Origin of the sequence: Mycolicibacterium pyrenivorans, from assembly GCF_025821625.1 — a bacterium.
GTDB lineage: Bacteria > Actinomycetota > Actinomycetes > Mycobacteriales > Mycobacteriaceae > Mycobacterium > Mycobacterium pyrenivorans.
Map to the genome: position 1 here is coordinate 1 of NZ_JACKSH010000010.1, position 54002 is coordinate 54002.

General features: G+C 68.7%; 39 protein-coding genes and 2 pseudogenes. 23 read left to right on the plus strand and 18 right to left on the minus strand.

Annotated elements, in window-relative coordinates; all coding sequences use genetic code 11:
- The coding region (locus tag H7I57_RS00725; protein ID WP_264021305.1) for a septum formation family protein at positions 1-1308 on the minus strand (1308 nt) is incomplete at its 3' end.
- Between the two features lie 180 nt (positions 1309-1488).
- Here H7I57_RS00725 and serS point away from each other — a divergent pair.
- The 3 genes from serS to H7I57_RS00740 are packed head-to-tail and all read left to right on the plus strand — an operon-like array spanning position 1489 to position 4564.
- Positions 1489-2754, plus strand: coding sequence for a serine--tRNA ligase (gene serS / locus H7I57_RS00730; protein ID WP_264021306.1), 1266 nt, complete (start codon positions 1489-1491; stop codon positions 2752-2754).
- A gap of 11 nt (positions 2755-2765) precedes the next feature.
- Positions 2766-3569, plus strand: coding sequence for a DUF5718 family protein (locus H7I57_RS00735; protein ID WP_264021348.1), 804 nt, complete (start codon positions 2766-2768; stop codon positions 3567-3569).
- A gap of 8 nt (positions 3570-3577) precedes the next feature.
- Entirely contained in the window at positions 3578-4564 is a 987-nt protein-coding gene (locus H7I57_RS00740) for an MOSC domain-containing protein (RefSeq protein ID WP_264021307.1), read from the plus strand.
- 6 nt (positions 4565-4570) lie between these two features.
- On the opposite strand, the gene H7I57_RS00745 is transcribed toward H7I57_RS00740, so the two are convergent.
- Both H7I57_RS00745 and H7I57_RS00750 read right to left on the minus strand, forming a co-directional pair.
- On the minus strand, positions 4571-4912 hold the full coding sequence (locus H7I57_RS00745; RefSeq protein WP_264021308.1) for a hypothetical protein: 342 nt from the start codon (positions 4910-4912) through the stop codon (positions 4571-4573).
- Positions 4909-6459: a Rieske 2Fe-2S domain-containing protein gene (locus H7I57_RS00750; RefSeq protein WP_264021309.1), complete on the minus strand. Its 1551-nt coding sequence runs from the start codon at positions 6457-6459 to the stop codon at positions 4909-4911. The genes H7I57_RS00745 and H7I57_RS00750 overlap by 4 nt, the downstream gene beginning before the upstream one ends.
- Before the next feature lie 127 nt (positions 6460-6586).
- Between H7I57_RS00750 and H7I57_RS00755 the strand changes: the two genes are divergently transcribed.
- Genes H7I57_RS00755 through H7I57_RS00765 form a run of 3 tightly spaced genes read left to right on the plus strand, consistent with a single transcriptional unit; the run spans position 6587 to position 8960 of the window.
- On the plus strand, positions 6587-7375 hold the full coding sequence (locus H7I57_RS00755) for a lysophospholipid acyltransferase family protein (protein ID WP_264021312.1): 789 nt from the start codon (positions 6587-6589) through the stop codon (positions 7373-7375).
- A 5-nt stretch (positions 7376-7380) separates the two neighbouring features.
- Positions 7381-8133 carry a lysophospholipid acyltransferase family protein gene (locus H7I57_RS00760; RefSeq protein ID WP_264021313.1) on the plus strand — a complete coding sequence of 251 codons (753 nt, stop codon included), beginning with the start codon at positions 7381-7383 and terminating at the stop codon, positions 8131-8133.
- A complete protein-coding gene (locus H7I57_RS00765) occupies positions 8130-8960 on the plus strand; it encodes an HAD family hydrolase (protein ID WP_275080724.1) in 831 nt (276 codons plus the stop codon). The genes H7I57_RS00760 and H7I57_RS00765 overlap by 4 nt, the downstream gene beginning before the upstream one ends.
- Before the next feature lie 25 nt (positions 8961-8985).
- On the opposite strand, the gene H7I57_RS00770 is transcribed toward H7I57_RS00765, so the two are convergent.
- Together H7I57_RS00770 and H7I57_RS00775 are read right to left on the minus strand one after the other, a co-directional pair.
- Positions 8986-10620 (minus strand): N-acetylmuramoyl-L-alanine amidase, encoded by a 1635-nt coding sequence (locus H7I57_RS00770; RefSeq protein ID WP_264021315.1) that lies wholly within the window; start codon positions 10618-10620, stop codon positions 8986-8988.
- A gap of 143 nt (positions 10621-10763) precedes the next feature.
- Complete coding sequence (locus tag H7I57_RS00775; RefSeq protein ID WP_264021316.1) at positions 10764-11732, minus strand: hypothetical protein; 969 nt, start codon at positions 11730-11732, stop codon at positions 10764-10766.
- Between the two features lie 194 nt (positions 11733-11926).
- On the opposite strand from H7I57_RS00775, the gene glf reads away from it, so the two are divergent.
- The 14 genes from glf (at position 11927) to H7I57_RS00845 (ending at position 33995) form a co-directional block, all read left to right on the plus strand.
- The gene (gene glf / locus H7I57_RS00780; protein WP_264021317.1) at positions 11927-13168 is read left to right on the plus strand and encodes a UDP-galactopyranose mutase; all 1242 of its coding nucleotides are present in this window, start codon (positions 11927-11929) and stop codon (positions 13166-13168) included.
- Positions 13165-15153 (plus strand): glycosyltransferase, encoded by a 1989-nt coding sequence (locus H7I57_RS00785; protein ID WP_264021318.1) that lies wholly within the window; start codon positions 13165-13167, stop codon positions 15151-15153. The genes glf and H7I57_RS00785 overlap by 4 nt, the downstream gene beginning before the upstream one ends.
- Positions 15146-15694 (plus strand): phosphatase PAP2 family protein, encoded by a 549-nt coding sequence (locus tag H7I57_RS00790; RefSeq protein WP_264021319.1) that lies wholly within the window; start codon positions 15146-15148, stop codon positions 15692-15694. The genes H7I57_RS00785 and H7I57_RS00790 overlap by 8 nt, the downstream gene beginning before the upstream one ends.
- A gap of 16 nt (positions 15695-15710) precedes the next feature.
- Positions 15711-16646 carry a decaprenyl-phosphate phosphoribosyltransferase gene (locus tag H7I57_RS00795; protein WP_264021320.1) on the plus strand — a complete coding sequence of 312 codons (936 nt, stop codon included), beginning with the start codon at positions 15711-15713 and terminating at the stop codon, positions 16644-16646.
- Positions 16624-18645, plus strand: coding sequence for a terminal beta-(1->2)-arabinofuranosyltransferase (gene aftB, locus H7I57_RS00800; protein WP_308204298.1), 2022 nt, complete (start codon positions 16624-16626; stop codon positions 18643-18645). The genes H7I57_RS00795 and aftB overlap by 23 nt, the downstream gene beginning before the upstream one ends.
- A gap of 216 nt (positions 18646-18861) precedes the next feature.
- Positions 18862-19914, plus strand: coding sequence for an esterase family protein (locus H7I57_RS00805; RefSeq protein WP_264021321.1), 1053 nt, complete (start codon positions 18862-18864; stop codon positions 19912-19914).
- A gap of 159 nt (positions 19915-20073) precedes the next feature.
- Complete coding sequence (locus H7I57_RS00810; RefSeq protein WP_264021323.1) at positions 20074-20985, plus strand: alpha/beta hydrolase-fold protein; 912 nt, start codon at positions 20074-20076, stop codon at positions 20983-20985.
- 83 nt (positions 20986-21068) lie between these two features.
- A complete protein-coding gene (locus H7I57_RS00815; RefSeq protein ID WP_264021351.1) occupies positions 21069-21530 on the plus strand; it encodes a DUF732 domain-containing protein in 462 nt (153 codons plus the stop codon).
- Positions 21531-21548: 18 nt separating this feature from the next.
- A complete protein-coding gene (culp6, locus tag H7I57_RS00820; protein ID WP_264021325.1) occupies positions 21549-22559 on the plus strand; it encodes a carboxylesterase Culp6 in 1011 nt (336 codons plus the stop codon).
- Between the two features lie 167 nt (positions 22560-22726).
- Positions 22727-24616, plus strand: a complete 1890-nt coding sequence (fadD32, locus tag H7I57_RS00825) for a long-chain-fatty-acid--AMP ligase FadD32 (protein WP_264021326.1) — start codon at positions 22727-22729, stop codon at positions 24614-24616.
- 69 nt (positions 24617-24685) lie between these two features.
- Entirely contained in the window at positions 24686-30067 is a 5382-nt protein-coding gene (pks13, locus tag H7I57_RS00830) for a polyketide synthase Pks13 (protein WP_264021327.1), read from the plus strand.
- Entirely contained in the window at positions 30064-31638 is a 1575-nt protein-coding gene (locus H7I57_RS00835; RefSeq protein WP_264021328.1) for an acyl-CoA carboxylase subunit beta, read from the plus strand. The genes pks13 and H7I57_RS00835 overlap by 4 nt, the downstream gene beginning before the upstream one ends.
- A 25-nt stretch (positions 31639-31663) precedes the next feature.
- Positions 31664-32623, plus strand: a complete 960-nt coding sequence (locus H7I57_RS00840) for a DUF4331 domain-containing protein (protein ID WP_264021331.1) — start codon at positions 31664-31666, stop codon at positions 32621-32623.
- Positions 32624-32633: 10 nt separating this feature from the next.
- Positions 32634-33995, plus strand: a complete 1362-nt coding sequence (locus H7I57_RS00845) for a serine/threonine-protein kinase (protein WP_264021332.1) — start codon at positions 32634-32636, stop codon at positions 33993-33995.
- A 9-nt stretch (positions 33996-34004) separates the two neighbouring features.
- Here the strand turns inward: H7I57_RS00845 and H7I57_RS00850 are convergent.
- The 12 genes and pseudogenes from H7I57_RS00850 to H7I57_RS00905 all read right to left on the minus strand — a co-directional run.
- A pseudogene (locus tag H7I57_RS00850) lies at positions 34005-34391 on the minus strand (MBL fold metallo-hydrolase); the annotation flags it as partial.
- A 12-nt stretch (positions 34392-34403) separates the two neighbouring features.
- Positions 34404-34598, minus strand: a complete 195-nt coding sequence (locus H7I57_RS00855; RefSeq protein WP_264021334.1) for a hypothetical protein — start codon at positions 34596-34598, stop codon at positions 34404-34406.
- Positions 34595-37834 (minus strand): arabinosyltransferase domain-containing protein, encoded by a 3240-nt coding sequence (locus tag H7I57_RS00860; protein WP_264021335.1) that lies wholly within the window; start codon positions 37832-37834, stop codon positions 34595-34597. Before H7I57_RS00860 ends, H7I57_RS00855 begins: the two co-directional genes overlap by 4 nt.
- Complete coding sequence (locus tag H7I57_RS00865) at positions 37831-41091, minus strand: arabinosyltransferase domain-containing protein (protein WP_264021337.1); 3261 nt, start codon at positions 41089-41091, stop codon at positions 37831-37833. The genes H7I57_RS00860 and H7I57_RS00865 overlap by 4 nt, the downstream gene beginning before the upstream one ends.
- Positions 41092-41112: 21 nt before the next feature.
- Positions 41113-44481, minus strand: coding sequence for an arabinosyltransferase domain-containing protein (locus H7I57_RS00870; RefSeq protein WP_372510076.1), 3369 nt, complete (start codon positions 44479-44481; stop codon positions 41113-41115).
- A complete protein-coding gene (locus H7I57_RS00875; protein ID WP_264021352.1) occupies positions 44399-46231 on the minus strand; it encodes a galactan 5-O-arabinofuranosyltransferase in 1833 nt (610 codons plus the stop codon). Before H7I57_RS00875 ends, H7I57_RS00870 begins: the two co-directional genes overlap by 83 nt.
- 68 nt (positions 46232-46299) lie before the next feature.
- Complete coding sequence (dprE2, locus tag H7I57_RS00880) at positions 46300-47064, minus strand: decaprenylphospho-beta-D-erythro-pentofuranosid-2-ulose 2-reductase (RefSeq protein WP_264021339.1); 765 nt, start codon at positions 47062-47064, stop codon at positions 46300-46302.
- Between the two features lie 13 nt (positions 47065-47077).
- Positions 47078-48460 carry a decaprenylphosphoryl-beta-D-ribose oxidase gene (gene dprE1 / locus H7I57_RS00885; protein WP_264021340.1) on the minus strand — a complete coding sequence of 461 codons (1383 nt, stop codon included), beginning with the start codon at positions 48458-48460 and terminating at the stop codon, positions 47078-47080.
- Positions 48461-48492: 32 nt separating this feature from the next.
- The gene (locus H7I57_RS00890; protein ID WP_264021354.1) at positions 48493-48888 is read right to left on the minus strand and encodes a GtrA family protein; all 396 of its coding nucleotides are present in this window, start codon (positions 48886-48888) and stop codon (positions 48493-48495) included.
- Between the two features lie 71 nt (positions 48889-48959).
- Positions 48960-49250, minus strand: coding sequence for a CDGP domain-containing protein (locus H7I57_RS00895; RefSeq protein ID WP_264021341.1), 291 nt, complete (start codon positions 49248-49250; stop codon positions 48960-48962).
- Positions 49251-49587: 337 nt separating this feature from the next.
- Complete coding sequence (locus tag H7I57_RS00900; protein ID WP_264021343.1) at positions 49588-50214, minus strand: DUF1326 domain-containing protein; 627 nt, start codon at positions 50212-50214, stop codon at positions 49588-49590.
- 13 nt (positions 50215-50227) lie between these two features.
- The gene (locus H7I57_RS00905; protein WP_264021344.1) at positions 50228-50980 is read right to left on the minus strand and encodes a DUF2182 domain-containing protein; all 753 of its coding nucleotides are present in this window, start codon (positions 50978-50980) and stop codon (positions 50228-50230) included.
- Between the two features lie 366 nt (positions 50981-51346).
- On the opposite strand from H7I57_RS00905, the gene H7I57_RS00910 reads away from it, so the two are divergent.
- Positions 51347-51646: a hypothetical protein gene (locus H7I57_RS00910; protein ID WP_264021345.1), complete on the plus strand. Its 300-nt coding sequence runs from the start codon at positions 51347-51349 to the stop codon at positions 51644-51646.
- Positions 51647-51699: 53 nt separating this feature from the next.
- Here H7I57_RS00910 and pdxR read toward each other — a convergent pair whose 3' ends face one another.
- Entirely contained in the window at positions 51700-53106 is a 1407-nt protein-coding gene (pdxR, locus tag H7I57_RS00915; protein WP_264021346.1) for a MocR-like pyridoxine biosynthesis transcription factor PdxR, read from the minus strand.
- 49 nt (positions 53107-53155) lie between these two features.
- Here pdxR and H7I57_RS00920 point away from each other — a divergent pair, with 49 nt between their 5' ends.
- Together H7I57_RS00920 and H7I57_RS00925 are read left to right on the plus strand one after the other, a co-directional pair.
- Positions 53156-53617, plus strand: a complete 462-nt coding sequence (locus H7I57_RS00920) for a carboxymuconolactone decarboxylase family protein (RefSeq protein ID WP_264021347.1) — start codon at positions 53156-53158, stop codon at positions 53615-53617.
- A gap of 20 nt (positions 53618-53637) precedes the next feature.
- Positions 53638-54002, plus strand: a pseudogene (locus H7I57_RS00925) (phosphotransferase family protein); the annotation flags it as partial.

Below are 54002 nucleotides of genomic sequence, written 5' to 3' on the forward strand. Positions count from 1 at the left end.
CAGCGGCGCGGGAGCCGGCGGCGGGGGCGGCGGCGGCAGGAGCTCGGCAGGCGGAGCCGGCGGCGGCGGGGGACCGTTGATGAATGTGTTGCCACCCCCTGGAGGGGCTGCTTCTGCCGGCGGCGCCTGCTCGGTCGGCGTGGTCGCCAGCTGCGGCATGTGTTGCGTCGAGTCGCTCTGACTCTGGTCCTCGTAGGTGGACCCGCTCGACCCTGTGCTCTGCGACGAGCTCTCCGAGGGCAGGTCGGGCATCGGGATCGGCGGCAGGTTGAGGCGCTCTTCGGGGATGTCCGGTGGCGGCACCGGTGGCTGGCCGTTGATCAGCAGCGGACCCTTGGCGCTGTTCAGCAGCGTCGACCACCCGCCGTTGCCCAGAGTGGCCCCGATGCTGCACGAGACCTGATGGCTGCCCGCGGCCCAGCTGGGAAGCGAGACGGTGCTGTAGATCAGCGTCAGCGTGGTGTTGCGCAGCTGGATCGGGGCCAGGTAGGCGTCGGTCATCTTGGTGCAGGAATCCTTGATGAAGGTGTCCTGCTCGGGCTCGGGCGGGAGTCCGGCCGGGAACTTCTCGGCGAGGTTGACCGCGCCCGTCACCTCCATGGCGTGCGGCGCCGAGCAGTCGACCGGGATGTCGGTGGGCTGGTTGGTGGTCGGATCGATGCCGAGGCATGTCCCCGCAGGCCACACCTTGGACTGGTCGATCTCGGAGACCTTGCCCTTGAACGCCAGCTGTTGGTTGTTGGCCCCCGGCAACTGCAGGCCACACAGCATCCGGCGCTCGCCGGACTGCCGCCACGCCTTGTCGCCGGACCACAGCATGCTGACCGTGAATCGGCTGTTGGGGTCGAACCGCGGTCCCAGGTAGCGCTTCACCGCCGCCGAGCACTGCTCCTGGCTGATCTGCTGGATCCGGGCGGCCGACGGGGGTGCCGCGTCCGGGCCGTACTCGCTGCCGGGGAAGGTGCGCATGTCCACCGACTCGGCGACCTCGAACCGGTGCTCGGCGCTGCAGTCGACGATCTCGGCGGCGTCCGGGGTGCGGTCCGGCCAATTGAGGCAGTTCCCGCTCTTGGCATGGTCGAAGGTATCGTTGCCGCGGGGGCCCAGCGAGATCGAGTTCGCGGTGAGGCTGCCGGAACGGTCGGACTGGGGCAGCGCGGTGATCACTCCGGCGATCAGCAGTCCGCCCAGCGCGGTGAGCAGCAGGGCGCGACGGGTCGACTCGGCCTGCAGGCTGCGCCACCAGGCGTTGTTGGCCGGCTTCGAGCCGTCCTCTGGGCGTTCGGGTGCCTCGGACATCCGCTCCATTGTGACAGGCGTGTCGGGTGCTGTGGCAAGTGATGCAGTTGTAACGTTATGCGGTCAAGCCGCGGCGGCGGCGACATCGGCGGTCGAGCCGCGGCGACGACGACATCGGCGGTCGAGCCGCGACGGCGGCGACATCTGCGTTTGTGCCGGGCGGTCCCGCGACCCCGTAGGGTCTTGGCCGTGATCGACCTGAAGGTGCTGCGAGAAAACCCCGAAGCGGTGCGTGCATCGCAACAGGCCCGCGGTGAGGATCCTGGGCTCGTCGACGCGCTCGCCGAGGCCGACGCCACGAGGCGGGCGGCGATCTCCACCGCCGACAACCTGCGTGCCGAGCAGAAGTCCGCGAGCAAGATGGTCGGCAAGGCCGCGCCCGACGAGCGCCCGGCGTTGCTGGCCGCCGCCAAAGACTTGGCCGAGCGGGTCAAGGCGGCCGAGGCGGCACAGGCCGAGGCCGAAAAGGCCTACACGGCAGCGCACATGGCGATCTCGAACGTCATCATCGACGGCGTCCCCGCAGGTGGTGAAGACAACTTCGTCGTCCTGGACACCGTGGGCGAGCCCCCGGTCATCGACAACCCCAGGGATCACCTCGAGCTGGGCGAGTCGCTGGGGCTGATCGACATGGAGCGTGGGGCGAAGGTGTCCGGCTCGCGGTTCTACTTCCTCACCGGGGCAGGGGCGTTGCTGCAGCTCGGCCTGTTCCAGCTCGCGGTGCGCGTCGCGATGGACAACGGTTTCACGCTGATGATCCCGCCGGTGCTGGTGCGGCCCGAGATCATGCAGGGCACCGGCTTCCTCGGGGCCCACGCCGAGGAGATCTACCACCTCACCGAAGACGACATGTACCTCGTCGGAACCTCGGAGGTGCCGCTGGCCGGCTTCCACGCCGACGAGATCCTGAACCTGTCCCAGGGGCCGAGACGCTACGCCGGATGGTCGACGTGCTTCCGGCGTGAGGCCGGCAGCTACGGCAAGGACACCCGGGGCATCATCCGCGTGCACCAGTTCGACAAGGTCGAGGGCTTCGTCTACTGCAGGCCCGAGGAGGCCGAGGCCGAGCACGAGCGGCTGCTGGGCTGGCAGCGGCAGATGCTGGCCCACATCGAGGTGCCGTACCGGGTGATCGACATCGCCGCCGGGGACCTCGGCTCGTCGGCGGCCCGCAAGTACGACTGCGAGGCGTGGGTGCCGACGCAGCGAACCTACCGGGAGCTGACGTCGACGTCGAACTGCACCACCTTCCAGGCGCGGCGGCTGTCGGTGCGCTACCGCGACGAGAACGGCAAGCCGCAGACCGCCGCGACGCTGAACGGCACGCTGGCGACCACCCGCTGGCTCGTGGCCATCCTCGAGAACCACCAGCAGCCCGACGGCAGCGTGCGGGTGCCCGAGGCGCTGGTGCCTTTTGTCGGAACGTCGGTCCTCGAACCCGGGAGGAAGAAGTGAGCGAGCCGGACATGATCGAACTGGACGACGACGAACTGCGGACGTGGTTCGGATTCGGTGTCGCGGGGAACTTCGCGGGCCACCTGGAACAGGCCGGCGAGGCCGCCGACTTCGTGAACGTGACCTCGGAAGGAACTGCCCCCAAAGGGATCTTCCCTTGGTACGCACCGGGTCACGACAGCTTCCTCGGTGAGTTCCCGCTGTCGCACGACACCATCGAGTTGCCCAAGAGTGACACCCCGCTCAACCTGCAGATCGAGCCCGAGGTCGGGCTGGCCTGCGAGGTCAAGTGGGCCGGCGACACCGTCGCGTCGCTGCGGCCATTCGCCCTCGGCGCCTTCAACGACTGTTCGATCCGCAGGCCGAACGCGCCGAAGATCAGCCACAAGAAGAACTGGGGACCGGCGTCCAAAGGCGTTGCGCGCCAGTTCTTCGACGTCAGCGATCTCACACCGGACGGTCCCACCGCCACGCTGCGACTGGTGTGCCACCTGCATACCGCCCACGGTCAGGAGCACGAGTACGGGGTCGACAGCCCGCTGCTCGGCTACTCGTACTACGGCGAGGTGCTGCTCGACTGGATCGTCGACCGGCTGGCCAACCAGAAGGGTTCCGCGGACACTCCGCTGGAGGACGTCGGCGCGCTGATGGTGGCCAGCGGACACCCGTCGAGGCTGCTCATCGGTATCGGCGCCACCCGGTACACGCCGCTGGGTGAGTCGACGTACCTGCAGCCCGGCGACCAGGCCGTCGTCCGGGTGTACGACACCGCGAGCGACGCGTATTCCGAATTGCGCCAGACGGTCTCGGGCTAGAATGCGGCATGGCCGGAACCGTGACGCAACTCTGGCGTTTCCCCGTCAAATCGATGGGCGGCTCCCCGGTGGACGCAGTGCGCATCGATCCGCGCGGCGTGCACGCCGACCGGCTGTGGGCGGTCCGCGACCTCGAACACGACATCACCGCCTCCGCGCGGAAGGTGCCCGCGCTGCTGAGGTGTTCGGCGCGCTACGCGACCGAGCCGGGTCGGGACGCGGGTCCGGGCAACGCGCCCGAGGTGATCGTGACGTTGCCCGACGGCACCGAATTGTCCAGTGCCGACCCAGGAATCGACCGGGCACTCTCGGAGCTGGCCGGTCGGGAAGTCCGGTTGACGGCGCTGCCGCGCGGTGACGACACGAGCCTGCACCGGTTGTCGGTCCGGCAGAGCCGTGCCAACTTCTCGGCGGCCGAGGTGCGCCGCGACTTCGGGCTCGCCGAGGCCGAGGCACTGCCGGACACGTCCGTCTTCTCGACCAAGCAGGTGCTGACCTTGGCCCGGTACGCCACCCCGCCGGGCACCTTCGTGGATCTGAGCCCGGTGCACGTGCTGAGTACCACGAGCCTGGCGAGCCTGTCCGCGGACGGCGTGCCCTACGACGTGCGGCGGTTCCGGCCGAACGTGCTGGTCGCGCTCGACGACTCGGGCCGCGAGTATCCCGAGGCCGCCTGGGTGGGCGGCGACGTCGAGGTCGGGCCGGTGGTGCTGCGGGTCACCAACCAGACCATCAGATGTGTGGTGCCGACGCGCCCGCAGCCCGGTCTCGAACTCGACCGCGGACTGACCCGGCGGCTGGCGCAGAGCACCGACCGTTTCCTCGGCGTGTACGCCGACGTCACGACACCCGGAGTGGTGCGGGTCGGTGACGCAGTTCGGGTACGCGAGCCCGCGCCGCCGGGCGCCGTGCGACGGGCCGCCGCCGCGGCGGGCCGCTCCGCCATGCGCCAGGTCCAGCGTGTGCTCGAGGCCACCGTCCTCCGGGAGCGATGACGGGGTCTAGCGCGATTCCTGCAGTAGTTCTCCGAGCAGTCCGACGAACTCGGCGGGGCGCTCGGGCGTGCACGCCGGATCGGGGTAGGTCCCCGGCACGTCGAGCGTCACCAGCGTCGACTTCAGCGGCCGCCGCGCATCCAGGGGCAGCCACCTTCTGAAATCCGAACTGCCCCAGATGCGGAAGCGCTGCATGAACAGCCCCAGGGGAGTGGATCGGTACCCGCGGATGGCGTGCAGCGGGATGATCTTCGACGTTCCGGACGGAAAGTGGTAGCGACGCAGCGTGAGTGCTTCCCGGTCCAGTTGGATCAGACCGTCGTCGTAGAACCGGGGCGGGGCGCTCACAGCTTCTCCGACCGCAGTTCGTGGCCCTTGCTCGTCAGGCACCGACCGTTGGTCAGATTCCACTGCCACCCGTGCAGGTTGCACGTGAGCGTCGTGCCCTCGACCACGCCGAACTTCGACAGATCAGCTTTCAGGTGTGGGCAGCGACGCTGAATCTCCCAGCCGTCCAAAGTGATCGACGCGGTATCGTCGTGCGTCTCGGCGAACCACCCGTCGGCGTAGGCGATCCGTTCGTCGGTGAGGCACTTGAAGAATGTGTACAGATACTCGTTGTAGCCGCCGACGCGCCACGCCTTGAACCGGGTGGACAGGAAGATGGTGTTCACCCAGTCGGGTTCCCGGTCGCGGACCACGGTGCGCACCAGTTCGGGGGCGATGGCGAACCCGTACCGGAACTTCTCATCGGGAATCGCTTCGCGCACCGCACGTTTGGGGAAATCCAACACAACGGTCTCGGGCCCCAGGACCAACTCCACCGGGTAGCCGATGCCGTCGCAGATCTGATCGGAGGCCACCATGATCGGCTCGAACAGGTCGCGCAGCGACTCCAGCAGGGGCTCTCCCTCCGCGGGCGCCCAACCGGCCTTCTCGGCGGCGAGCACCGGCGCCATCCGCTCGGCGTACGCGGCGATGTAGTCGGCCTTGCCGGTGGTGAACATCGCGCGCACCTCGTCGTCGGGAAGCGGGTGGGTTAGCGAATTGAATTGCGAGCCAGTGAAATCAGCGGTCGATCCGGGAATCATCAAAAGGCCGCCGTCGTGGCCGTGCGCACGCATCTGGTCCAGGAAGACCATCTGGTCGGGAAAGATGTTGGCCGGGTCGCCGTGGTCGTCGTTGAGGTCGCGAAGCTCGTCGTCGAGAAAGCACGGTGGGCCGGCCGACGGGATCACCCAGTCCGCGCCGACCTGCGCGATGTACTGCCTGCAGCGGTCCATCTGGCGCTGGCGCTTCTGGATCCCGAACGCCTCCTTGGCGCGGGCCGGCATGTCGTAGACCATCGGGTACCAGATCGCCCCCGAGTACTGCAGCATGTGCACGTCGACCTGGCCGAAGTCGGCGTGCAGGACGTCGAGGTCGACGGGCCGCGCGTCGTTCATATTGAAAAGGGTGGTGACGCGATCCGACACGACCAGGCCGGAGTCACCGATGGGTCCGTCCGCGGGGGCGCGCAGGGCGATGATCATCACGTCGAGATCGCCCTTGGGCCCGCTCACCCGGTGCTTGACCGAGTCGGTGGTCTCGAAGAACCGGTGAAAGCCCAGTTTCTCCAGTTCGCGCCGCAGGTCGGGCACCGGGAAGTCGGGCAGCAGGACGACGGCGTCCTTGTTGACGTGCTCGCGCAGGTTCTGCGGATCGAAATGGTCCTTGTGCAGGTGCGAGACGTACAGATAGTCCACGTCGCCGAGCGCCGTCCAGTCCAGCCCGCTGTTGTCGGGGAACGGGAACCACGACGCGAAGTACGCAGGGTTGACCCACGGGTCGCACAGGATGCTCCCGGCCTTGGTGTCGATGCGGAAACCGGCGTGCCCGATGCTCGTGACCTGCACAGATATCCCCTCTGGTGGCTGCTGTTTCGTGGCCTAGCTTAGCGGGGCGCGACGGGCCCGCCGGTCAACGCCGGTGGGCGTCGTCCCTGTGTGGGTGTGTGCGTGTCAGCGCACTACGCTGGCGGCTGTGGAACCGGTATACGGCACAGTGATCCAGCTCGCCCGACTGGTCTGGCGTGTGCAGGGCCTGAAGTTCACCGTCACCGGGGTGGAGAACCTGCCGCGCACCGGCGGGGCGGTGATCGCCATCAACCACACCAGTTACTTCGATTTCACGTTCGCCGGGCTGCCCGCCTATCAGCAGCACCTGGGGCGCAAGGTCCGCTTCATGGCGAAGAGAGAGGTCTTCGACCACAAGGTGACCGGCCCGGTCATGCGCAGTCTGCGCCACATCGAGGTGGACAGGCACAGCGGGGCGGCGTCGTTCGACGAGGCCTGCCAGAAGCTCAGGGAGGGCGAGTTCGTCGGCGTCTACCCCGAGGCCACCATCAGCCGGAGTTTCGAGATCAAGGACTTCAAGTCGGGGGCGGCGCGGATGGCGATCGCCGCCGGGGTGCCGATCGTGCCGCACATCGTGTGGGGCGCCCAGCGCATCTGGACCAAGGGCCATCCGAAGAAGATGTGGCGCCCGAAGGTGCCCATCTCGATCGCGGTGGGCAAGCCCATCGAGCCCACGCTGCCCGCTGCCGAGCTGACCGCGCTGCTGCATTCCCGGATGCAGCACCTGCTCGAGCAGGTGCAGGACGCCTATGGCCCGTATCCGCCCGGCGAGTTCTGGGTGCCCCACCGACTGGGTGGGGGCGCGCCGACGCTGGCCGAGGCCAACCGCATGGATGCCGAGGAAGCCGCCGAGAAGGCAGCGCGTCGGGCCGGCGCACCCGGGTTGGACGACGGAACCACCGAGGCGCCGGGGTAGGCCGGATGGAACCGGTCTTCCGCACGCTGGAGATCGCGGCGACTCTGGCGGTCAGGGCCACGGGGACACGGATCACCTATCAGGGACTGGAACACCTCCCCGCCTCCGGCGGCGCCGTCGTCGCGATCAATCACACCGGCTACGTCGACTTCCTTCCCGCGGCGCTGGCGGCCATGAAGCGCAAACGTCGCCTGCGTTTCATGATCAAGGCGGAGATGGCCGAGGTGGGGATCGTCCGGTGGCTCATCGGCCACACCGGTGCGATCCCGGTCGACCGGCAGGCGGGCGCAGGTGCGTATGCCGCCGCGGTGGAGTCGCTGCGCCGCGGCGAGATCGTCGGGATGTATCCGGAGGCCACGATCAGCCGCAGTTTCGAGCTCAAGGAGTTCAAGTCCGGCGCGGTGCGGATGGCCATGGAGGCAGACGTGCCCGTCGTTCCGGTGATCGTCTGGGGGGCGCACCGCCTGTGGACGAAGGACCATCCGAAAGCGCTGGGGCGCAACAAGTTCCCGATCACCGTGATGATCGGTGGCGCCATCGCGCCGACCGGCACCGCCCAGCAGCTCACCACCACCATGCGCTCGGAGATGACCAAGTTGCTCCACACTGCCCAAGACACGTATCCGCGGCCGGACGGCGCCGCCTTCTGGCTGCCGAGACGCCTCGGCGGCACGGCCCCGACACCGGCGGAGGCCAGGGCCATCGAAGAGGCCGAGCTGGCGGAGCGGGCCCGCAGGCGGCGGGGTGAGCGCTCATGAGGACCTCCGAGGGACGCATGCCAGCGCTGATCGCCACCGATGTGGACGGCACGCTGCTCGACGACGACGAGAAGATCAGCGCGCGGACCCGGGCCGCCGTGCATGCCCTGGTCGATTCGGGTGCCCAGTTCGTGCTCGCCACCGGCCGTCCGCCGCGGTGGGTCAGGCCCATCGTCGACCAACTCGGTTTGACCCCGATGGCGGTGTGCGCCAACGGCGCGGTGATCTACGACCCGTCGGTGGACCGCATCGTCTCGGCGCGTACCCTCTCCGCCGACGCTCTCGGTGAACTCGCCGAGATCGCCACCCGGGTGATCCCCGGCGCCGGCCTGGCAGTCGAGCGGGTGGGGAGGACCGCGCACGACGCGGCCACCCCGCAGTTCGTCAGCTCGCCGGGATACGAGCACGCATGGCTCAACCCCGACAACACCGAGGTCTCGATCGAGGACCTGCTGAGCGCGCCCGCGGTCAAACTGCTCATCCGCAAGGCGGGTGCCCGCAGTGCCGACATGGCCGCAGAACTCGCCAAGCACGTCGGGATCGAGGGCGACATCACCTACTCGACCAACAACGGGCTGATCGAGATCGTGCCGCTCGGGGTGAGCAAGGCCACCGGGATCGAGGAGTTGGCCCGGCCCATGGGGATCGATGCCGCAGACGTCGTCACGTTCGGCGACATGCCCAACGACGTACCGATGCTGGGCTGGGCGGGTCTCGGGGTGGCGATGGGCAATGCGCATCCCGACGCCGTCGCGGCGGCCGACGAGGTGACGGCCACCAATGTCGAGGACGGGGTGGCCCTGGTGCTCGAGCGGTGGTGGCTGTGAGAGCCTTGCGAGCGGGCGAGCGAAATCAGACGGGGTTGATCGGCGGGGTGAACCGCTCCAGCTGTATCGGTGCCAGATCGGCGGGCGGCGGCGGCAGTTCCACGGGGACGCCGTCGATGACGCGGGTCACCGTGCCCTTCTCGCGGTCGAAGTTGAGGGTGCCGTGCTGGAAGTTCTGCACGATCCACAACGGCTCGGCGATCTCCCCGCTGGTCGGTAGGCCCAGCGCACCCCGCTCGAAGCCAAGTGCCCCCCATGCCTTGTAGAGCTCTCCGGTGACGGGTTCGGCGCCGCTCTCGGGAGACCAGTACACAGCGCCTCGTTCGAAGGTGACGTAGCGGGTCGAGCCCTGCCCGGAAGCCTCGGGTGAGGTGGGCCGGCCCAGGTAGCTGTTCATCCCGCCCAGTGAATCCCACTTCGCGAAGATGGCGCCGCCGCGCAGGGTCTCGGCCAACTGTTCGGGTCCGGGTGGGTCGTTGAACCGCGCGGCGATGTTCCGGATCTCGGGCATCAACGCGTATGCCGCGTTGCCCGGGCACTCGGTGTTGCCGACGTCGCGGTGGGTGAAGATCGTCGGCAGCGTCGGTGACGCGCCGAACGCGAACTTGGTGAACGACCCGCCTTCCGACGGCAGCACCACCGCGCCGAGGGGGTCGACTCCCGACTGGCCGAGCACCCAGCCCAGAAGCCTTGCGGTGGTGCGCAACTGGATGGGGGTGGGGGGCACCGCATCGAAGTTGCCGAGCATGGCCACACCCCAGGTGTTGTGGTTGAAGCCACCGGTGTGCGCGCCCTCGACGGGCCGGGTCATGCCGCCGGCACGACCCTCGAATACCTGTCCGTACTTGTCGACCATCGCGTTGTAGGCGATGTCGCACCAGCCCAGGGTGCGGGTGTGGTACTCGTAGATCGATCTGACGATCCCCGCCGAGTCCCCGGGGGTGTACTCGTTGCTTCCGGCCGTGTGGTGCACGACCCCCGCCTGGATCCTGTTGTCGTAGCGCGGTTCTCCGCAGCGCATCCCCTCGTCGGCGCCCCACTGCGCCCGGTTGATGATGTGCGGGGGTTGCCCGGGAGGGGTGGCCGCGTTCGGCAGTGGCAGCAGATCCGCCGGGGTTTCCGGTGGGCTGATCAGTATCGCGTTGAGGTTCTGCCCGAACGGCTGTTCCACGTTGGCAGGGACGTATCCCAACTCGGGCCGGTCGGCGTCGGAGGGTTCGGTTTGCGGCGTGCGCCCGGTGACCTCTGCGTCCGGGGGCCGGGTGACTGCGATCTGGACGGTCGTGGTGCGCCCGACGAAGACCGGGTCGGTGCCTCGCACACCACTCGGCGACGGCGTATCGGCGCCGACGCCCTCGAGGGGTTCGGCCTCGTACCACGGCCCCCAGGAGCCGTCGGATGTCTTGGCGCGGACCCGTGCGGTGGTGCCGGTGAGGTCTTCGGAGGTCAGCGCGACCAGTGAGAACGGCGTCTCCTGGTGGATCTCGCGGATGGTCTCACCACCGCCCAGCTCGTTCAGCGGTTGCGTCACCACCTGGGGGGCGGCCGCCGCCGGTCGCTGGTCGTCACCGGGCACACCGGTGATCGCCCAGGGAAGTAGCACCACTGTCGCCGCGAGCGCGGTGAACAGTATCGACGGCGCGGGTCGGCGACACAGCACGGACTGATGTTACGTATGTGCCAAATGATGCAAGTGGTGCGACACGGCGATTCGGCCGACCAAAAACACCTGCAACGGCACCGCAGAGCGTGCTGGCGCTTCTGCGGTGCCGTTCGGTGGCAGGACTCGTTGGGGCCGCGGGGTTACGCGCCGGGCTCGACCGCTGCTTCGGCCGCCAGTGCGCCTTGGACGGGTGCCGCTGCCCCGGCGGCCGCCGCCGGTGCTGCCGCGGCGGCGGCTGCCGGCGCGCCCGCGGGCTTGACCGCCGACATGATCGCGGGCATCAACACGCCCTTGAGCAGGTCGATCGCCTCGCCGGCGCCCAACTGGTTGGCGGCGCTGGTCAGATCGCCGAGCAGACCGCCGCTGGCGGGAGCCACCGGGGTGGCGGCCAGCGACGGATCGCCGAGGATCGGGTAGGAGCCCAGCGCCGGATCCAGTCCGACCGGCGCGGAGATCGGGATCTCGCCGGTCAGCGGAAGTCCCGCGGTCGAGATCGGGGCAACGCCGAGTGCCGGGTCGGTCAGCGCAGGCGGTGTCGTCAGGCCCGGCGTGCTCAAGCCGGGGTCGGTCAGTGACGGTGTGGTCAACCCGGGGGTGCTCACACCCGGCACGGTGAGTCCGGGAGTGGCCAGGGCCGGGTCGGTCAGCGACGGCGTGGTCAAGCCGGGAGTCGTCAGCCCGGGGGCCGCGCCGGTCGGGCTGGTCAGGCCCGGGTCGGTCAGTGCGGGATTGGCGAGCCCGGGATCGGTCAGCGACGGCATCCCGGACAAGCCCGGCGACAGGCCGGGAGAGGTCAGGCCGGCGGCTCCCAACCCGGGGGAGAGGGTGGTGGGTGCGGATGCGCCCGTGCCGGTGAGCAGACCGGTCGGCAGCGGGGGCAGGTTGATCCCGAACTGGGACAGGCCCTGGGACAGGGCGGAGATGAGCTCCCCCGGCAGATCGGTGATCGTGGCGGCCTGGACGAACTCGCGGTGCTGCGGGGTGCCTGCGGGTGCCCCTGAAGGCGCGGCAAGCTCGGAAACGGCAACAAGCGCAACTGGACTCGCGACTGCCAGAGCGGCGACTGTGCTCAAGGCTGTCGAGAGCCGGCGTCGACGTCGGTTCGGCACGGAAGTCTCCTCAATACATGGACGTAGAAATTCGGTTACCAAAATCGGCTACCTGCGTGAATCTTCGTACGCGGTCGATGGTACTGATGTGACTAGTGGAACTAGAGTGACGATGCGGAATCGTGAGCTAATTGCGACCTGCGCGGCTCGGCCAACTCGGGGCTGGGCGGGGTGGTCGGATACCCTTGCTGCCGATGAACTCCGAAGCTCCCCGGGATGCAGAGCGCCCAACCGCCGACGACTTCGACCTCTTCGTGGTCGGTTCCGGGTTCTTCGGTCTGACGATCGCCGAGCGCGTCGCGACGCAGCTGAACAAGCGGGTACTCGTCGTGGACCGGCGCCCGCACATCGGCGGCAACGCCTACTCCGAACCCGAGCCCGAGACCGGCATCGAGGTGCACCGCTACGGTGCCCACCTGTTCCACACCAGTAACCAGCGGGTGTGGGACTACGTGCGGCAGTTCACCGAGTTCACCGGATACCAGCACCGGGTGTTCGCGATGCACGACGGGCAGGCCTACCAGTTCCCGATGGGCCTCGGCCTGGTCAGCCAGTTCTTCGGCCGGTACTTCACCCCGGACGAGGCGCGCGCGCTGATCAAGGACCAGGCCAGTGAAATCGACACCGCCGCCGCGCAGAACCTCGAGGAGAAGGCGATCTCGCTGATCGGCAGGCCGCTGTATGAGGCGTTCGTGAAGGGTTACACCGCCAAGCAGTGGCAGACCGACCCCAAGGAGTTGCCCGCAGCCAACATCGCCCGGCTGCCGGTGCGCTACACCTTCGACAACCGCTACTTCAACGACACCTACGAGGGCCTGCCCGTCGACGGCTACACCGCATGGCTGGAGAACATGGCCGCCGACGACCGCATCGAGGTGCGCCTGGACACCGACTGGTTCGACGTCCGTGACCAGCTGCGGGCCGCCAACCCGGCGGCGCCGGTGGTGTACACGGGCCCGCTGGACCGCTACTTCGACTACGTCGAGGGCCGCCTCGGGTGGCGCACGCTGGATTTCGAGCTCGAAGTGCTGCCGACCGGGGACTTCCAGGGGACGCCGGTGATGAACTACAACGACCCGGAGGTCCCCTACACCCGCATCCACGAGTTCCGGCACTTCCACCCGGAGCGGGCGTATCCGACGGACAAGACGGTGATCATGCGGGAGTTCTCGCGGTTCGCCGACGATGAGGACGAGCCGTACTACCCGATCAACACCGAGGCCGACCGGGCGGTGCTCGCCGCCTACCGCGCGCGGGCCCGTGCGGAGATGGCCGCGTCGAACGTGCTGTTCGGCGGCCGCCTCGGCACCTACCAGTACCTGGATATGCACATGGCGATCGCCAGCGCACTGAACATGTACGACAACACGCTGGCGCCGCACCTTCGCGACGGTGCGCCGCTGGTCGACCCCGAGACAGAAAGCAGTGGACCATGAGTGACATTCCGTCCGGCGCAATCGAGGACGGGCAGTCACGGGCGGTCAGCCTGCTCGCCCGCGTCATCCTGCCGCGACCCGGTGAGCCGCTGGACGTCCGCAAGCTCTACATCGAGGAATCGGACACCAACGCCAGACGTGCCCACGCGCCGACCCGCACCGAACTGGAAATCGGCGCCGAATCGGAGGTGTCGTTCGCGACGTACTTCAACGCCTTCCCCGCGAGCTACTGGCGCCGGTGGTCGACGCTGGAGTCGGTGGTGCTTCGGGTCGAGTTGACCGGCAGCGCGCGCGTCGACGTCTACCGCTCCAAGGCGACGGGGGCCCGGATCACCGTCGGCGGCGCACCGATCTCCAGCGGAAACGCCGAAGTCCCCACTGCCTCCGTACCCGATGTCGGCGCGAGCGCCTCCGTGGTCGAGTTCGAGATCGAGCTGACCCCCTTCGAGGACGGTGGCTGGATCTGGTTCGACATCACGACCGATGCCGCGTCGACGCTGCACAGCGCGGGTTGGTACGCACCGACCGAGGCGCCGGGCAGGGCCAACGTCGCTGTCGGCATCCCGACGTTCAACCGCCCCGCCGACTGTGTCAACGCGCTGGCCGCCCTGACGTCGGATCCCTTGGTGGACAAGGTGGTCGGTGCGGTCATCGTGTCCGATCAGGGCACCAGGAAGGCCAAGGACCACCCAGGATTCGAGGCGGCGGCAGCCGCGCTCGGCAACCGGCTGACGGTGCACAACCAGCCCAACCTCGGCGGCTCCGGCGGTTACAGCCGGGTGATGTACGAGGCGCTGAAGAACACCGACTGTGAGCAGATCCTGTTCATGGACGACGATATCCGTGTCGAGCCCGACTCCATACTGCGCGCGCTGGCGTTGAACCGCTTCGCTAAGAAGCCCACCCTGGTCGGCGGTCAGATGCTCAACCTGCAGGAGCCGTCGCACCTGCACGTGATGGGCGAGATGGTCGACGCAGAGAACTTCATGTGGACCAACGCGGTGAACACCGAGTACGACCACAACTTCGCCAAGTACCCGCTCAACGACGAGGAGCACGAACGCAGCAGGCTGCTGCACCGTCGCATCGACGTCGACTACAACGGCTGGTGGATGTGCATGATCCCGCGGCAGGTCGCCGAGGAACTCGGCCAGCCGCTGCCGCTGTTCATCAAGTGGGATGACGCGGATTACGGCCTGCGGGCCGGCGAGCACGGCTATCCAACCGTCACACTTCCCGGCGCGGCGATCTGGCACATGGCGTGGAGCGACAAGGACGACGCGATCGACTGGCAGGCGTACTTCCATTTGCGCAACCGCCTGGTCGTGGCGGCTCTGCACTGGGACGGAAACGTCCGCGGACTGCTCGCGAGCCATCTGAAGGCGACACTCAAACACCTTCTCTGCCTTGAGTATTCGACCGTCGCCATCCAGAACAAGGCGATGGACGACTTCCTGGCCGGTCCCGAGAACCTGTTCGCGATCCTGGAGTCGGCGCTGCCGGACGTGCGCAAGATGCGCCAGGATTATCCCGACGCGGTGGTCCTGCCCGGTGCCACGGCGCTGCCGCCGCCGTCGGACAAGCGGTGGCGCAGGAAGGTGGACATCCCCACCAACCCGCTGGCCATCTCGGTGCGGTTGACGCGCGGCGTGCTGCACCAGCTCAAGGCGCACGACCCGCAGCACCACCAGCGCCCACAGATCAACGTCGCCACGCAGGACGCGCGGTGGTTCTCGCTCAGCAGGGTCGATGGCGTCACGGTCACCACCGCCGACGGTCGCGGAGTCGTATATCGGCAGCGCGACCGCGAGAAGATGTTCGAACTGCTCCGCGAATCGCTGAAACGGCAGGCCCGGCTGGCCCGCAAGTTCAACCGCATGCGCAGGGTGTACCGCGACGCGCTGCCCACGCTGACGAGCAAGCAGAGTTGGGAGGCCGTCCTGGACTCCGGCGAGCAGGGGACCGTGACATCCCGTGATGCCTGATCCGGTGGTGCCCCCCGCGGGGGAGGACCTCGTGCTGGTGGCCGTGCAGTCGGCGCTCGCCGACCGGCCCGGCGTGCTCGCCGGTGCCAGGGGGCTCTCGCATTTCGGTGAGCACAGCATCGGTTGGATGGTGGTCGCCGCCGTGGGTGCGCTGGTGTCTCCGAGCCGCCGCCGCGACTACGTGGCCGCGGGCGCCGGTGCGTTCCTGGCCCATTTCTGCGCCGTGGTGATCAAGCGCATCGTGCGTCGGGAACGACCGCACCACCCGGCCGTCGTGGTCAACGTGGGCACCCCGAGCCGGTTGAGCTTCCCGTCGGCGCACGCCACGTCGACGACCGCCGCGGCGATGCTGCTGGCACGGCCGACCGGCCTGCCGCTGCCCGCGCTCTTGGTTCCGCCGATGGCGTTGTCCCGCCTGGTTCTCGGTGTCCACTACCCGAGCGATGTGCTCGCCGGGATCGCCGTCGGCGCGGTCGTTGCCAAAGTGGTCGGCGCGCTGAACAGCGAAGTGGCCGACCGTACTGAAGGGGCTCGGTTGTGATGAAGAGCAGACGTCGATGAGCGCATCCCAGCTCGATCAGGACACCGGCTCGACCGCCGGTCCACCCAGGAGCCTCGCCGCGGGGCTGGTCAAGGCGCTGCGGCCCCGCCAGTGGGTGAAGAACATCCTGGTGTTCGCGGCGCCGGTGGCCGCGCTCGGCGACGACCGCTATGCCTACGACTACCGCGAAGTGCTGGTCAAGGTGCTGCTGGCGTTCGTCGTCTTCAGCCTGGCCGCGTCGTCGGTGTATCTGGTCAACGACGCACGGGACGTCGATGCCGACCGCGCCCATCCGACGAAGCGGTTCCGCCCGATCGCGGCGGGCGTGGTGCCGGAATGGCTGGCGTACTCGCTGGCGGCGGTGCTCGGTGTCGCGTCGCTGGTGATCTCGTGGCTGGTCAGCCCCAACCTCGCGCTGGTGATGGCGATCTACATCGCCATCCAGCTGGCCTACTGTTTCGGGCTCAAGCATCAGCCGGTCATCGACATCTGCATCGTGTCGTCGGGATTCCTGATCCGGGCGATCGCCGGTGGCGTGGCGGCGGAAGTGCCGCTGTCGCAATGGTTCCTGTTCATGATGGCGTTCGGCTCGCTGTTCATGGCGGCCGGAAAGCGCTACGCCGAACTGCAGTTGGCGGAACGAACCGGCGCCAAGATCCGCAAGTCGCTGGAGAGCTACACCAGCTCCTACCTTCGTTTCGTGTGGACGCTCTCGGCGACGTCGCTGGTGCTCTGCTACGGACTGTGGGCCTTCGAGCGCGACGAGACCGGCGGCACCTCCTGGTTCGTGATCTCCATGGTGCCGTTCACGATCGCGATCCTGCGCTACGCGGTGGACGTCGACGGGGGGATGGCCGGTGAGCCCGAGGAGATCGCGCTGAAGGATCGGGTGCTCCAGCTGCTTGCGCTGGCCTGGATCGGGACCATCGGTGCCGCAGTCTTCCTCAGCTGACCGGCTGACCACCGCGCTCGCGGACCGGATCACCCGCTGGCCCGCCTTTCCGTACGACCTCTGGGTCCGCATCAGCCTGTGGGTGAGCGTGACGGTGGTGGCCGCGCTGTTCGGCTGGGGCGCCTGGCAGCGCCGCTGGATCGCCGACGACGGCTTGATCGTGTTGCGCACGACGCGAAACATGCTGGCGGGCAACGGCCCCGTCTTCAACGCCGGTGAGCGGGTCGAGGCCAACACCTCCACGGTGTGGTCGTATCTGATGTACTTCGGCGGGCTGGTCTCCGGATCAGCGCGGCTGGAGTACGTGGCGCTGACACTTGCCCTGGTGCTCAGCGTGTTGGGTGTCGCGCTGGTGATGCTGGGCACCGCGAGGCTGTACGCGCCGAGCCTCACGGGCAGGCGCGCGCTGTTCCTGCCGGCGGGCGCGCTGGTCTACATCGCGGTGCCGCCCGCCAGGGACTTCGCCACCTCCGGTCTCGAAAACGGTTTGGTGCTGGCCTATCTGGGCCTGCTGTGGTGGATGATGGTCTGCTGGTCGCAGGCACTGCGCGGGCCGCGCGACAAGCGGCCGGAGCGCGGGCTCCAGACATCACAGACCTCGCCGACGTTCGACGGCGTGCTGGCGTTCGTCGCCGGACTCAGCGTGCTGGTGCGGCCCGAGCTCGCGCTGATCGGCGGCCTCGCGCTGGTCATGATGCTGGTCGCGGCCACCGGGTGGCGCAGGCGCGCGCTGATCGTCGTCGCGGGCGGATTGCTTCCGGTGGCCTATCAGATCTTCCGGATGGGTTACTACGGACTGCTGGTCCCCGGCACGGCGGTGGCCAAGGACGCCACCGGGGCCAAGTGGCAGCAGGGCTTCGTGTACCTCGCCAACTTCAACCAGCCCTACCTGCTGTGGGCTCCGGCGGTTCTGCTGATCGGCCTCGGGCTGATGGTGATGCTGCTGCGCGGCCGCCCGTCGTGGGTCAATCGCCGTGCGCCCGCGGGCTCCCGCTGGCTGGCGCGCACGGTGCAGACCCCGCAGGCGGTGGTGGCGTTCATGCTCCTCAGTGGTGTCCTGCAGGCGGTCTACTGGATCCGCCAGGGTGGGGACTTCATGCACGGGCGGGTGTTGCTGACGCCGTTGTTCTGCCTGTTGGCACCGGTCGCGGTGATCCCGCTGATGCTGCCGGACAGCTCGCGGATGGCCCGCGGTGCGGGCTACCTGTACGCCGGCGCCACCAGTGTGCTGTGGCTCGCGGTCGCGGGCTGGTCGCTGTGGGCCGCCAACTCGCCGGGGATGGGTGCGGACGCCACGCGGGTGACCTATACGGGCATCGTCGACGAGCGCCGCTTCTATGCGCAGGCGACCGGTAACCCGCACCCGTTGACGGCCGCGGACTACCTGGACTACCCGCGGATGCGTGCGGTGATGACCGCCATCGAGAACACTCCCGACGGTGCGCTGCTGTTGCCTGCAGGCAACTACGACATGTGGGATGTCGTGCCCACGATCCCACCACCGCCCGACGCGCCGCCCGATCCCGACGGGGATCGAACAGGGCCGCACACCGTCTTTTTCACCAACCTCGGCATGTTGGGGATGAACGTCGGCCTCGACGTCAGGGTGATCGACCAGATCGGTCTGGCCAACCCGCTGGCGGCACGCACCGCGAGGATCGAGGACGGCCGCATCGGTCACGACAAGAACCTGTTCCCCGATTGGGCGGTCGCCGAGGGCCCATTCCTCAAGGAGCCGCCGTACATCCCGAGCTATCTCGACGAGGACTGGATCAGGCAGGCCGAAGCGGCGTTGAAATGCCCCGCGACGGATGAGGCGTTGGCCGCGATCCGGGCCCCGATGGGTCCGAGGCGGTTCCTGTCGAACCTGGTGAACGCCGTGCGCTACACGTCCTACCGCATCGACCGGGTGCCGCTGTACGAGCTCGCGCGCTGCGGCCTGCCGGTGCCGGAGCCGGTGAACCCGCGCTACGAAGGACTGCCCCCGACGGGGCCCTGAAGTAACCGCGATTTGTTGGCGGAGCAGGTTTTCTGCTTTCGTAACGCTACAGCCATGTCGGTGAGATAAGGCATGTGAAGGGCGCCGCGAGCGGGTTCGCGGCGATGAGAGATCGCCACAAAGGTGTGGTTGACTACACGGGCAACGTGGCCGGGTCCGGGAACCATTCGAGGATCAGGGCCTGCTGCTGCTTACGACAGATTGGATTGACAACGAATGAAGTTCGTTCCGGGGCTGCGTGGCGCAGCGAAAACCCTGTGGCGTCGGCTCGCGGTGGTAGCCGTCGCGGCAGCCGTGGTGCCAGGCCTGATCGGCGCCCTGGGCGGCTCGGCGACTGCGGGGGCGTTCTCTCGTCCCGGTCTGCCGGTGGAGTACCTGATGGTGCCGTCCGCCGGTATGGGCAAGGACATCAAGATCCAGTTCCAGAGCGGCGGCCCGAACGCACCCGGGGTCTACCTGCTCGACGGCCTGCGTGCGCAGGACGACTTCAACGGCTGGGACATCAACACCGCGGCGTTCGAGTGGTACGTCGACTCGGGTCTCGCGGTGGTCATGCCGGTCGGCGGCCAGTCCAGCTTCTACAGCGACTGGTACAAGCCCGCATGCGGTAAGGCCGGCTGCAGCACCTACAAGTGGGAGACGTTCCTCACCAGTGAGCTGCCGGCCTACCTGGCAGCCAACAAGGGCGTGAACCCGAACCGCAACGCGGCCGTCGGGCTGTCGATGGCCGGTTCGGCCGCGATGACGCTGGCGATCTACCACCCCAACCAGTTCCAGTACGCGGGCTCGCTGTCCGGCTTCCTGAACCTGTCCGAGGGCTGGTGGCCCATGCTGGTCGGCATTTCGATGGGCGACGCGGGTGGCTACGAGGCCGAGGACATGTGGGGCCCGTCCAGCGATCCGGCGTGGAAGCGCAACGACCCGATGGTCAACATCTCCAGCCTGGTCGCCAACAACACCCGCCTCTGGGTGTTCTGCGGTAACGGCAAGCCCTCCGAGCTCGACGCGGGCTCCAGCTCGGGCAACCTGTTCAACGCCAAGTTCCTCGAGGGCTTCACGCTGCGCACCAACAAGACCTTCCAGGAGGAGTACATCGCCGCGGGTGGCCGCAACGGTGTGTTCAACTTCCCGTCCAACGGCACCCACAGCTGGGGCTACTGGGGCCAGCAGCTCCAGCAGATGAAGCCCGACATCCAGCGGGCGCTGGGTGCGGTGCCGCAGCCGTCGGCTCCGCCGGCGCCTGTCGACGCCGCGGTGGCGGGCGGCTAGGTCCCCGTCCCAACGACATATTGACGGCGGCGATCCCGATCAGGGGTCACCGCCGTCAGTCGCTTTCAGGCCCGGGCCGTCGCAGTGATGTGATTCACTACCTTTCGGCGGGCCGGACAGGCGATGCGAAAACAAAAGAAGGAACACGAGGTGGGGCAGATGCGTGCGTTGACTCGAATGATCGCGGCCGTGGTGCTGGCCGTGGCGGCGATGTCCGCGGGCACGGCGTTCTCGGCGCCCTGGACTCCCGCGACGCCGACCGCCTCCGCGCAGGGCATGGAGATCCTGATGGTGCCGTCGGGCGCGATGGGCCGCGACATCCCGGTCGCGTTCCAGGGCGGTGGCCCGCACGCGGTCGTCCTGCTCGACGCCTTCAATGCCGCACCCGACGTCAGCAACTGGGTGACCGCGGGCAACGCGATGAACACGCTTGCCGGCTCGGGCATCTCCGTGGCCGCCCCCGCCGGGGGCGCATGGAGCATGTACACCAACTGGGAGCAGGACGGCAGCAAGCAGTGGGAGACGTTCCTCGCCGATGAGCTGCCCAACTTCCTGGCCGCCAACAAGGGGTTGGCTCCCGGCGGGCACGGAATCGTCGGCGCCGCCCAGGGCGGCACCGGCGCGCTGACCATGGCGACCTTCCACCCCGACCGCTACCGGTTCGCCGGTTCCCTGTCGGGCTTCCTGACCCCGTCGGCGACCGCGATGAATGGCGCGATCACCGCCGGGCTCGCGCGGTTCGGCGGCGTCGACACCCTCAACATGTGGGGTCCGCCACAGTTCGGCCGCTGGAAGTGGCACGACCCCGACGTGCACGCGCAATTGCTGGTCGACAACAACACCCGGCTGTGGGTGTTCAGTCCGGCCACCACCACGTGCAGCGACCCGGTCGCGATGATCGGCTACTGCGACCAGGCCCAGGGCAGCAACCGGACCTTCTACCAGCACTACCGCGCCGTCGGCGGGAGCAACGGTCACTTCGACTTCCCGACCGGCGGCAACCACGACTGGGGGTCGTGGAGCGCGCAGCTGGCCGCCATGAAGGGCGAACTGGTCACCACCATCAGGTGACCCGCCCGCCGGGGAAATCCCGGCCGGGCTCACCTGCGGCCAGTCGGTACCTTGGAGGGGTGCAGCAAGGGTCCAGGACGGCGATGGCAGGCGTGGCGGGAATGTCGCTGCTGGTGGCCTCCTCGGCGGTCTGGCTGACGGGGTGCTCGCTGAGCGACGACATGGCCGGCCTGGGATCGCAGGTCGAGACCGTTCCCGCGCACGGCCAGTCCAGTGCGCAGCCGCCCGGTCCCGGGCAGCCGGGGACTCAGTCCAACGCCCTGGTCGTCACGCCACGCCAGCGTGCCTACCTCGACGCACTGCACACGGCCGGGGTGCGCCCGTCCAGCGAGCTGACGGCGCTGAGCATCGGCTCCTACGTGTGTCAGGCGCGCGCGGCCATGCAGACCGATCAGGCGGTGTGGGACTTCGTGGCGCCGCTGGTGCGCAACGACGTCGCCGATGCCGATACCGGAGACGGTGTCAGTGCGTTGGCGCCGTCCACTGACGAGGTTCAGTCCGCAACCTCCGACTACATTCGCATCGCGACCGACCGACTCTGCTAGCAGGAGCACAAGAAGCCAATGGCCAAGACCAACCGGCGGAAACGCCATCGACTTCTCGCGCTGTTCGCAGCAGGGGCTGTGGGACTTGTCGTGGTGCTGATCGTGGCGATCGTGATCGTCGTGCTGCGCAGGCCCGACGCCCCGCCCACCGCCGTCCCGCCCAGCGCGGTCCCACCCACGGCGGTCCCCCCGACGACCGGTAAGCCCCGCCCGGAGTTCCAGGACGCCAGCTGCCCGGACGTCCAGCTGATCTCGATCCCCGGGACGTGGGAGTCGTCGGTGACCCTCGACCCGTTCAACCCGGTGCAGTTCCCGGCCGCGCTGCTGCTCAACGTGACCAACCCGATTCGGGCACAGTTCGATTCGCAGCGTCTCGAGGTGTTCACCGTTCCCTACACCGCGCAGTTCCACAATCCGCTGTCGGCGGACCGGCAGATGTCCTACAACGACAGCCGTGCCGAGGGCACCCGCGCCGCGGTGCAGGCGATGACCGACATGAACAACCGTTGCCCGCTGACGAGCTACGTCCTGGTCGGGTTCTCGCAGGGTGCGGTGATCGCGGGCGACCTCGCCAGCGACATCGGTAACGGCCGCGGACCCGTGGACCAGGACCTGGTGCTCGGGGTGACGCTCATCGCCGACGGCCGCCGCCAGGACGGTGCGGGCCTCGACGTCGGGCCCAATGCCGACGGCCAGGGTGCGGAGATCACGCTGCACGAGGTGCCCACGCTGTCGGCGCTCGGCCTGACCATGTCGGGTCCCCGGCCGGGAGGCTTCGGGGCCCTCAACGACCGGACCAACGAGATCTGCGCGCGCGGCGACCTGATCTGTGCGGCGCCGGAGTCGGCCTTCAACATCACCGCGCTGCCGAAGACGCTCGAGGTGCTCAGCGGCGGTGCCGGCCAGCCGGTGCACGCGATGTACGCCACGCCGGAGTTCTGGAATCTCGATGGTCAGCCCGCGACGCAATGGACACTGAACTGGGCGCAGGGCCTGATCGATAACGCTCCGCGGCCAAAACATGGCTGACACGTGATCGGGTTGATTTGGCCCAGGTGAGGGCCCGGATCTACCATGATTTAACATTAAGGAAAATCTAAGAGCGGTAACCGGCGGTTGACGGGCGGGGAGCCTTCACCCCGGTACGATCTTCGGGGTCTGGGATCACCGATCCCGTTCGATTGGAGATGTGTGCGATGGCGTTCCATAACCCGTTCATCAAGGACGGACTGATCAAGTTCCCCGACAACGGGAGCCTGGTCAAGCACGTCGAACGATGGGCGAAGGTGCGTGGAGACAAGCTCGCCTACCGCTTCGTGGATTTCTCGACCGAGCGTGACGGTGTCGAACGGGACCTGAGCTGGTCGGTCTTCGGTAAGCGCAACCGCGCGGTCGGTGCCCGACTGCAGCAGGTCACCCAGCCGGGAGACCGGGTGGCGATCCTGTGCCCGCAGAACCTCGACTACCTGATCGCGTTCTTCGGCACGCTGTACTCCGGCCGCATCGCGGTGCCGCTGTTCGATCCGTCCGAGCCCGGCCACGTCGGCCGCCTGCACGCCGTGCTCGACGACTGCAGCCCCTCCGCGATCCTCACCACCACCGAGGCGGCCGAAGGGGTGCGGAAGTTCTTCCGTAGCCGTCCGGCCAACCAGCGCCCGCGCGTCATCGCGGTCGACGCGGTGCCCGACGAGGTCGGCGCCACCTGGGAGCCGGTCGACGTCGAGCACGACACCATCGCCTACCTGCAGTACACCTCGGGGTCCACCCGCATCCCGACCGGCGTGCAGATCACCCACCTGAACCTCGCGACCAATGTCGTGCAGGTCATCGAGGCCCTCCAGGGCGAGGAAGGCGACCGCGGTGTCTCGTGGCTGCCGTTCTTCCACGACATGGGCCTGATCACCGTGCTGCTGTCCCCGATGATCGGCCACTACATCTCGTTCATGACCCCGGCGGCGTTCGTCCGCAGGCCGAGTCGCTGGATCCGCGAGATGGCGCGCAAGGACACCGACACCGGCGGCGTCATCTCGGTGGCACCGAACTTCGCGTTCGACCACGCGGCCGCGCGGGGCCTGCCCAAGGAGGGTGAGCCGCCGCTGGACCTGTCCAACGTCAAGGCGCTGCTCAACGGCAGCGAGCCGATCTCGGCCGCCACCGTCCGCAACTTCAACGAGGCGTTCGGTCCGTACGGCTTCAAACCGCAGGCCATCAAGCCGTCCTACGGACTGGCCGAGGCGACGCTGTTCGTGTCGTCCACGCATTTCAACGAGTCTCCCAAGATCATCACCGTGGACCGGGAACAGCTCAACAACCACCGCTTCGTCGAGGTGGCGCCGGACTCGGAGAAGGCCGTCGCCCAGGCGTCGGCCGGCATCGTCGGCGTGGCCGAGTGGGCCGTCATCGTCGACGCCGAGTCGGCCTCCGAACTGCCCGACGGACAGATCGGCGAGATCTGGATCAGCGGCCAGAACATGGGCACCGGGTACTGGGGCAAGCCCGAAGAAACCGCCGATACCTTCCATAACATCCTCAAGTCGCGCACCAGCCCGTCACATGCCCAGGGCGCCCCCGACGACGCGACGTGGGTGCGCACCGGCGACTACGGCGCATTCCACGAGGGCGAGCTCTACATCACCGGCCGCGTCAAGGATCTGGTGATCATCGACGGCCGGAACCACTACCCGCAGGATCTGGAGTACTCCGCGCAGGAGGCGACCAAGGCCCTGCGGACCGGGTTCGTCGCGGCGTTCTCGGTGCCGGCCAACCAGCTTCCCGACGAGGTGTTCGACAACGCCCACGCCGGCCTCAAGCGTGACCCCGACGACACCTCCGAACAGTTGGTCATCGTCGGTGAGCGGGCACCGGGAGCGCACAAGCTGGAGATGGGACCGATCGTCGACGACATCCGCGCCGCGATCGCGGTGCGCCACGGCGTGACGGTGCGCGACGTACTGCTGACCCCGGCGGGCGCGATCCCGCGGACGTCGAGCGGCAAGATCGGCAGGCGTGCCTGCCGGTCGGCCTACCTCGACGGCAGCCTGCGTAGCGGCAGGGTCGCCAACGCCTTCCCCGATGAGACGGACTGACGCTCAACAACAGCAACGGCTGCGGTGTCTCCTCTGCGGAACCCGGGCCGATCGTGAGGTTATGTGAACATGGCTGAAGCACAAGACGATTCGGGCAACACACCGGTTCCTGACAACGGTCACGAGATGACCGTGAACGAGATGCGGGAGTGGCTGCGCAACTGGATCGGCAACGCCACCGGTCAGTCGCCCGACTCGATCAACGAGTCGACGCCGATGGTCGAGCTCGGGCTGTCGTCGCGCGACGCGGTCGCGATGGCCAGCGACATCGAGGATCTCACCGGCGTGACGTTGACGGCCACGGTCGCGTTCCGGCACCCCACCATCGAATCGCTGGCCACGGTCATCGTCGAGGGCGAGCCCTTCGATGACGGCGCGGACACCAACGATATCGACTGGTCGCGCCACGCCGACGAGGTCGAGGAGGGCCGGCTCAACATCGCCATCGTGGGGGTGGCCACCCGCTTCCCCGGCGACATGAACACTCCCGACGAGATGTGGGCGGCGCTGCTCGACGGCCGTGACGCGATCACCGACCTGCCGGAGGGGCGGTGGTCGGAGTTCCTGTCCGACCCCCGGATCGCCGAGCGGGTCGCCAAGGCCCACACCCGCGGCGGCTACCTGTCCGACATCAAGGGGTTCGACTCCGAGTTCTTCGCGCTGTCGAAGATGGAGGCCGACAACGTCGATCCGCAGCAGCGGATGGCGCTGGAACTGACGTGGGAAGCCCTGGAGTACGCCAGGATTCCCGCCTCGAGCCTGCGCGGCGGCAACGTCGGCGTCTACGTCGGCAGCTCCACGAACGACTACAGCTTCCTGGCGATGTCCGACCCGTCGATCGCCCACCCGTACGCCATCACCGGCACCGCGAGCTCGATCATCGCCAACCGGGTGTCGTATTTCTACGACTTCCGCGGGCCGTCGATGGCCATCGACACCGCCTGCTCGTCTTCGCTGGTCGCCGTGCACGAAGGCGTGAAGGCGCTGCGCGCCGGTGACGCCGACGTGGTGCTCGCCGGTGGCGTGAACGCGTTGATCACCCCGCTGGTGACCGTCGGCTTCGACGAGGTCGGCGGCGTGCTCGCGCCCGACGGCCGGATCAAGTCGTTCTCGCAGGACGCCGACGGCTACGCCCGCTCCGAGGGCGGCGGCATGCTGGTGCTCAAACGACTGGCCGACGCGCGCCGCGACGGCGACGAGATCCTCGCGGTCATCGCGGGCAGCGCGGTCAACCACGACGGCCGGTCCAACGGCATGCTCGCTCCCAACCCGGACGCGCAGGAAGCGGTGCTGCGCAAGGCATACAAGGACGCAGGCATCGACCCGAGGACCGTCGACTACGTCGAGGCGCACGGTACGGGCACCATCCTCGGCGACCCGATCGAGGCCGACGCGCTGGGCCGCGTCATCGGCAGGGGACGTGCCGATGACAGGCCCGCGCTGTTGGGCGCGGTGAAATCCAATGTGGGGCACCTGGAGTCGGCCGCGGGCGCGGCGAGCCTGGCCAAGACCGCGCTGGCGCTGAAGTACGACAAGATCCCGCCGTCGATCAACTACAGCGGCCCCAACCCGTACATCGACTTCGACAAGGAACACCTCAGGGTCGCCGACACCGTCACCGACTGGCCGCGCTACAGCGGCAAGGCGATCGCGGGGGTGTCCGGCTTCGGCTTCGGCGGCGCCAACGCGCATCTGGTGTTGCGCGAGGTGCTGCCCGGCGACCTGGTCGAGCCTGTGGCCGAACCCGATGTCGCCGTGGTGACCCCGGCCACCGGGGACGCCCCCGCCGTGTACGTGGGCGGGGTGCGGATGGACGAGTACGGCGAGTTCATCCGCGACGACGATGAGCCGCTTGCGCGAAGAGAATCAGACCCGGACGACGATGACGACGACGCGCTGGACCGGCCCGCCGTAGGTGCCGAGGACGAACCGGAACTGCCCGGCCTGACCGACGAGGCGCTGCGCCTGCTCGAGGTGGCCCGTGAGGAGCTCGCCGCGGCCGAGGCGGAACAGCCCACCGCAAAGCTTGTGCCGCTGGCGGTTTCGGGATTCCTGACCTCCCGCAAGAAGGCCGCGGCCGCCGAGCTCGCGGACTGGATCGACAGCCCCGAAGGCAGGGCGTCGTCGCTGGAGTCGATCGGGCGTTCGCTGTCGCGGCGCAACCACGGCCGCTCCCGTGCGGTGGTGCTGGCCCACGACCACGACGAGGCGATCAAGGGGCTGCGCGCGCTCGCCGAGGGCAAGCCGAACCCGATCGTGCTCACCGCCGACGGCCCGGTCACCAACGGCCCGGTCTGGGTTCTCGCCGGGTTCGGCGCCCAGCACCGCAAGATGGCCAAGAGCCTGTATCTGCGCGACGAGACGTTCGCCGAGTGGATCAACAAGGTCGACGCGCTGGTCCAGGATGAGCTCGGCTACTCCGTCGTCGAGCTGATCCTCGACGACGCACAGGACTACGGCATCGAGACCACGCAGGTCACCATCTTCGCGATCCAGGTCGCGCTCGGCGAGCTGCTGAAGGCGCACGGCGCGAAACCCGGTGCGCTGGTGGGCCAGTCGCTGGGGGAGGCGGCCGCGGCCTACTTCGCCGGTGGGCTGTCGCTGGCCGATGCGACCCGCACCATCTGCTCCCGCTCGCACCTGATGGGTGAGGGTGAGGCGATGCTCTTCGGCGAGTACATCAGGCTGATGGCGCTGGTGGAGTACTCGGCCGAGGAGGTCGTTTCGGTCTTCAAGGAAACTGAAGATTTCAAGGACCTCGAGGTCTGCGTGTATGCGGCGCCGACCCAGACTGTCATCGGCGGCCCGCCGGACCAGGTGGACGCGATCATCGCGCGCGCCGAGTCGGAGGGCAAGTTCGCCCGCAAGTTCCAGACCAAGGGCGCCAGCCACACCTCGCAGATGGATCCGCTGCTGGGTGAGCTCGCGGCCGAACTGCAGGGCATCGAAGCGCGTCCGTTGGAGGTGCCCTACTACTCGACGGTGCACGAGGGCAACCTGATCCGCCCAGGCGGGGACCCGATCCACGACGTGGACTACTGGAAGAAGGGGCTGCGGCACTCGGTCTACTTCACCCACGGCATCCGCAACGCCGTCGACAACGGCCACACCACGTTCCTGGAGTTGGCGCCCAACCCGGTGGCGCTGATGCAGGTGGGCCTGACGACCGCGGCGGCGGGCCTACACGACGCCCAGCTGATCGCGACGCTGGCGCGCAAGCAGGACGAGGTGGACTCGATGACCACCGCGATGGCGCAGCTTTTCGTGTACGGTCACGACCTCGATTTCCGCACCCTGTTCCCGCGGCGTTCGCGGGGCCTGGCAGGCGCTCTCGACTTCGCCGACATCCCGCCGACCCGGTTCCGCCGCAAGCCGCACTGGCTCGACGCGCACTTCACCGGCGACAGCTCGGCGGTCATCCCCGGCAACCACGTCGCGACCCCGGACGGCAGGCATGTCTTCGAGTACAGTCCGCGGGGTGCAGTGAACACTGAGGCTCTGGCTGCACTGGTGAAAGCCGCTGCGGCTGCGGTACTTCCGGACGCCAAGCTGGTCGCCTCGGAGCAGCGTGCGGTGCCGGGTGAGGGTTCACGCCTGGTGACCACGCTGACCCGCCATCCCGGCGGGGCGAGCGTGCAGGTGCACGCGCGAATCGACGAGTCGTTCACCCTGGTCTACGACGCGATCGTCGCCCGTAACGGTGCGCAGACGACGCTGCCCACCGCGGTCGGCGTGGGCACCTTCGCCGAGACCCCGGTGGCCGCGGTCGAGGAGCCCGAGGACGCACCACAGTTCGAGGCCGACAACCTGACTGCCGGCGCGAATCTCGGTGCGAGCTTCGCGAAGTGGTCGCCGGACTCCGGCGAGACCATCGGCGACCGGCTGGGCACGATCGTCGGTGCGGCGATGGGCTACGAGCCCGAGGACCTGCCTTGGGAGGTGCCGCTCATCGAGCTGGGACTCGATTCGCTGATGGCGGTGCGGATCAAGAACCGCGTCGAGTACGACTTCGACCTGCCGCCGATCCAGCTGACCGCGGTGCGAGACGCCAACCTCTACGCCGTCGAGAAGCTCATCGCCTACGCGGTCGAGCACCGCGACGAGGTCGACGAACTCGCCGAACAGCAGAAGGGCCGGACCGCCGAGGAGATCGCCGCGGCGCAGGCCGAGCTCATGGGTGGGGCGACCACCGTCGCCGAACTCGAGGCCAAGCTCGCCGAGGCCGGCCACCCCATCGCGACTGACGCCGAACCGGCCGATGAGGTCGCGGGTCCCGCCATCCCGCCGCCGCCCACGGATCCCAGTGGGCCAGCGGCCGGGGCCGCCGGGGCAGCCGCAAAGATTCTCACCCAGCAGGCCGTGACCGAGGCGCTGGGCGCCGACGTCCCGCCCCGCGACGCCGCGGAGCGGGTCACGTTCGCCACCTGGGCGATCGTCACCGGAAAGTCGCCGGGCGGCATCTTCAACGAGCTGCCGTCGATCGACGCCGCAACGGCGGAGAAGGTGGCGCAACGCCTCTCGGAGCGTGCCGAGGGCACCGTCACCGCCGAACAGGTCACCGGCGCACGCACCATCGAGGATCTGTCCAGCACGGTGCGCGAGCTGATGGACGCCGGTGAGCTCGACGGGTTCGTGCGGACTCTGCGCGCCAGGCCGGAGGGTTCCACCCGGGTGCCGGTGTTCGTCTTCCACCCGGCGGGCGGATCGACGGTCGTCTACGAGCCGCTGATGAAGCGGCTGCCGCCGGACACCCCGGTCTACGGCCTCGAGCGTGTCGAGGGCTCCATCGAGGAACGGGCCCGCGAATACGTGCCCAAGCTGATGGAGATCCAGGGCACCGGGCCCTACATCCTGGCCGGCTGGTCTCTCGGCGGCGCGCTGGCCTACGCCTGCGCGGTCGGGCTGAAGCGCAACGGCGCGGACGTCCGGTTCGTCGGGCTGATCGACACCGTGCGCGCGGGCGAGGAGGTCCCCCAGACCAAGGAGGAGGTCCGCGCCCGCTGGGATCGGTACGCCCTGTTCGCGCAGCGCACCTTCAACGTCGAGATCCCGGCGATCCCCTACGAGCAGCTCGAGGAACTCGACGACGAGGGCCAGGTGCGTTTCGTCCTCGACGCGATCCAGGGCAGCGGCGTCGACATCCCCGGCGGCATCATCGAGCACCAGCGCACGTCCTATCTGGACAACCGGGCGCTCGACACGGCCGAGATCGAGCGCTACGACGGCCACGTGACGCTCTACATGGCCGACCGGTACCACGATGACGCGATCATGTTCGAGCCCCGCTACGCCACCCGCCAACCCGACGGCGGCTGGGGCGAATTCGTCGACGACCTCGAGTTGGTGCCGATCGGGGGCGAGCACATCCAGGCCATCGACGAGCCGTACATTGCAAAGGTCGGCGCGCACATGAGCGAGGCGATCAGTCAGATCCAGAGCGAGGCTAAGTGACAGCAGCAGAATCCCCCGCCCAGGCCCCGGCGACCACCGCCGAGAAGCTCGCCGAGCTGCGCGAGAAGCTCGAGCTGGCCAAGGAACCCGGCGGCGAGAAGGCGGTCGCCAAACGGGAGAAGAAGGGCATCCCGAGCGCGCGGGCACGCATTCACTCGCTGCTCGACCCGGGCAGCTTCCTCGAGATCGGCGCGCTGGCCAAGACCCCGGGTGACCCCAACGCACTGTTCGGGGACGGCGTCGTCACCGGCCACGGCACCATCAACGGCCGGCCCGTCGGCGTGTTCAGCCACGACCAGACGGTCTTCCAGGGTTCGGTCGGGGAGATGTTCGGCCGCAAGGTCGCCCGCCTGATGGAGTGGGTGGCGATGGTCGGCTGTCCGATCATCGGCATCAACGACTCCGGCGGCGCCCGCATCCAGGACGCCGCGACGTCCCTGGCGTGGTACGCCGAACTCGGCCGCCGCCACGAGTTGCTGCGCGGCCTGGTGCCCGAGGTCTCGCTGATCTTCGGCAAGTGCGCCGGCGGTGCGGTGTACTCACCGATCCAGACCGACCTGGTGGTCGCGGTGCGCGACCAGGGGTACATGTTCGTCACCGGCCCCGACGTCATCAAGGACGTCACCGGCGAGGACGTCACGCTCGACGAACTGGGCGGCGCCGACGCGCAGGCCAGCTACGGCAACATCCACCAGGTCGTCGACTCGGAGGCCGCCGCATTCGAGTACGTGCGGGACTACCTGAGCTTCCTGCCCGCCAACACCTTCGACGACGCCCCGGTCGTCAACCCCGGCCTCGAGCCGGAGATCACGCCGCACGACCTGGAACTGGATTCGATCGTTCCCGATGCGGACAACACCGCCTACGACATGTTCGAGATCCTGCTGCGGATCTTCGACGACGGTGACGTGTTCCCCGTCGGTGAGCAGGCGGGCCCGGCGATCATCACCGCGTTCGCCCGCGTCGACGGCCGCCCGGTCGGGGTGATCGCCAACCAGCCGATGTACATGTCGGGTGCGATCGACAACGAGGCCTCCGACAAGGCCGCCCGGTTCGTCCGGTTCTGCGACTCGTTCAACACCCCGCTGATCTTCGTCGTCGACACGCCCGGCTTCATGCCCGGTGTGGCGCAGGAGAAGGGCGGCATCATCAAGCGTGGCGGCCGGTTCCTCAACGCGGTCGTCGAAGCCGACGTCCCGAAGGTCACCATCACGGTGCGCAAGTCCTATGGCGGCGCGTATGCGGTGATGGGCTCCAAGCAGCTGACCGCCGACCTGAACTTCGCCTGGCCCACCGCCCGCATCGCGGTGATCGGCGCCGAGGGGGCCGCGCAGCTCCTGGTGAAACGCTTCCCGGATCCGACGGCGCCCGAGGTGCAGAAGATCAAAGCCGACTTCATCGCCGGCTACAACGAGAACATGGCGGTGCCGTGGGTGGCGGCCGAGCGCGGCTTCATCGACGGTGTCATCGAGCCGCACCAAACCCGGCTGCTGCTGCGCAAGTCGCTGCACCTGCTTCGGGACAAGCAGATCCAACGTGTCCAGCGAAAGCACGGCCTGACCCCGATCTGAGGATCGGGTGCGGTTGGATGGGGCTGTGTCGAACAACTTCACGTCGAATCACCTCACGTCGAATCACGTCGCGTCGCTGAGCGCCGGGGCCCCGCTGGGCGACCCGCGGCTGGACCTTCGCGACCTCTACGTGTTCCCCTCGCCTGCCGACCCCTCGCGGACCGTGCTGGCCCTGACCGCCAACCCCGAGGGCGGAGCCCTGCACCCGGACGCCGTCTACCGGCTCGCCATCGACCACAGCGGCGACCTGCGCAACGACATCGCGTTCAGCTTCGTCTACTCCCCGCCGGTCGACGGCAGGCAACGGGTCGACCTGTACCACGCCGTCGGCAACGAGGCCTCGGCCGTCGCGGCGGTGGGGTCGCGGATCTTCGGCGAGATCGAGGTGTCCTTCGGTGAGACCATCCACGCGATGCGGTCGGGCGGGTTCATGTTCTTCGCAGGCACCCGCAGCGATCCGTGCTTCGCGGACCCCGACGGGAGCGGCCGGGACTCCCGCGCCGACGCCAACGTCATCGCGATGGTGGTCGAACTGCCCACCAGCTACCTGGGTGCGAATCCCGACTGCCGGGTGTGGGCGCGGTGCAGCCTGCTGCGCGACGGTGAGTGGATCCACGCCGACCGGGTCGGCCATCCGTCGTTGAGCGGCATCCTGACCACCGAGGACACCGTCGCCGAGTACAGCGCCGGCGCACCCAGCCGGGACCGGGAACGGTGGATGGGACAGCTCATCGACGTCATGGGGCGCCTAGGGGGATACACCCGCGAGGAGGCGATCGAGGCGATCAACGCCGAGGGCACGCTTCCCGACGTGCTGACCTACAACCCGTCCAAGCCCGCGAGATACCCGAACGGGCGCACCCTCACCGACGATGCGATCGGCTACCGGATGGCGTTCCTGACCAAGGGGAAGCGTCCGTCGTCGGGTCTGACCCCGCACACCGACATCCTCCCCGAGTTCCCGTATCTCGGGGCGCCGCACTGAGGATTCAGCCATGCCGCTGACCGACGGTGACACGATCGCCGGCTATACGATCCTGCGGATGCTGGGCGCGGGTGGCATGGGTGAGGTGTATCTGGCCCAGCACCCGAGGTTGCCGCGCCAGGATGCGCTGAAGGTCTTGTCGACGACGGTCTGCGCCGACAGCGAGTACCGGGAGCGGTTCAACAGGGAGGCCGACATCGCGGCCACGCTGTGGCATCCGCACATCGTCGCGGTGCACGACCGTGGCGAGTACGAAGGCCGCCTCTGGATCTCGATGGACCATGTCGAGGGCACCGACGCCGCCCGGCTTCTCGCCGAGCGGTACCCCGACGGCATGCCGCCGGATCTGGTGGTGCGACTGGTGACGGCCGTCGGAGAGGCGCTCGACTACGCGCACCAGCGAGGCCTGCTGCACCGCGACGTCAAGCCCGCCAACATCCTGATCGCCGATCCGGGGACCGATGACGAGCGGATCATGCTCGCGGACTTCGGTATTGCGCGCAGGGTCGGGGAAGTCAGCGCGCTGACGGGGACGAACATGACGGTGGGGACCGTCGCGTACTCGGCGCCCGAACAGCTCACCGCCGACGAACGGATCGACGGGCGCGCCGACCAGTACGCGTTGGCGGCCACGGCGTTTCAGCTGCTGACCGGGTCGCCGCCGTTCCAGCATTCCAACCCGGCGATCGTCATCAGCCAGCACCTGACCGCCCGGCCGCCGTCGATCGCCGTGCACCGGCCCGAATTGTCTTCGCTGGGAGCGGCTTTCGACAAAGCGCTGGCGAAGTCACCGGCGGACCGTTTCGAGCGGTGTGCGGACTTCGCCCGTGCCCTAGGACGCCCGGCGGTCGGAGAAGGGAGCGACGGCGGGGCGACGGTGCTGGCGCCCGCCGCGCCGACGGGGCCGCGCCACGCGAAGGGGCCCACGGCGACGCGCACCCGGCGACGCGCACCGGTGGTGCTGGCACTGGTGTTGGCGTTGATCGCCGCAGGCGCAGGGCTTTTCCTGATGTTCTACGAGCGACACGAGCGCCCCGACGCCGCCGAGGAGACCGCATCGTCGCCCGCCCCCGCCCCCGCCAACGTGACGTTGCCGGTCATCGTCGTCGGCGCCGATTGCGCGACGCTGGGTGCCGCCGGGGTCACCGAGGCCGGAGACCCGGCCTACTGTGCGCGGCTGGCATCGTCGGGTGCCCCGATCTGGTCGATGTACCCGGGCGAGGTTCCGCATCCTGCCGGGGCCGCTGCCGCGCCGGCCACCGAGGCGCCGGTGCTGGTGTGCATGGAGCAGACCGGGCAGACCCGTGTCGACTGCCACGACGACATCCTGCAGGAGAACGCCGACCCGGGCGCCAACGACCAGACGTCCTAGCCGCCCGACTCAGATGGCGGGCAGTTCCAGCCAGTCGTCGACCATGAACGCGTCACCGCGGGCGACGACGCTGGCCCCGCCGCGACCCGGATAGTGCGCGCCATCCGGGGAGGACTGCCGGTAGTCGGGTTCGGGCATCAGGTAGCGGGCGTTGGGAAAGGTCGGCACCCACGAGGCGTCCCCGGCGGTGCCGCCGCCCGCGTCGGGGCGCCGGGTGTTCCAGCCGATGTGATCGGTGTGCAGGTGGGTGTTGATCACCACGTCGACGGCGGCGGGCTGCACACCCGCCTCGGCCAGTGCGCCGAGGAAGCCGGAGTCGAGGTGATCCAGCGGCGGCATGTGCGGTCGGTCTTTGCCGTTGCCGGCGCCGGTGTCCACGAGGATGGTCAGGCCGTCGACCTCGACGACTCAGGTCTGGATGGCGATCTTCCCTTCGCCGGAGCCGCGCTCCCAGAACAGCGGCTCCAGCAACTCGGCGTTCTCCGGCCACGCATGCGCCGGGGTCTGGCCGAACAGCGAGGTGCGCATCTGGGCGCGGAGTTCCACCACCCGGGTCAGGGTGGCCTGACCCAATCTGACCCGACGGTAGACGGATTCGGTCACGGCGCGATCCGGATCGGGCCCGGCGACCACAACCCCGAGTGGGTCTGCGACCCCAGATCGACCTCGGCCGGCTCGGCGTCGACGATGGTGTCGAAGCGCCGCAGCGACCCCCAGTCCTGACCCCAGTCCTCGGACAGGTAGGTCGACATCACCGATGCGCGCAGCAGCAGGTCGGTGATGCCCAACAGACCGCCGTTCTCGCCGTCCTGCCAGGTGTCGGTGCTCTGCAGCTTGGCGAAGTAGTCGGGCGAGATGCGGAACTTGGGGATGTCGGTGACGCCGTTGGCGTGCAGCATCGGCTGCTGGCACGGGAACGCGAGCCCGACCGCCCAGTCCATCAGGACCGGTTGCTCGGAACCGATGTACTCCTGTACCGAACGCACCTCGGGCACCCGCGGCGGGGTCACCGCGATCCAATCGCCCTGACCCAGGTTCAGATCCTCGGCGATCACCCGGACCGCGACCGCGTCGTTGGGGATCTGCGAGCGTGGATATCGCAGGTTGCGCCACGACGGCGTCGGTCCGATGTCGAACGGGCTGACCCGGCCTGCGGGCTCCGGCGCTCCACCGGGACCGGGACGGGCGAATTCGAGTTCCACGGTCTGGCCGGAGGTGAAGCCCTCGGCGACGCTGTCACCGGCGATCGTTCCGGCGGCGGTGATCGCCACGAGCGGGTGCGCGTCGTCGGCGGCGGGCAGCTCGTACCACGCCGAGGCCAGCCGGCTCTCGCGTTGTGCCTCGGTCGAATACGTTCCGGCGACCGGGACCCGCGCGGGATCGAGGCCGTAGGGCAGCGGCACCCGCGAACCGTTGATGCCGGCCCGGGGCAGCCGGATCGACCGGTTCCAGTCCGCGTCGGTGCCGGGCTGCGGATTGTTCAGCCGGATGGCCTCGGCGATGATCCGGTCGGGAACACCGTTGGGCGAGAAGCCCTCCGGGTCGGTTCCGCCGAGCGGACCCAGCGGGCCCCAGGATTGGCCCGGGGCGGGGGGCAGGGGCCGCAGGAAGCCGGCGTTCGAGTCGGGTTCGACCAGCACGTCGTCGGCCATGCCGCAGCCACCGACGAAGGCGCGCAGATTGGCCCAGCCGTTGGAGTAGGTGGGGTGCTGGCGCACCACCCCCACCAGCATCGAGGCCACGAACACCACGACCATGAACCCGGCGGCGATCGGTATCGGCGCGGTGGTCAGCGTGTCGACGATCCGCGACTCCCGCCGGTCCGACACGTGCAACCAGAACGCCCAAAGCACCGCGATCGCACACAGCACGAAGAACACCGCGCTGACCGTCACCCCGCCCAGTTGAGGAACCGAGTTGTTGTACGGCGCACCGAAGTTGGAGACATACCACCAGCCGTTCGTAGACGCGAAGCACAGCGCCAACACGAAGAGCACCAGCGACAGGAACACCATCCGGTTCCGCGCCGAGCGCAGGACCACCGGCGACATCAACACCGTCGCCAGCGCCGCCATGGCGCCGCCGACCGCGGCGAACAGGCCGAAGTGGTGAATCCACTTGGTGGGGGTGAACATCAGGAAGAAGATCGTCGCGAAGATGACACCCATCAGCCGCCACGCCGGCCCGCGCGCGACCCCGGGAACCCGCTTGCGCCGCAACATCAGGAACAGCGACGGGAACAGGCACATCACGGTGAACAGGAAGGCGACGCGGCGCGAGATGGCGGCGTCGGTGGTCGGCAGGATCAGGTAGTAGTAGCGCAGGATCTCGGTGAACCACTCCTGGCTGGGACCGACTGCGGTGCGAATCCTGGTCGCCTCCAACACCGTTGCCAGTGTCTGGTCGGCGAACACCACGGTCAGCACGATCGTGCCCGCGGCGAGCAGCGGCGCCACCAGCGGCCAGGTTCCGACGCTCTGACGCCGCCGGACCAGGATGCGCAGGATCGGCCGGCCGCCGGCCACCAGCGCCGCCACCGCGATCAGACCGGTGGGCTGGATGCCCAGGGTGAACGCCGCGGTGGTGATCGCCAGCGCCGCCGGGGTCAACCTCCCCGAGGTGATGGCCCGCTCGATGAGCACGTAGGTGATCAGTGCGCCGGTGGCGATCTGCCCCTCTGGGCGAAGCCCGTTGTTGAACGGCATCCACGCCGCCAACAGCACCAGCCCGGCCGCCCACATCGCCGCGCGGCTTCCCGAGACGGCGGGGCCCAGCCGGGGCAGCACCTCCCGGCTCAGCAGCAGCCAGCACACCAGCGCGCAGATCAGGTCGGGCAACCGGATCCAGATGCTGGCGTCGCTGATCCGGGTCATCAGCGCCAGCAGGTTGTAGTACCAGCCGAACGGGTCCTCCGGGCTGCCGAACCAGCGGAAGTAGTTCGACATGTAACCGGCGTGGTCGGCCACCCGGGCCATGCCGAGGATGTAGCCGTCGTCCGAGGAGTTGGCGCCGATGACATACCAGAGCGCGAACCCGCCGACCACGACTCCGTCGACGGGGCTGACGGTGCGCCAGCGCACCGGGATGACGCGGTGCATCCGGTGACCGTCGAGCCGGTCCAATCGCCACAGCGCGAGCAGGGCGATGACGGTCGAGATGATCGCCAGCAGCATCGCCGTCAGCTTGAGCGCGGTCGGATGGGTGGTGAAACGGGTGTCGATCGTCGCCGAGAACTCCAGGCCGGGAGGCGCCGGTCCGGTCAGATCGGTGAACACCCCAACGATCGCGGGCCGCAGGTTCGGGTCGGCGAAGCCGGTGCGCTGGGGTGACCCGTCGGCCTTGGTCAGGCCGACGAACTCGGCGAAGGTGCCGTCCTGCGACGAGGTGATCTCGATGCTGGAACAGCCTGGGGCCGCTGCGGTCCCGGCGACCCGGTCCCGGCTCACGCTGGCCACCACGACGTTGCGGACGATCACGTCGACGCGCGACTCCGTGGTGGCCCCTGGGTCGGTGCGCTCTTCCCCGCCGGTGACGTTGATCAGCATCGCGTTCAGCGCAGCGTCCCGGCCTTCGGCGGGGGCGGTGCCCAGCACCAGGCCGCCGTCGTCGGGCATCGTCGCGACGACCTCGCAGGGCACCGTCACGGTCAGGCTCACCGGCGCCTGGGAGATCAGCGGCGCCGTGACGTTGCCCAGTTGCCCCTGCTGAGGCCAGTTCAGGGTTGCGGTGGTCTGGGTGACCGGCAGCAGCGGGGTGGCGACGGACAGCACGAAGCCGAGCAGTCCTGCGACCGTCGCGACCCAGCGGGCGATCCGCACGTCGTCGAAGGCCGGGCTCACGGGAGGGCCCTGATCGGTCCGCCGCGACTCCAGCCGAACACTCTCGTGGTCCACTCTTCGATCACCGCGTTCGGCGCCTCATCACCCGGCACCACCCGGATGTACCGCTCGATCGCTCCCCAGTCCCGGTACCAGTCGTTGCGCAGGTACGTCGGGATCGCCGATGTCCGCAGCAGCGCCTGGATGAACAGGAACGGCCCGCCGTCATCGGCGGACTGCCACTGATTCGACGAGGACACCATCTGCTTGAAGTTCGGCAGGATCCGGTACTCCGGAAGCTCGGCCACCCCGAGGTGCTCGGAGAACGGCCGCTGGCACGGGAAGTTGGCGGCGGTGGCGATGTCCATGAGCACCGGGGTCCGGGTTCCGAGGAACTCCTGCGCGGTCTGCAGCACCGGCGCGCGCGGCGGGGTGAACGCGAACCACTGGTCATCGGAGAGGTTCGGGTCGTCGGCGACGATGCGGGCCACGTTGGCCTCCGGCGGCGCCCACGCCAGCGGGAAGCGCAGGTTGCGCCACGCCTTCTGCTGGAAGATGTCGATCGGCTGGACCTCGTCGAGTTCCTGATACGACCCGTCTGGCCGGTGCACGCCCCATTGCAGCTTCAGCGACTGGCCGTAGTTGAACGAGCCGTCTTCCTCGTAGTACCAGATCGCACCCGCGGCGGCGACGGTCACCAACGGCCGGTCCGGGGAGCGTGGCGGCAGCTGATACCACGCCGAGGTCGCCTCGGCGGCAAGGGTGTTCTCGTCGTAGCTGCCCATGACCGGGGTGCGCTTCGGGTCGAGCCCGAACGGCAGGAACACCCTGGACCCGTTGACGCCCTCAGGGCCGTAGCCACCTCCGGTGCCCGCGGCGTAGCCGACGCCGATGTTCGGTTTGTCGACGGGCCCGTCGGAGTTCACCAATCCCGGGTTGGCCGCCACGGGCTCGGCCGGCTCGAGGGTGTCGCTGACCCCGTTCGGGGTGAAGCCCACGGGGTCCTCGCCGCCCAGCGGGCCGTATTCGCCGAAGCGCTGGCCCGGGACGGGTCGCAGCATGCCCGCGTTGGTGTCCGGCTCGACGAGGACGTGGTCGGCCATCGCGCAGCTGTCCGGGGACAGGCCCGACGTCAGCGCCGACAGGTTCGCCGCACCGGTGGTGTACACGGGGTAGCGGCCTGCGGTCGCCTTGAGCATGGAGGCCACCGAGAGCACGACCATGATGGTGGCGACGACGAGCAGCGGGGTGGACGCCAGCGCCCGGTTGCGTCCGGTGTCGGCCACCTGCGTGTGGCCTGCGTAATCCATCCGGAAGTGCAGCCAGCCGGCGAGCAGACCACCGGCGATCGCCAGCACCAGGAAGATCGTCGTGACCGGCTGGCCGACGATGACGGGTTGCTTGTCGAACCACGGCACCCCGTAGTTGCCGACGTAGAACCAGCCGTTGATGCCCGAGGTCGCCCACGCCAGCACGAACAGCAGTGCCGTGACGTAGAGGGCGAGGTTGCGTCGGCTGTGCAGCCCGACGCGGGCGAACGCGAACGCGGTGACCCCGCCCAGCGCACCCGCCAGGCCGGCGAAGACGCCGAACTGCACCGCCCACTTCGTCGGGGTGAACGTCAGCAGCAGCAGGCCGATCGCCGTCGTCCCGGCGAGCCGCCACACCGGTCCGTTGACCGCACCGGGCACCGTGCCCCGCCGCAACAGCACCATCAGCAGGCCGAACAGGCACAGCAGCAGGATCAGCACGGAGAAGCGCCGGGTCAGGGAGCCGTCCACGCTGTCCTCGACGGTGAGGAAGTAAAAGCGCAGGAAGTCCTGGTACCAGGGGAGGGTGGGTCCGACGACGTACTTGATGCGGGCGGATTCGGCGACGGTGGCCAGGGTCTGGTCGCGGAACACGACGACGAAGATCAGCGACGCCGAAGACAGCAGAGCCAGCAGCGGGGCCACTTGGGCCGCGCGCCCGTCCGTGGCACGGCGCTCGGAGACGACCCGCGCGATGGCGCGCGCACCCACCAGCAGCGGCGCCAGCGCGACCAGGCCCTGGGGAGCCAACGTCACCGAGAACACCGCGATCACGATGGCCACCGCGACCGGCCACAGACGGCGCGATCCGATGGCTGTTTCCACGAGCATCCACACCGCGACCACGCCGAAGGCGATCAACGGTTCGGGACGCAGACCGTTGTTGAAGGGCAGCCACGCGGCGAGGAAGACCGCGCCTGCGGTCCACACCGCGACCCTGTTGCGGGCGAGGCGTCCGCCGAGGCGCGGCAGCACGCAGCGGCTGATGATCAGCCAGGTGCCGATCGCGGCCGCGGTGGCGGGCAACCGCATCCAGATGCCTGCGGTGCTGATCGACGCCAGTTGCGCCAGGACGCTCTGATACCAGTCGAACGGCGCTTCCGACGCGCCGAAGTAGCGGAAGTAATTGGCGGTGTAGCCGGCTTCCCCGGACACCCGGGCGATGGTCAGGTTGTAGCCGTCGTCCGACGACTGCGGCCCCACCAGATGCCACACCAGCAGCGTGCCGACCACGCCGGCGTCGGCAAGCCAGGTCGACAGCCCGACCCGGCGGCGGCGGCGCAGGTCCCGCGGCAGGTGCCTGCCCGATCTGCGGTCCAGCAGTGCGAGCCCGATGATCGAGGCCACCACGCACGTCACGCCGAGGACCATCACCGCGAGCTTCAGCGCCGTCGGGCTCGTGATGAACCGGGTGTCGATGTCGACCCTGGCCGACAGCCCGTTATCGGCGGGCACCTCGAGGTCGGTGAAGATGCCCGCGACCTGTGGCCGCTTCTCCGGCGCGAGAGTGCCGGTGGCCCCCGGGATCCCGACGAAGTCGGCGCCGACCGCGCCGACGCCGGCCCACAGCCGGATCGTGCTGCAGGCGCCCGACTCGACCGCGTCGCGCGGCGCCACCGCGGCCACCGAGTCGCGGAAGGCGACCACGACGCTGTCGGCGTAGGCGCGGACGGACAGGCCGTTGCGGCCGGCCTCGATGCCGCCGGGCGGGATCGTGGAGAACACCAGCCCGCCGTCGTCGGGCAGCGTGGCCACGGCCCGGCAGGGAATGGAGACGTCGAGTGACTTGGGGGCGCCCGACACCAGCGGTGCGGTGATGTCGCTGACGAATCCTTCGGCGTTGGGCGCCTGCGGCCACAGGATCGTGGCGGTGGTCTGCTTGACCGGCAACAGTGGTGTCAGCGCGCACAGGAGGATGCCGAGTAGACCCGCGACGATCGCGACGAGGCGGGCAGTCCGGTCAGGCACGAGGGTCAAGGGTAGGCGACGTCAACTCAGACGCAGCGGCGCCGGGCTCCACAGACCGCTGCGCGTCACCGAACCGAGATCAAGCCTGGCGGCTTCGGCGTCGGGGTAGAAGGGGGTGAACTGCTGCAGCGCGCCCCAGTCGCGGAACCAGTCGTGTTTCAGATAGGTGGGGACACTGGTGGAGCGCAGCAGGAGTTCGGTGATGCCCAGCGGGCCGCCGCCGAGGTAGTCCATCACCGGGGAGTTGGCCTCGGCGCCGAACCGGTCGGGCAGGATGCGCCACTTGGGCACCTCGATGACGCCGTTGCGGTGGTCGAAGGGGCGTTGGCAGGGGAATGCCAGTCCCACCAGCCAGTCGAGGAACACCGGGTCGGTCGAGCCGACGACGTCCTGGAGGGTGCGCAGCTCGGGAATCCGCGGCGGCGTGAGGGCGATCCAGTGCTCGGGGCTGAGGTCGTCGTCGGTGGCGACCAGCCGGATGCGGGTGGCATCGGCGGGGATCGCCGACAGCGGCGCGCGCAGGTTGCGCCACGCCGGGGCGGCACCCACGTCGCCGAACGTGATGTCGCCCGCCGGCTCCCCGTCGGGACCGGCCCACTGGGCGATCACCTCGCCGGAGTCGAACCGCCCTGCCGCGGACACCACGAGCAGGGAGTCGTCGCGGTCGTTCTCGCTCCACCCGGCGGGCAGTTCATACCAGGCCGACCGCAGGACCGCAGGCTGCTGCGTCCCGCTGCGCCAGCTACCCAGCACCGGGGTGCGGGCGGGGTCGAGGCCGTAGGGGAGACGGGCCCGGGAGCCGTTCACCCCTGCGGCGGCGGTGGTGCCGCCCTCGGTGCCCGCCTCGGTCTCGGTGTCGACGCCGCTGTCGGTGTCGGCGAAGTTGCCCGCGCCGGACTCCTCCATCACCGGGTCGGCCGACACGTCGGACGGAATCCCGTTGGGGCCGAAACCTTCTGTGTTGCCTGCGGTGGCCGAGCCCAAGGCCTCGCCGACCGGCACGTCGATGGGGGTGAGCAGGCCGTCGTTGGGATCCTGTTCGACCATGACGTCCTCGGCCATGCCGCAGGTCTTGCCGGTGAGGGCCTCGAGATTGGACCGGCCGACCGTCCACGCCGGGTACTGGCCCGTCATCGCCACGGTCAGCGACACCACCTCGAAGGTCACCAGCGCCCACGTGGCGATCGCCAACGGCGCCTGGGCGATGGCCCCCCATCGTCGCGGGCCACCGTTGGGCGGTGAACCGGCCCGGCCCGAGAAGTGGAACCACGCGGCGATGAGCAGCGCCACGACCGACAGGCCGAGCAGGATGGTGGTGAAGCCGAACTTCCACTCCGGGAAGTCATTCGACCACGGCACCCCGAAGTTCGAGACGTACCACCAGCCGTTCACCGTCGCGAACGACAGCGCGGTGATGAACAGCACCGCCGCGGCGAACAGCGTGCGGTTGCGGCGCGATCGCATCGCGACCGCCGACACGGCCACCGCGGCCAGGGCGCCGAGAGACCCGGCCAGACCGGCGAAGACGCCGAAGTGGTGGGTCCACTTGGTGGGGGTGAACATCATCGCCAGGAACGAGATGATGGTGATGCCGACGATGCGCCTGCTCGGGCCGAGGGCCGTCCCCGGGATCCTGCCCTTGCGCAACGACATCGCGACCGCGACCGCGAGCGCCAGCAGCAGCGTCAGCACGGCGAACCGGCGCGCCACGGAGCCGTCGGGGCTGGTGGTGAACAGCCGTGAGTACCGGATGTGTTCGTCGAACCAGGCAAGGCTCGGGCCCACCGCCGACTTGAAGCTACTGGCCTGGAGTTCGGAGGCCAGGGTCTGGTCGCGGAAGATCAGGAAGATGGCGACGGTGCCCGCGGCGGCGATGGGGGCCAGCAACGCCCAGTATCCGAAACGCGAAGTATGCGCGGCCACAATGGTTTTCAACGGGCCGATGGCGACCAGTAGGGCGCCGACGGCGGCGATGCCGGTGGGTCCGGAGAACAGCGTCAGCGCGCCGATGATGATCGCGACCGCAACCGGCAGCAGCCTGCTGGTCGCGACGCCGCGCTCGACCGAGCACCACGTCAGCAGGATGCCCAGCGCGATGATCGGTTCGGGGCGCAGCCCGTTGTTCAGCGGCAGCCAGAACGCGAGGAACAGCCCGGCGGCCGTCCACACCGCGGCCTGGCTGTGTTTGACGGCGGAGCCCAGTCGGGGGATGACCTCACGGCTGATCACCCACCAGCACGCCAGGCCCATCAGCAGCGTGGGCAGCCGCATCCACACGCTGGTGGTGCTGACGTTGGCCCACACCGCGAGCAGGTCGTAGTACCAGCCGAACGGCGCTTCGGGGGTGCCGAACCAGCGGTAGTAGTTCGCCATGTACCCGGCGTTCTCGGACACCCGGGCCATCGTCAGGATGTAGCCGTCGTCGGCGGTGTTGGCGCCGACGAAGTGCCACCACACCAGCACCGCCGTCACCACGCCGTCGAGCGGTTTCATCGACCACCACCGCGGCGGCAGGAAGCGCCGGTGCCGCATGCCGTCGGCGTTGTCGAGGACGTGCAGTGCGCCGAGGGCGACGATCGTCATGGCGACGCCGACGATCATCGCGAGCAGTTTCAGCAGCGTCGGGGAGGTGCTGTAGCGCGTGTCGACCGTCGCCGAGAACTGCAGGCCGGGAGGCGCGGGGCCGGACAGGTCGGTGAACACCCCGACGATCTGGGGCCGGAAGTCGTAGCCGCTGCGCTCACCGCGCAGCGGTTCACCGGGCTGATCGCTGTCGGGTCCGTTGGTGAGGCCGACGAACTCGCCGGTCACCCGGTCGGCGTGCGCGGTGAATGTCAGCTCCCGGCATGCGGGGCTGAGCACCTGACTCAACGGCGCGCTGACCACCGGCGTGTTGCGGACGATGACGAGCAGGTCGTTGTTCACCCGCTCGATGAGCAGGCCGCGGTCGATGGCGTTGGGTGCCTGCTTGGGCACGGTGGACAGCAGCACCGAGCGGCCGGGCCGGTCCAGGCCGGCGGCGGCGCTGCACGGCACGGTGATCTCGAGGTCGGTGGCGACGTATCCGATCAGCGGGGCGTCGACGCTGCCCAGGACGCCGTTCGATGTCGCCGGCCCGCCGGCTCCGGCGTTCTGCGGCCAGTTCAGCTCGGCGGTGGTCTGGTTGACGGGCAGCAGCGGGGTCGCCACGGCCAGAGCCGTCCCCAGCAGCCCCGCGACGATCGCGATGAGTCGCGCGGTGCGGTGGTTGCTGCCCCTGGCTCGATCTGTCGGCTCGGCCGACGGTGCCGCCTGTCCGACCACGGGGCTAGATGGTAATTGGCTTGCGGATGGCCAGCACGAACGGGCCGATGGTTGACACGTCGAACCGCGGATCGTCGAACAGCGCATCGTCGAGCGCGACGTGGTAGCGGCGCACGTTCGGCTGGTTCGGGTAGACGTCGGAGGCCAGCCGCAGGGTGTAGGTGTCGTTGGCGCCGCGGCGCATCAGGAACACCGTCGGCGGTTCCCACGGCATCTCGTCGAGGGCGGCGATGAACTGGTCGGCGTCGGTCAGCATGGCCCAGCCCTCGATGGCTCCGGCACGCTGGTCGAACTGGGCCAGCGGGTTGGCGTAGTGGGAGGTCAGCCCCTGGAACCCGTAGTACGGGTAGTAGGACAGGAAGCTGTAGTCGGCGGTCATGACGACGGTCTCGTTGCGGGGCCGGCCCGTCACGTCCTGGATGCGGGCGTCCACCTCCCGGTAGTACTGCGCGGCCCCGGGTGGACGACGGTCGGCGCGCTCGCCGTAGCCGTCGGTGTCGGTGTAGGCGACGATGATGTCGGAGCGCAGCACGTCGGGGATGTCCTGGCTGAACGTCACGGCGCCGAGCGCGCCGACGGCGGTGGCCACCGCGACCACCCGGTGCGCATTGGCCTGCTGAACCCGGGCGGTGGCCGCGCGGGTCACCTCGATGAATCCGAAGGCGCCCGCCGCGGTCAGCAGGATGGTCAGCATGGGCTGCAGCCGGAACGACAGCAGCGTGGTGCCCACCAGCGTGGTGAGCATCGACAGCAGTGACCACGCGTAGACCGTCAGCACCGCGACGGCCAGCGCGCCCGCCCTTGTCGAGGTGCGCGCATAGCTCACCAGCCACAGCGTGCCGAGCATGCAGAGGGCCCCGAGCAGCGTGAACTGCAGCATGGGGAATGCCAGCTCCGCGCCGTCCTTCGGCAGATAGTGCTGGGCGGTGCCGCTTTCGGCGGGCGTGTCGCGGACCGCGGCCAGCAGGTAGGGGCCCCAGCCGATGAGGGCGAGCAGACCGGAGATGGCCGCGATGACCAGCAGCCGCAGCAGCGGATCCCAGTGCCTTCGGGTGGCGGCGATCAGCACCGCCATCACGGTCAGCGTGAACGCGGCATAGGCGAGCAGCAGCGTGTAGAACAGCGCGGCGATGCCGAGGAAGATCCCGACCCCGATGACCGCGGCCCACCCGCCGTTTCTGGTCTTGCCCCGCAGACCCGACCACGCGAGCACGAACACCGGTGGCAGCAGCACGGCGATGATGGCCGCATACGGCTCGGCGGGCGAGTACGCCAGCGCAGCCGCCGCGGTGGCGGTGGAGACCACCATCGCGTATTCGAAGCGGATCATGCTGGCCCACAGTACGAATGCCAGCACGATCGCGATCGTGATCGAGATGATCGACCACGGCTTGAACATCTCCCACGCCGGGGTGCCGGTCAGGTCGGCGAGCCGGCCACCGATCCAGAACCAGCCCGGGGGATAGAACGGCGGCAGCCCGATGTAGGTCATGTCGTTGAGGGCAGGAGAGTCGGCGAACCGGGTCATGTACTCGGTGCGGAACTGCTGGTCGACCGAGATCCCGAACAGGTACAGCTTGGTCGCACCGAGCGGCATCGCGAGGGTGACGAGCGAGAACGCCGACAGGAACACCGTGGCGGCCAGCCACGCGACGTGATGGCGGCCGCGCCGGTGGATCCATCCGCCGGCCAGCAGGCCGACGAGGCAGGCGACCTGCCCGACCGTGGTCAGTGCGTGCAGTTGATTCGACGAGTTGTAGGCGGGCCACTCCACCCGCGCGATGGCCGCCAGCGCCACCACACCGAGCACGGTCGCGACCAGCGCCGCCGCCACCATCTGGCTCCCGGTGGCCAGCGCTCGTGTACCCACAGTCTTTTCCTCCGGGTCGCTCCTGCCCACCGGAATCAGATGGGGAGCTTGCGGAAGATCGGGCGCGGGATGTGGCGCAGCACCATCATCACGTAGCGGAACGCGCCCGGCGCCCACACCAGGTCCTTGCCCTTGGCGGAGGCGGTGACCGCGAGGTCGGCGACGTACTCCTTGTCGACCGTCAGCGGAGCTTCCTTGACGTGGGCGCTCATCCGGGTACGCACCTGGCCGGGCCTGATCACCAGGACACCGACCCCGAACTCCCGAAGCGCCTCCCCGAGACCGAGGTAGAAGCCGTCCAGACCTGCCTTCGTGGAGCCGTAGACGAAGTTCGATCGCCTGACCCGTTCGCCGGCCGCCGAGCTCATCGCGATGATCCGACCGCTGCCCTGGGCGCGCATCCTCTCGCCGAGCAGCACGCCCACCGAAACGGCCGCGGTGTAGTTGATCTCGGCGATCTGAACGGCTTTGCGCTGGTTCTGCCAGAGTTCCTCGGCGTCACCGAGAAGCCCGAAAGCCACGATCGCGACATCGATGTCGCCGCCGCTCCAAGCCTTCTCGATGACCGCGGGGTGGCTTGCGGTGTCGACGGCGTCGAAGTCGATGACCTCCACCGACTTGGCGCCCGCCTTCTCCAGCTGCGCTTTGGCACTGTCGCGCAACGGATCACCGGGCATGCAGGCCAGCACGACGCCGGCGTGGGCGTTGCGCAGGTACCGCTCGCAGATCGCCAGCCCGATCTCGGAGGTGCCGCCGAGGAGCAGGATCCTCTGGGGGTTACCCGTCGCATCAAAAACCATGGGAGAACACCATCTAGAGCAGCTCCAGTCGTCGGGCCATGTCGGAGGCGAACACCCCGTTCGGATCGACCTTGCGGCGCAGGGCGATCCACTCGTCGATGCGGGGATACATGGCGTGAAAGGTCTCGGCGGTGGTCCGCGAGTCCTTGGCGGTGTAGAGGCGTCCGCCGAACTCAAGCACCCGCTTGTCGAGTCCGTTGAGGAACTCGTTGAGGCCGGGCTTGATCGGGAAGTCGACGCAGACGTTCCAGCCAGGGATCGGGAAGCTCAGCGGCGCTTGGTTTCCCGGCCCGAACAGCTTGAACACGTTGAGGAACGAGTAGTGGCCGGACCGCTGGATGTCGACGAGGATCGCCTTGAACTCCTCGACCGCCGTCGTCGGGACCACGAACTGGTACTGCCCGAATCCTGCGGGTCCGAAGGCGCGGTTCCACTCCCCGAACATGTCGAGGGGGTGATAGAACTGCGTCAGATTCTGTGCCTTGCCGCGGTAGGTACCGGACTTGCGGTACCAGAGTTCGCCGATGGGCATGAAGGTGTACTTGTTGGCCAGCCCGTTGGGGAACACATCGGGCAATGTGAGCAGTTGCGGCGCATCGAATTTCAGCGGGTTACGTTGCAGCTTCTTCGGCAGCTGGTCGACGGTGGCCAGTGAGCCGCGGGAGATCGCGGCACGACCGAGCTTCGGCGGCGCGCTGATCGCGTCGAACCAGGCGCTGGAGTAGGTGTAGTTGTCCTCGGTGCCGTCGCTGTGGAAGGCGATGGTCTCGTCGAGTGTGTTGGTGACGTCACCATCGGCGATGAAGTACGCGGTCTCGGTCGGCGTCATCTCGATGGTGGCGCGCAGGATGATGCCGGTGAGGCCGTTGCCGCCGACGGTCGCCCAGAACAGCTCGGCCTCGGGGCCGTCGGGTGTGACGGTGCGCACCTCGCCGTTGGCCAACAGGAGGTCCATCGACCGCACGTGGTTTCCGAAGCTGCCCGCGCTGTGGTGATTCTTGCCGTGGATGTCGCAGGCGATGGCGCCCCCGATCGTGACCTGGCGGGTGCCGGGGAGCACGGGCACCCACAGCCCCAGCGGGAGCGCCGCGCGCATCAACTGGTCGAGGTTGACCCCGGCGTCGACATCGACGAGGTGGCTGTCGGAGTCCATCGAGTGGATGCGATTCACCACACTCATGTCGATGACGAGCCCGCCGCCGTTCTGGGCGTTGTCACCGTAGGACCGCCCCAGCCCGCGCGCGAGCACGCCGCGCCCAGACCCGTCGGCGGTCTGGGTGACCGCCTTGACGATCACCTCGGGATCCGGGGTCGACAGCACCTCGGCGACGGACGGGGCGGTGCGGCCCCAGCCGGTCAGCCGCTTGGCGGTGGTCGGGAACTCGGTGCTCAACATCGTCACAGAGGGTACCGCCTGGGTCGCTTCGCTCACCGCAGCCGGAAGATAACCACGCGCTGGACGATGAAGTTGATGACCGTGGCGGTGCCCTGGGCGATGACGAACGCCACCGGCACGCGCCACGGTTGATCTTCGAATTCCATGTAGAAGAAGTAGTTGATCCCGACTTGGACGGCATAGGTCACCGCGTAGAGCACGACCACCGCCACGAACCGCGCGGTGCTCGGTGGCGCCTGGAAGGTCCACCGCCGGTTGATCAGATAGGCGGTGGTGGTGCCCGCGATGAAGCTCAGGGTCTTGGCGAGGTTGACGTGCAGGCCCGCGGCCAGCAGCGCCACGTAGAGACCGAAGTCGACGATCGCCGACAACCCGCCGGTCACGATGAACCGCCAGATCTGGGTCGTCAGGCTCAGCTGCGGTGACATCGGGGGCTCGGCCACCCGGGCAGCTTACGGGGTGGCGGGTGTCACCCCGGGTCAGAAGGGTGGCGGCTCGCTCAGTCGGCGATGTGCGTCGGTGGGTCGGCGAAGGCGAGATCCCAGTAGTGCCGGCCAGGTCCCATCAGATCGCAGCGTTTCTCGGGCACCAGGTGGGAACTGAAGCCGCTGGGAATCAGGCGGGCGACCCCCACACAGCGTTGCCAGGTGCCGTCAGGCTGCACCGGTCCGTCGCACTTGCTGATGACAGGCCCTCCGTACAGGCAACCGGCGGCGGCAGGCGGCGCACAGGTGATCAGTCCCGCGGCCGCCATCAGGCCAGCCAGTGCTCCGACGATGCAGCGCCTCATGGTCGTCTCCCGTCACTCGCCGCCGGGGAGTTGCCGCTGGGAGATGCCGAGCGCCCGGGGTGACAACAACCGTCGACAGCCCTGCCAGCAACCAATGACGCTACCGCCTGCCGACCTCGTTTTGCGGCCTTTGACAGCGTGGTGCCTCACGTCAAGGTGCGCGCGAGGGCGGATCCGTTGCCCCACTGTGAGGAGCTGTGCGGTCAAGGTCTGGATCTGACGCACAGTGGCGGCGGGGTTGAGCAATGCGTGCGTCGAAGACCTCCTCACCGAGATCGATCGACCCCACGTGCGCCTGCTGCGGCTGACCTCTAGGAGCCGCCGGCGCGGTGCGCGGTCAGTTGTTGGACCAATCGAAGTCGTACAGGATCCAGTTCGTGTCCGTGAAACCGAGCCGAATGCCCTCGGCCTCGACCTGGAAACTCCCGATCCCACACTCACCCTTGGTCCAGATGAAGCCGTCGGGCAGCACGATCTGAGCCTGGTGGGACTCGCCGGTCACCGGGTTCTTGAAGCCGTCACCGGTGGCGCGTCCGTAGCCCTCGGCCGTCATCGTGGTCTGCAGTCCGGTGCCCTCGAAGCTGATCGGAGCCTTGGCGAGCCCGACGACCTCGAACGTCGTGCCGAGAATTCCCCACGGGTCGCCACCGAGCTGCCCGGTATAGATCTGGGACAGGCTCGCGATCTGTTCGTCGGTGGTATCCGGCTCGACGATGAACACCGCCTTGCCATTTCCGTCGTGAATCGCTTTCGGCCAGTCGATCACTGCGATCGCCTTGACTCCAGAGAGGTCGACGTCGCCGCATGATCCCTCCAGGATGTGGTTGCCGACCATCGCCCGGCAGCTGCCGTCCGGCGAGGTCGGAAAGCCGTGGAAATTACACCCGCAACCGGGCGCGCAGTTGCAGAACTCATATCCGCGCCCCTTCAGCTGCCACCGCGTGCGTTGTTCGGTCGTTGTCATTTTCACCCTCCAGTTAGATGAGACGGGTTACGAACGTGGGATGCACCAGCAGCACCATCCCCAGCACAAGAAGGGCCGCCCCGGTCACTCGGGCGAGCTGCTCCCCGAACGGTGCGATCTTCTCCAGCACGATGAGCACCGCGAGAACCAGCATCCACACCAATTGCATTGTGCCGAAGGCAATTAGCACAGCCATCAACATCCAACAGCAGCCGACGCAGAACAGGCCGTGGTGGGCGCCGGCCGCGAATGCCCGTGCTGGACGGTCGAGACGTTTGCCGTGGCGCAGGAAGAACGACATGGGCGATCGACAGTGCCGCAGACACACCGACTTCAGCGGCGTGAGCTGGTATAGGCCGGCGACGATCGCCACCGTGCCGGCAACTCGCCCCACCCAGGGACTGCCCTGCATCAGGGGTGCTTCCAAGCGTCGCCACGCGAAGTACGCGGGAATACCCACGACGGTCCACAGCGCGATGTACCCCATGACGAAGACCGCTACGGGTGCCACCTGGTCGTTGGCGGCCGCGCGGGCATAGAGCCGGACAACGGGTACGACGGCGGGAAACATCATCGCCGCCATCATCGCCACCCATGCCACCAGGAAAGCCGCGAACGACATCGTCGGCATCGGCTGCATGGACATGCCGCCGGTGTCCATGTCGCCGGCGCTGACCACCGACCACCACCAGCCGACGGCCGCCAAGGTCAGCAGCGCCACCGGCAGCAAAAGGTCAGCCCGGCCCGCCTTACGCTGTTCGCCCACGCTCACGTTGGTCCCGCCGTTGGTGCCTCAACCAGTATCGCACCGGTGGCACGCGATGGGAACCGGCTTGCCTCTAGGGCCGAAAACCGGGGTTCCCAGAGACGTGTGCCGCCACTTCGCGCGCATAAAGGCGATTCAACGCGGGTGATCAGAAGCGGGTCATCGAATCCGCGTTCGACGATGGCCGGCCGCATCGACAAATCTCACCGATGTATTTCTGCCAGCGGGCGTTCAATTTCTGCCACGGGAAATGATCGCCCCACCCGGCGAGTTATCACGATCAGATCGCCAACAAGATCGACAAGAAGTCAGAACCGCGCGACTCGCTCCACGGCTCCGACCCGAAACACAGGGAAGAGCAACACAATGAAGAACTTCACCATCGCCACCGCCGCAGCCGCCGGATTCGCCGCCGCCTTCGTAGGACTGGCCGTACCGGCCCTCGCCGCGCCGTCGGGCACCGGTAGCGCCGCCGACACCATCAGCGCGCTGGAGGAACAGGGCAACCGGGTCATCGTCAACCGCCAGAGTGGCGCGGCACTGTCCGACGCCAGTGTCGTGTCCGTCCGTCAGGGCGCCGAGCTCCGCGAGTACACCTGGGACGCCCAGGGCGACGACCGGATCCTCGAGACCGTCGGCCGCGTCATCTTCGTCGACGTCAAGTAACCACCCGAACCAAAAGGGGCGCCCCACCCCCGGGGGCGCCCCTTTTTTCGTGCTCAGAGACCGCTCGCGCCGAGCACCTCGCACAACGCGGAAACCGCAGGCACGAATGCGTGCTCGGCCGGTGCGGCGAACCCGACGATCAGGCCGTCGGGATCGGGAAGCTCGGGTGTGGCCAGCGGATGGCGCATGATCGAGAGTCCCTGCAGCGCGATGCCCGCTTGGGCGGCGCGGCGCATCACCTCCGGTTCTGCTCCGTCGGGCAGGGTCAGCAGCACGTTGACCCCGGCGGCCAGCCCGCCGATCCCGACATCGAACGGTTCGAGCGCGGAAACCAATGCGTCCCTTCGGCGCCGGTAGCGTGCCCGCATCCGGCGGATGTGACGGTCGTAGTACCCGCCGGCGATGAAGTCGGCGAGGGTGAGCTGGCCGATGGCGTCGACGTAGAACTGTTGCCCGCCTGCCGCGTCGACCACCGCGTCGACCAACGGTTCGGGCAGCACCATCCAACCCAGCCGCAGGACCTGCGACAGGGTCTTGCTGGTCGACCCCAGGTACGCGACCTTCTCCGGGCGCAGCGCCTGCAGTGCGCCGACGGGTTGGCGGTCGTACCGGAACTCACCGTCGTAGTCGTCATCGAGCACCAAACCGCCTGTGCGTTGCGCCCATTCGACGACGGCAGTGCGGCGTTCGGGATGCAGCGGCATCCCGAGGGGGTTGTGGTGTGCCGGCGTCAGCAGCACCGCCGGCACGTCGAGCCGGTCGAGATCGCTCACCACCGCACCGTTGTCGTCGACGCCGATCGGCACGGTCGGGACTCCCAACGCGGCGATGGCATCACGAAACAGGAACAGTCCGTAGGCCTCAACCGCGATCGGACCGCCCAGGGCCCGCACGAGCAGCTGCACCGCCTGCCGGACGCCGGCGCAGATGACGATCGAGTCCGGTGACGTCCGCACGCCGCGCGCACGTGCCAGGTAGTCGGCGAGCGCGGAACGCAACTCGGGTCGTCCGCGAGGGTCTCCCATTCGCAGTGCCTCGGTGGGAGCGTTCGCCAGCGCCCGGCGGGTGCACGAAACCCATTGGCTGCGAGGGAACTCGGCGACGTCGGGGGAGCCCGGCATGAGGTTGTGGACCGGTGCCACGCGTGCTCCGCGCGGCCGGGGAGCCGCGGAGCGCCGGGCGGTGTTGACGACCCAGGTGCCCGCGCCCTGCCGAGACGCCAGCCAGCCTTCGGCGACCAGTTCGGCGTAGGCGTCGGCGACGGTGTTGCGGGCCAGCCCCAGATCGGTTGCCAGGGCGCGGGACGGCGGCAGCATCGTGCCCGGGGTGAGTCGTCCTGACCGGGCCGCCTCACGCAAGGCGGCGATCAGCGCGTCCTTCGCTCCGCGGGCTCCCGGGGTGAGGGTCCCGTGCAGGTCCAGATGGAGGTCGAGACCCCCCGAATTGGCCCACGAAACCATGCTCGGATTGAACCATGATCTTGGGTCATTCGGTACTAGCGTCGAAGACATGACACAGACACTCACCACTACGCCCCGCCTCAGGATCTACAAGGCGTCCCCGGAGCTCTATGAGGCGATGATGACGTTGTCCGCCGCGGCGGCCAAGGACGTCGAGCCGGAACTGGGCGAGCTGATCAAGATCCGCGCCTCGCAGATCAACCACTGCGCGTTCTGCCTCGACATGCACACCCGCGACGCCCGCAAGGAGGGCGTCAGCGAGCAGAAGCTCGACGTCCTGGCGGCGTGGGCGGAAGCCGGCGACCTCTTCACCGGGCGGGAGCGCGCGGCGCTCGCGCTGACCGACGCCATCACCGAGCTCGGCCACGGCGGCGTCCCCGACGACGTCTACGAGCAGGCCGCCGCGGCCTTCTCGGACCGCGAACTCGGGCAGGTGATCGCGATGGCCGTCACCATCAACGCCTGGAACCGCATCAACGCCGCCGTGCAGACGCCGCCACCGCGGCGCTGACGTCCAATAACGTCGGTCTGGTGCAGACCCGATCCGGTGCGGAGATCGTCGTCGACGGCGACGTCGTCCACAAGCTGCACCGACTCGGAACGGATCCGCGGGCGCTGGGTGCGCGGCTGCGGATCGCGGCCGAATCCGAGGCGCTGCTGTCGCCGACCTCGGTGGTGCCGAAGCGTATCGGGCTGCGGTGGCAGACCACCTGGCCGGTGGTGGAAACCGTTGTCGCCGAGCCTGATCACGCCCCGTGGCCCGAGGCGGGCACGCTACTCGCCGCGCTGCACCGGGAGCCGGCGCGCGTCCGCGCCCCGGTACACGGCTGGCCGCGGCGGCTCAGGCGTGCCGTCGACAACCTCAGGGCGACGACGGGCGCGCCGACCGCCGTGGT

What these genes read in the sequence shown, in the direction of transcription:
- H7I57_RS00735 (WP_264021348.1), top strand. Translation starts at nt 2,766, where the DNA reads ATGATCGAACTGGACGACGACGAACTGCGGACGTGGTTCGGATTCGGT.
- H7I57_RS00740 (WP_264021307.1), top strand. Translation starts at nt 3,578, where the DNA reads ATGGCCGGAACCGTGACGCAACTCTGGCGTTTCCCCGTCAAATCGATG.
- H7I57_RS00760 (WP_264021313.1), top strand. Translation starts at nt 7,381, where the DNA reads ATGGAACCGGTCTTCCGCACGCTGGAGATCGCGGCGACTCTGGCGGTC.
- H7I57_RS00765 (WP_275080724.1), top strand. Translation starts at nt 8,130, where the DNA reads ATGAGGACCTCCGAGGGACGCATGCCAGCGCTGATCGCCACCGATGTG.
- glf (WP_264021317.1), top strand. Translation starts at nt 11,927, where the DNA reads ATGAACTCCGAAGCTCCCCGGGATGCAGAGCGCCCAACCGCCGACGAC.
- H7I57_RS00785 (WP_264021318.1), top strand. Translation starts at nt 13,165, where the DNA reads ATGAGTGACATTCCGTCCGGCGCAATCGAGGACGGGCAGTCACGGGCG.
- H7I57_RS00790 (WP_264021319.1), top strand. Translation starts at nt 15,146, where the DNA reads ATGCCTGATCCGGTGGTGCCCCCCGCGGGGGAGGACCTCGTGCTGGTG.
- H7I57_RS00795 (WP_264021320.1), top strand. Translation starts at nt 15,711, where the DNA reads ATGAGCGCATCCCAGCTCGATCAGGACACCGGCTCGACCGCCGGTCCA.
- H7I57_RS00805 (WP_264021321.1), top strand. Translation starts at nt 18,862, where the DNA reads ATGAAGTTCGTTCCGGGGCTGCGTGGCGCAGCGAAAACCCTGTGGCGT.
- H7I57_RS00810 (WP_264021323.1), top strand. Translation starts at nt 20,074, where the DNA reads ATGCGTGCGTTGACTCGAATGATCGCGGCCGTGGTGCTGGCCGTGGCG.
- H7I57_RS00815 (WP_264021351.1), top strand. Translation starts at nt 21,069, where the DNA reads ATGGCAGGCGTGGCGGGAATGTCGCTGCTGGTGGCCTCCTCGGCGGTC.
- culp6 (WP_264021325.1), top strand. Translation starts at nt 21,549, where the DNA reads ATGGCCAAGACCAACCGGCGGAAACGCCATCGACTTCTCGCGCTGTTC.
- fadD32 (WP_264021326.1), top strand. Translation starts at nt 22,727, where the DNA reads ATGGCGTTCCATAACCCGTTCATCAAGGACGGACTGATCAAGTTCCCC.
- pks13 (WP_264021327.1), top strand. Translation starts at nt 24,686, where the DNA reads ATGGCTGAAGCACAAGACGATTCGGGCAACACACCGGTTCCTGACAAC.
- H7I57_RS00845 (WP_264021332.1), top strand. Translation starts at nt 32,634, where the DNA reads ATGCCGCTGACCGACGGTGACACGATCGCCGGCTATACGATCCTGCGG.
- H7I57_RS00870 (WP_372510076.1), bottom strand. Translation starts at nt 44,481, where the DNA reads ATGCGCTGTTCGACGATCCGCGGTTCGACGTGTCAACCATCGGCCCGT.
- H7I57_RS00875 (WP_264021352.1), bottom strand. Translation starts at nt 46,231, where the DNA reads ATGGTGGCGGCGGCGCTGGTCGCGACCGTGCTCGGTGTGGTGGCGCTG.
- dprE2 (WP_264021339.1), bottom strand. Translation starts at nt 47,064, where the DNA reads ATGGTTTTTGATGCGACGGGTAACCCCCAGAGGATCCTGCTCCTCGGC.
- dprE1 (WP_264021340.1), bottom strand. Translation starts at nt 48,460, where the DNA reads ATGTTGAGCACCGAGTTCCCGACCACCGCCAAGCGGCTGACCGGCTGG.
- H7I57_RS00890 (WP_264021354.1), bottom strand. Translation starts at nt 48,888, where the DNA reads ATGTCACCGCAGCTGAGCCTGACGACCCAGATCTGGCGGTTCATCGTG.
- H7I57_RS00895 (WP_264021341.1), bottom strand. Translation starts at nt 49,250, where the DNA reads ATGAGGCGCTGCATCGTCGGAGCACTGGCTGGCCTGATGGCGGCCGCG.
- H7I57_RS00900 (WP_264021343.1), bottom strand. Translation starts at nt 50,214, where the DNA reads ATGACAACGACCGAACAACGCACGCGGTGGCAGCTGAAGGGGCGCGGA.
- H7I57_RS00910 (WP_264021345.1), top strand. Translation starts at nt 51,347, where the DNA reads ATGAAGAACTTCACCATCGCCACCGCCGCAGCCGCCGGATTCGCCGCC.
- pdxR (WP_264021346.1), bottom strand. Translation starts at nt 53,106, where the DNA reads ATGGTTTCGTGGGCCAATTCGGGGGGTCTCGACCTCCATCTGGACCTG.
- H7I57_RS00920 (WP_264021347.1), top strand. Translation starts at nt 53,156, where the DNA reads ATGACACAGACACTCACCACTACGCCCCGCCTCAGGATCTACAAGGCG.